We start from the raw sequence: 56265 nt of genomic DNA, 5'->3' as shown, positions 1-56265 counted from the left end.
CCTCCAGCAGGGTGAGGCCGTGCGGACCCACGCGCTCGCCATAGCGCAGCACCTCGACCAGTGACGCGCGACCGCCTTTCTGGACAGCGCCGAGGGACTTCTCCTCCAGCGTGGTGATGCCGCCGGCGATGTTGCCGGGCGACGGGTTCTCGTAGATGGGCTGGTTGTTGTCGATGAAGTAGCGCTTGAAGTCGTCGATCACACAGACGGCCTGGTCGAAGACCTCGCGGCTGGCGGCGCGCGCCAGCAACACGCCCTCGGCGCCGAACACCTCGGGGATCTCGGTTAGAACCGGCGTGCCGCCGGCGTCGGCCACCTTGTCGGCGATCCGGCCCACCAGGGGATTGGCAGTGACGCCCGAGAAGCCGTCCGAGCCGCCGCACTTGAGGCCCACAACAAGCTCCGAGACCGGGATTGGCTCACGACGATCTTGCTCGGCGATCGCGACCAGCGTCTCGACGGCGTCAAGGCCGTCTTCCAACTCATCCTCGACCATCTGCGTGGTGAAGCTGCGAAGGCGCTCCCGGTCGATCTCCGGCGCGCTCTCCAGCAGAGCCTTGAGTTGATTGTTCTCGCAGCCCAGGCCCAGCAGCAGGACCCCGCCGGCGTTCGGATGGCTGGCCAGGGCCGCGATCAGCTTACGCGTATGCGTCAGGTCGTCGCCCAGCTGCGAGCAGCCGAACGGGTGAGGGAACGCGTAGACTCCATCGACACGCCCCGCGAAACGCTGGTTGGCCTTCTCAGCGATGCGACGGGCGGTGTTGGCGACGCAGCCGACCGTGCATAGGACCCAGATTTCGTTGCGGGTCCCGGCGCGGCCAGTCCTGCGACGGTAGCCTTGAAATGTACGTGGCGCGGCCCCCTGTGCGGGCTCGGCCTGGGTCGGGGTCCAAGTGAAGTGCTCGACGCCCTCAAGACGCGTGGCCACATTGTGGACGTGGACGTGATCGCCGACCGCGATGTCGGCCACCGCGCGTCCGATTGGCCAGCCGTATTTGAGAACATCCTCACCGGCCTTGGCGGCGCGGATAGCGATCTTGTGGCCCTTGGGGATGTCCGTCGCTGCGACTATTGTCCGACTATTGAGGTCCAACGCTTCGCCTGCGGAGATATCGCGCAAGGCCGTCGCGACATGGTCTCGCGGGTCGACCGGGTGGATCGATTCGCGTTGCGGATGGAGCGTTTCGGTCATGGTGAAGTGTCGCGTTTTGGGCAGGGATCGCCAAAAGATGAGATCGGTGACATGGTAACCGGTGTCAGATTGGCGGCAAGCTGGCGTTTCGTCGTAGGTGGCGATCACCGCGTCGCTAGAGTATGACAAAATAAAACAAACAAAGCCGTTGGAAACGCCGTGACCGCTTCGAATAAATCTACCTCGAGTTCCGACGAGAATGACATCGGCGTCGAGGGGGGGCGACGTCGGGCGACGATCAATGATATCGCGCGACTGGCCGGGGTTTCGAAGAAGACTGTTTCGCGGGTCATCAACCAGTCTCCGTTCGTGCGTGACGAAACCCGCGAGCGCATCGAGGCGGTTATCGCCGAGTGGGGCTACGCGCCCGATCCCCAAGCGCGAGGCTTGGCGTTCCGTCGGTCGTTCCTGATCGGCATGATTTACGACAACCCCAACCCTCAGTACGTCGTGAACATGCAGCTGGGCCTTCTGGACGGCCTGCGGGGCTCGGGTTTCGAGCTGGTGGTTCACCCCTGCGATCGCTCCAGCCCGACCTTCCTGGCCGATATCCGCGCCTTCGTGGAGCGGCAGAAGCTGTTTGGCGTCGTGCTGCCGCCCTCGGTGTCGGAAGACGATCGCGTGGCCAAGCTGCTGAACGAGATCGGCTGCGCCTATATCCGCATCGCCTCCGTTGAACTGGACAAACCCGAGCACATGATCGTGGGTCACGACCGTCTGGGCGGGGCGCAAGCGGCCCAGCACATCCTGGCGCTTGGGCACCGCAAGATCGCCTTTGTCTCGGGGCCCGCGACGTTCCGCTCGTCGCACGAGCGGCGAGGGGGATTCGAGGACGCCCTGGCCGAGGCCGGCTTGAAATTGACGCCGGAGGATATCGTCCAGGGTGGATACACTTTCGAGTCCGGCGTGGCCTGCGGCGACGTCCTTTTGGCCCGCGAGCCGCGTCCCACCGCGATCTTCTGCGGCAATGACGAGATGGCCGCGGGCGTGCTGCAGTCGGCGCGCAAGGCGGGGCTTTCGGTGCCGCAGGATGTGACCGTCGTCGGTTTCGACGACTTCCAGATCGCCCAGGCCGTGTGGCCGCCGCTGACCACCGTGCGTACGCCGACGCGCGCGATCGGCCGGATGGCCGCTGAAAAGCTGATTGGCGTCGAACGCGCGGAGCCTCGCGATCTGACGACGACGGAGCCGAGCCTTGTGGTCCGCGAGTCGTCCGGTCCGGCGCCGGCGTAAACCTCGGCCCTCTTCGGCTTGCATAGGGACATGACACCGGTTACCAAGCGGGCCCAAGCGACCCGTCGCGAAGTCGCCGGTGAGACAGGGAGCAGACATTAAGCCATGCCCAGGCCTCTGAATTTCCATGACGATCGGCTGTTTCCGGCCGATCCCGCCACCCGGTCCTACGCGCGCGGTCTTTACGGCATGGTCAAGGACCTGCCGATCATCAGCCCGCACGGCCACACCGATCCCAGCTGGTTCGCGACCAACGCGCCTTTCCAGGACGCCACCGATCTTCTGCTGGCCCCGGACCATTATCTTTTCCGCATGCTCTACAGTCAGGGGATCAGCCTCGATGCCCTGAAGGTGCGCTCCAAGGCTGGCATCCCCGCCACCGATCCGCGCGAGGCCTGGCGCTTGTTCGCGTCGAACTTCCACCTCTTCCGCGGGACGCCCTCGTGGGTGTGGTTGAACCATGTGTTCAGCCAGGTGTTCGGCTTCACTGAGTTCCTCGAAGCCTCGAACTCGGACGCCTATTACGACCGCATCACCGAGGCCCTGGCGACCGACGCCTATCGTCCGCGCGCCCTGTTCGACCGTTTCAACATCGAGACCCTCGCCACCACCGAGGGGCCGCACGAGAGCCTTGATCACCACAAGGCGATCCGCGAGAGCGGGTGGGGCGGCCACGTCATCACCGCCTATCGTCCGGACGCGGTCATCGACTTCGAGGACGAGCGCAGCCCGCGCGCCTTCGAGCGCTTCGCGGAAGTGTCCGGCAAGGACGTCTACAGCTGGAAGTCCTATCTTGAGGCGCACCGCCTGCGCCGCCAGGCCTTCATCGAGGCCGGCGCGACCTCGTCCGACCATGGTCACCCGACGGCGGCCACGGCCGACCTCAGTGAGATCGAGGCCGAAGCCCTGTTCGCCGACCTGGTGAAGGGCAATGTCACGCCGGAAAAGGCCGAGCTGTTCCGGGCCCAGATGCTGACTGAGATGGCCAAGATGAGCCTGGACGACGGGCTGGTCATGCAGATCCACCCCGGCTCGCACCGCAACCACAATGTCGGCCTTCTGAACTCGCACGGCCGCGACAAGGGCGCCGACATCCCGATGCGCACCGAGTACGTGGACGCGCTCAAGCCGCTGCTGACCCGTCTGGGCAATGATCCGCGCCTGTCGATCATCCTGTTCACGCTGGATGAGACGACCTACAGCCGCGAACTGGCCCCGCTGGCTGGGCACTATCCGGTGCTGAAGCTCGGCCCGTCCTGGTGGTTCCACGACAGCCCGGAAGGCATGATGCGCTTCCGCGAGCAAGTCACCGAGACCGCTGGCTTCTACAACACCGTCGGCTTCAACGACGACACCCGCGCCTTCCTGTCGATCCCGGCCCGCCACGATGTGGCCCGCCGCGTCGACAGCACCTTCCTGGCCCGCATGGTCGCCGAGCACCGCATGGATCTTGTCGAGGCCGAGGAGCTGATCGTCGATCTGACGTACAACCTGCCTAAGAAGGCCTACAAGCTTGATCAGCGTCCGGACTGGGCTCGCCCGGCCGCGCTGCGCGCCGCTGCCGAATAAGAACGCTCTTCCGGAGACTTCCCGATGTTCGCCAAGACCTATCACGCCACCCATCCGGACATGATGTTCGCGGTCAGCAACGACGACCTGCGCGACCGCTATCTGATGCAGGACCTGTTCCAGGACGGCCAGATCGTTCTGACCTACAACCACGCCGAACGTTTCGTCGTCGGCGGCGTCGTGGCCACCAGCCCGATCAAGCTGCCCGACCAGACCGAACCCGCCTCGGCCGCTGGCCACCCTTTTCTGGAGCGCCGCGAGCTGGGCGTGATCAATGTTGGCGAGACCACCGGCAAGATCACCGTCGACGGTGTCGCCTATGAGATCGTGCCGCGCGATGGCCTTTACGTCACCATGGGCGCCAAGGAAGTCACCTTTGAAGGTCTGAACGGCGAAGCTGCGCGCTTCTACCTGGTCAGCCTGCCGGCCCACGCCGCGTTCGAAACCAAGAAGCTGGCCTTCGCGAACGCCGTCGCTCTTGAGCGCGGCGCGCTGGAGACCTCCAACGAGCGCACGATCTATCAGTACATCGTGCCGACCACCTGCAAGTCGGCCCAGCTGCTGCTGGGCATGACGGTGCTGAAGCCGGGCAGCGTCTGGAACACCATGCCGCCCCACCTGCACGACCGCCGGTCGGAAGCCTATTTCTACTTCGGCCTGGGCGAGAACGACCGGGTCTTCCACTACATGGGCGAGCCGGACGAGATGCGTCACATCGTGATCGCCAACGAAGAAGCCGTGATGAGCCCGCCGTGGTCGATCCACATGGGCTCGGGTACCGCCAACTACACTTTCATCTGGGCGATGGGCGGCGAGAACCTCGACTACACCGACATGAATGTGCTGGACATCTGCCAGCTGAAGTAGGGCCGAAAGCTCACGCGCGCTTCGCTTGTCATCCCGGGCGAAGCGTGGCGTAGACCCGGGACCGCCCAAGGCGCTCGCGCTTCCGGTGGTCTCGGATCGACCCTTCGGGGCGTCCGGGATGACAATCTCTAAGGGAAGCTTCTCACCATGGCCAATCCGTTCAGCCTCGAAGGCAAGGTCGCGCTCGTCACCGGCGCCAACACCGGGATCGGGCAGGGGATCGCCATCGCGCTCGCCGCCGCCGGCGCGGACATCGCCGCTGCGGGCCGCAGCGAGCCGACCGAAACCCAGAAGGCCGTTGAGGCTCTCGGCCGCAAGTTCCTGTCGATCAAGGCCGACTTCGGCTCGATCGAGCCCGTCCAGCGCGTGGTCGACGAGACTGTCGCCGCGTTCGGCAAGGCCGACATCCTGGTCAATAACGCCGGCATCATCCGTCGCGCGGACTCGATCGAGTTCAGCGAAGCCGACTGGGACGCGGTGATGGACACCAACCTCAAGGTCGTCTTTTTCCTGACCCAGGCCTTCGCCAAGCAGGCCCTGAAGCAGGGTGGCGGCAAGGTGATCAACATCGCGTCCTTGCTCTCGTTCCAGGGCGGCATCCGGGTGCCGTCCTACACGGCCGCCAAATCGGGCCTGGCGGGCCTGACCAAGATCCTGGCCAACGAGTGGGCGACCAAGGGGATCAACGTCAACGCCATCGCACCGGGCTATTTCGATACGAATAACACCGAAGCCCTTCGCGCCGATCAAGACCGCAACGCCGCCATCCTGGCGCGTATCCCGGCAGCCCGCTGGGGACGTCCGGAGGACATCGGCGGCGCGGCCGTGTTCCTGGCCTCGTCGGCCTCGGACTACGTCCAGGGGATTACTCTGCCCGTGGATGGTGGCTGGTTGGCCCGCTGACGAAATAAAAACACGCAAATGCACAATGGTAGCGCAACCATTGTGCTGAGCGGGTTTTCTCGCCTGGTGAACAAGGCTAGAGGGCGCCCTTGCGTCAGGCCTCCCCGTCGTGACGCGCCCTCGAACCTCTTGCCTGCATAGGATCCCATCGCTGGGGGTCCTCGGAGTCCGCGCATGCGCAACCCGGCCCTGTCGATCGACGTCGATCGTCCCACCAGCCAACACGTTCGCAAGAACGCTCATCTGCTGAGCGATCTCTTGGCCGAGGCGATCGCCTATCTGGAAGGCGAGGAGGCCGCCGCCCTGGTGGCCCGAGCGCGCAAGGTCGCTTCTCACGAAGATGTCGCCAACGGCGACGCGCCGGTCCTGGACCGCCTGTTCTCCGATCTTTCGACCGACCAGGCCGTGTTCCTGGCTCGCGCCTTCGCCAGTCACTCGCTGCTGGCCAATATCGGCGAGGACGTCGCCGGCCGCCGTCGCCATGCCGAGGTCGACGCCCAGCCGGGCGACGAGCGCCCCCGCACCCTGGTCGACGCGGTCAAGCTGCTGAAGAGCCAGGGCAAGACGGACGAGGCGCTGGCCAAGACCTTCGCGGCGATGAACGTCGTGCCGGTGCTGACCGCGCACCCGACCGAGGTGCGCCGTCGCAGCATGGTCGACCGCGAGACCGAAATCTCCCGCCTGATGGCGCTGCGCCGCCATCACCTGCCGCCGGAGCTGGACGCCGAGATCCGCGAGGGCCTGTTCCGCGAGATCGCCCTGATGTGGCGCACGCGCCTCTACCGGCCAGAGCGGATCACCGTGAAGGACGAGATCCGCAACGCGCTCTCGATCGTCCGCACCTCGATCCTGCCGGCGATCATCGACCTCTATGGCGATTGGACGGGCAAGATAGGCCAGCACGGTCATCTGGCGCCGCTGCTGAAGATGGGCTCGTGGTTGGGCGGCGACCGCGACGGCCACCCGGGCGTCAATGGCGAGACCCTGAAGCTGGCCTTCGCCAGCCAGTCCCGCGTGATCCTCGACTGGTACGCCGGTGAGGTGCGTAAGCTGTGGTCGAACCTGGCGGTCTCGACGGCCTATACGCCGGTCTCCGAGGAGCTGATGGCCCTGGCCGCCCAGGCCAAGGACCCGTCGATCCACCGCCAGGACGAGCCCTATCGCTTGGCGCTGGAGCTGATCTTCGACCGCCTGACGGCCGTGTCGCAGAAGTTGACCGGCCAGCCTGTCGCCTTCGCCAACGGCGACACCGACGTCCAGCCCTACGCCCATCCGGACGCTTTCGTCGCGGATCTGTCGGTGATCATCGACAGCCTGGAGCGCAACGGCGGCGAGCGCCTCGTGGGCTCGGCCCTGCGCACCCTGGTCGAGGTCGCCAAGGCCTGCGGCTTCCACCTGATGAGCCTGGACCTGCGCCAGAACGCCGACGTTCACGAGCGCACGGTGCACGAGCTCTACGAGCGCGCCGGCTCTGGTGTTCGCTACCTGAAGCTCGACGAAGACGCCCGCTGCAAGCTGCTGATCGAGGAGTTGTCGCACCAGCGGCCGCTGGTCTCGCCGTTCACGGCCTATAGCGAGGAGACGACTCGGGAGCTGGCCACGATGACCGCCGCCGCCAAGGCGGTGCGCGATTACGGCCACGGGTGCCTGGGGGCGTACATCATCTCGAAGTCGGCGACCCTGTCCGACATCCTTGAGCCGCTGGTTTTGCTCAAGCAGGTCGGTCTGGTCTGGGGCGGCGCGGCGCCGCGCGCCTCGGTCAAGGTCGCGCCGCTGTTCGAGACCATCGGCGACCTCGAGAACGGTCCGGCCGTTCTGCGCCAGTGGCTGGAGCTGCCGCTGGCTCGCTCGATCCTGGGCGACCGGCCGGTGCAGGAGATCATGCTCGGCTACTCCGACAGCAATAAGGATGGCGGGTATGTCGCCAGCCGGCGCGGCGTCGCGGTCGGGGCCTCGGCCCTGGCGCGCGAGGCCGACCGGATGGGCGTCGGTTTGCAGCTGTTCCACGGCCGCGGTGGCAGCGTCGGACGGGGCGGGGGACCGGCCGCCGAGGCGGTCCTGGCCCAGCCGGCCGGCACCGTGCAGGGCCGTATCCGCATGACCGAGCAGGGCGAGATGATCGCCCGCCGCTTTGGCGACCAGCCCACCGCCCGCCGCAACCTCGACGGCCTGGCCGCCGCCGTGCTGATGTCCAGCGACCGTCCGGTCGTGAAGCCCGATCCCAAGACCGAGGCGGCCATGACCGCCCTGGCCGAGGCCTCGTTCCACGGCTTCCGCGCCCTGGTGTACGACGATCCGGCCTTTGAGGATTTCTTCTGGTCGGTCACCCCGATCAGCGAGATCGTCGGCCTCAACATCGGCAGCCGTCCGGCCAGCCGGACCGCTAGCCGCAAGATCGAGGACCTGCGGGCCATCCCGTGGGTGTTCAGCTGGTCGCAGTCGCGGTTCATGCTGCCGGGCTGGTACGGCTTCGCCGCGGGCGTCGACCGGGCCGGCCTGTCGGTCGAGCAGCTGCGCGACCTGGCCGGCGGCTTCGACTTCTTCGCCTCGCTGCTGTCGAACATGGAGCTGGCGCTCGCCCAGAGCCACATGCCGATCGCCTCGCGGTATGTCGATCTGTCGCCGGACAAGGCCAACGCCGAGCGAATCTTCGCAACCATCCGGCGCGAACACGAGCGGGCGACCGAGCTGGCCCTGGCAATCCGCGGCGGGACCAGCCTGCTCGACAACCAGCCCGATCTCGCCGAGTCCGTGACTCTGGCGGGCCGTGTCGTCGATCCGCTGAACCACCTGCAGCTTGAGCTGCTATCGCGCCGCCGCGCGGGGGACCAGAACGAGGAGCTGCGTCTGGCGATCCAGCTGACCGTGGCCGGCATTGCGGCGGGCCTGCGCAACACGGGGTGATTTCCTTGGCTGGGAAGGACGGGCGCGATCGTCGTTCTTTCACCCCTGCAAAGTCTTTCGTTTTCAAGCGGTTGCTCATCGCCAAAACCGATGCTTGCGCCGCTTGCGCTCCTCGCGGCTTTCTGTTTATCTGAGTATGACACCGGTAGCGAAGTGGCTTGGCCAGTTCCCCTCCTTGGAGTGACACCGGTGTCATACGTTTCGGCTCGACGTCATGGTCGGTCCGTCTCGTTTGCGGCTCTTTGAGCTCGCTCCTGCGCAAACTCCGGGGCGTCGGGTCATACCGGCGCCCTCACTTTTGCGTCGGGAGCGGAGCGAGGGGAGGCGATATGGAAGGTTCGGGGAAGGAAACGACGACCAGTGACTTTCGCGCGCGTGGCGAGCCCGAAGGCTTGGCCCCCGCGAGCCCTCCTTTAGTTTGACGTTGCGGCAAGCCTGATATGGCGCGCGCGGCCAACGCGGTCTAAGGGAACGCCCTGAGCCGGCATCGGCTAAATTTTGCTCACGCGGTCGTCTTTCCGGCGCGCCGCGCAAGAACGAGCCTTCGGGAAGGAGTTTACGATGGTGAAAGACCGTATGGCGGTGCTGACCGCTCTGATGGACCAGGGCGTGATCCCGGTGTTCTACCACCCCGACGTCGAGGTCTGTAAGAACGTGATCCAGGCCTGCGCCGACGGCGGTGCGCCCTGCATCGAGTTCACCAATCGCGGCGATTTCGCCAGCCACGTCTTCTACGAAGTCACCCGCTACTTCGATAAGGCCGATCCGCGCGTGATCATGGGCGTGGGCTCGATCGTCGATGCGCCCACCGCCGGCATCTACATCGCCAACGGCGCCAAGTTCGTCGTCGGCCCGATCCTGAACGCCGACGTCGCCAAGGTCTGCAACCGTCGCAAGATCCCGTACTCGCCGGGCTGCGGCTCGGCCTCGGAAATCTCGTACGCCGAAGAGCTGGGCTGCGAGATCGTCAAGGTGTTCCCGGGGTCGTCGGTCGGCGGTCCCGATTTCGTCAAGGCGGTGCTGGGCCCGATGCCCTGGACCCGCATCATGCCGACGGGCGGCGTCGATCCGGACGAGGCCTCGGTGAAGAAGTGGTTCGGCGCGGGCATCGTCGCCGCCGGCATGGGCTCCAAGCTGATCACGCAAGAGCTGCTGGACGCCAAGGACTACGCGGGCATCTCCAAGAAGGTCCGCGAGACCGTCGATCTGATCAAGAAGGTTCGTGGGAAGGCCTAAGACCAAATGACCGACAATATCCTGAACATCCGCCCGGCTTCGGAAACCAAGTGGGACTGCGCGTCCTTCGGTGAAGTGATGCTGCGCTTCGACCCGGGCTTTGGCCGGGTGCGCAACGCCCGCCAGTTCAACGTCTGGGAAGGCGGCGGCGAGTACAACGTCGCTCGCGCCTTCAAGAAGTGCTGGGGCAAGCGCTCGACCGTCGTCACGGCCCTGCCGAACAACGACCTGGGCTGGCTGGTCGAAGACCTGATGATGCAAGGCGGCGTCGACCAGTCGCACGTCATCTGGCGCGACTTCGACGGCCTGGGCCGCAACACGCGCGTTGGCCTGAACTTCACCGAAAAAGGCTTCGGCGTTCGTCCGGCCCTGGGCTGCTCGGACCGTGGTCACTCGGCCGCCTCGCAGATCCGCCCGGGTGAAGTGAACTGGGAAAAGCTGTTTGGCGAAGAAGGCGTGCGCTGGTTCCACACCGGCGGCATCTTCGCGGCCCTGGCCAGCAACACCGCCGAGGCCGTGATCGAGGCCGTGGAAGTGGCCCGCAAGTACGGCACCGTGGTGTCCTACGACCTGAACTACCGCGCCAGCCTGTGGAAGTCGCAGGGCGGCAAGGAAGGCGCTCAGAAGGTCAACCGTCACATCGCCCAGTATGTCGACGTGATGATCGGCAACGAGGAAGACTTCACCGCCTGCCTCGGCTTCGAAGTGGAAGGCCTGGACGAGCACATCAGCTCGATCGACCCGGCCAACTTCAAGAAGATGATCGAGACGGCCGTGAAGCAGTTCCCGAACTTCAAGGTCGCCGCGACCACGCTGCGCAACGCCAAGACCGCCTCGGTCAACGACTGGTCGGCGATCCTGTACGCCGGCGGCCAGTTCTACGCCTCGATGATGCGCGAGAACCTGGAAATCTACGACCGCGTCGGCGGCGGCGACGGCTTCGCCTCGGGCCTGGCCTATGGCTTCATGGAAGGCAAGGGCCCGCAGGCCGCCGTCGAGTACGGCGCGGCTCACGGCGCTCTGGCCATGACTACCCCCGGCGACACCTCGATGGTGAAGGCCGCCGAGGTCGAGGCCGTGATGAAGGGCAAGGGCGCGCGGGTCATCCGCTAAAGCTCTCGTTCCCTGAAGAACAAGGAGAAGTCCTCGGTCGCAAGGCCGGGGACTTTTTCTTTGACGTAGGGCGGGGTTTCGTTGCCGTCCTCGTCGTACTCGACCTTCTGGTAGCCCGGCGGAATGGGCTCCCCGGGCTTGAAGTAGCTGATCGCGCCGTACGCGCCGCGATAGGTGTATTGCTTGCGTCGTTCGATCTGGTCGTGAAGCGCGATGAACCGGGCCATGAGCATGGCTTTCAGACGAGCCTTGTCTCGGATGAAACGCCGGCTGGCGCGGGTGCCGCCGGTGGAGCGCTTGAGGCGTGGCTTTCTGGGCAGGGGCATGAGGGTCTCTCCCACAAGCTCCCTTCCCCCATCCAGGGGGAGGGCGCGCGAAATCGGCCCGACGCGGAAACGCCGGGATCGGGGAGGGATGCGAGGCGCCGGACGTTCGTCCGGAGTGTGAGTAGTAGTTACCGTTTCGACGAAGCTAGGCGCCTCGCGCGATCGTTTTCCATCAGCGTCCCGTCGGGTGGCCCTGTTCAGGCCTTACCGGGACCTAGACCTCCCGTTTCCGAGAGGCCTAGCGGTCGAAGAGGACGGGCCTTCAGCCAAACACGCCCTTTGCCTCCAACCACGCCGACGGCGGGCGGGTCTGGCCAGCAACCAGATCCCCGGACCGTTCGAGTATCCCCCTCGAACCTGTCCCCGCTCGACCGCCCCCCAAAGCCGCGAAGGTCGCTGGCCGCGCGCCCTCCCCAGTGCTTCGAGGTGGAAACAGGATACGGCGGTTTTGGAGGGGGTGGAGGAGATTGGCCGAACGCTCGTTGAACGCCCATAAAATCCCTCTCTCTTGGAGAGAGGGAGGGGCCCATGCGCAGCATGGGAGGGTGAGTGGGTTCACCCTTTCCGGATACGGTGGTGCGTGGGAAAGCTATTGAAGGCGCTGAGGATTTCCTGCTCGCCCAGTAACCTCTCACCCTTGTTTGCCGATGGGATGTTAGGCGTGGGTGTCCGGAAGGTCCGCCCGGCGTTGGCGCGCCAGGCGGACGGTCGGAGAGAGGCCGTTTCACCCTGAGCCGTTAGGGGCTGCGTGGGAGCTGGGCCCTCGTCGACGTTTCAAGACCCGGATGGTTGCAGGGACGACAGGGTCCGCAAGCACAAGGACGGGACATGGAACGGTGTAAGCTTAACACGATCATCGCCGGGATTGATGTGGGGAAGGGTCGCCTCGACGTGGCGCTTTATGGCCGGAGCGAGACGTTGGTGATCAACAATAGCCCGGCCGGGATCGGAAGCTTGCTGGATTGGCTGAAGTCGCACGGCGTCACGCGCGTTGGGCTGGAAGCGACCGGAGGCTACGAACGGGCGGTGCGTGAGGCCATGGGCTTTGCGGGTCTAGAGGTGGTGATGCATCAGCCTCTGGAGGTTCGGCTGTTCGCGCGTCTCAAGCGCATGAAGGCTAAGAACGACCGTCTCGATGCGGCGCTGATCGCTGCGGCGACGGCGCAGGTCGACGCGGTCAGGGCCGCCAGCGATCCTCGCTTGAGCCAGCTAGCCGAGCGCCTGACGGCCTACGAGCAGATGAGCGATCAGGCCGCCCAGATGAAGACCTATCTGGAGCACGTGACGCTGAAGGACATCATCCGCAGCTATCAGGCTCGGATCCGTTCTCTGGAAAACCTGAAGGCTCGGCTGCTTAAGGACATCCTGGCCCTGGTGGCGGTTCATCCCGACTTGGCCCAACGTCTGGCGCTGCTGCGAAGCCTGCCGGGCTTTGGGCCGGTCGTGGCCGTCGCCGTCCTGATCCGCATGCCCGAGCTTGGCGCCCTGGAGCCAGGAAAGGCCGCCGCCCTGCTCGGCGTTGCGCCGTTCGACAGCGAAAGCGGCCAACACAAAGGCCAGCGCTTCATCCAGGGCGGGCGCTCTCGCCCCAGGCGTCTTGTCTACATCGCCGCACTGGCCGCAAAGCGCGTCGATACAGGCTTCAGGGCCTTCGCCGAACGACTGCGCTCAAAGGGCAAGCCTCCTAAGCTCGTCCTTGTCGCCATCATGCGAAAGCTCATAGAGGCGGCGAACCTAATCCTCCGTCAGCAACGCCCCTGGCGCACTCGACCCGCACAATGACATGGTTGCTCCCACCGCTTCGCGGCGGGCCCCGCCCTCTCTCACAGAGAGAGGGGTTCTTCTCCCGTCCCTTTACGAGCGTCGGCGCTACTTCGTCGAGAACGGTAGCCCCGCCGGTGTCGCCGGGACGCCTTCGGTCGAGGCGAAGTTCTTGTGGTAGGCGCTGTTGAAGCCGATCCAGTATGCGCGGCCCGGTTCAAGCTTGCAGTTCACCGAGAAGCTGCGCCGGTCCGGCGACTGGCTCGGTTGCTTCCAGTCGCACGGGGGGATGCTCGCCAGGTCCCGGTTCGTGAAGGACCATCCCGGCTGCATCGGCCGATCGAACGTCACCTTCAGCGTGATCGCCCCCGCCGGCACGACGGCGCCGGGCTTCGGATAGGTCGCGACCACGCGCGGCGGTGTGGCGGGGTCGGGGGCGGCTTGGCCAGAGACGGCCAGGGCGGTGACGGCTCCGACGACGGAGGCGATGATGACCAAGGCGGAGACTCCCAGAAGCAGGGGCCAGCGGGCCCAGAAGTTGAGGACACGTCGTTCGACTGCCGCATGGGCGTCGCGCCCGGCCACCCCGATTTTCTCGTCACGAGTTTCTTGGGAAGCGAGGCGCGCCAGCTCGCGGCTGCTGCCGACGCCGGTCTTGCGCCGCGCCTCGCGCAGCCGCTCGTTGACAGCGGCTTCGGTGGTGTCGAGCAGGGCGGCGGCGCTCTTGGCGGTGTGGCCTTGGGCCAGCAGCAGCAAGGCCCGACGCTCGGCGTCGGACAGGCGCGATAGATCAGGCATGGAAACCCCAGGACGAACGGGGGCAGATCAGCACGCTTCGGTCGAGGCTCGCAACGGGGGCGCTTAAGCTTCGCCCCGCAGCTTGGCGTTCAGCGCCAGGCTTTCCTCCATCCGCGCCAGTTGCTCCGGCGTGGCGGGCGTCTGGTGCCTGGCCTTCCACTCGGCGGCCGGCATACCGTGCACCGCCGTGCGGGCGGCTTCCTTGCTGACCGTCCCGTCCGAGGCTTCGCTGACCCAATCGCCCAGGCAGTTGCGGCAGAAGCCGGCCAAGCCCATTAGGTCGATATTCTGGGCGTCGGCGCGCATCTGGAGGTGTTCGACTAGGCGGCGGAACGCGGCGGCGGCGTGGCGGTCTTCGATCTCGATGGTCATGGGCGTTCCAAATCTCGTGTCATCCGACCCTAGAGATTCCGACCATTCGGCGCGAGAGTGCGCGGCCTCTTTCGACAGGATTCGACGATGGACTTCTCGCGACTTCGCACCACCAGCAAGGTCACCACCGAGTGGACCTATCCGCAAGGCGAGCCGCTGCGTACGGGCTGGCTGCGGGTCGACACCGCGCCCGACTACGAGCTCTATTGGGAGGAATACGGCCGCGCCGACGGCGAGCCGGTGATGTTCCTGCACGGCGGACCGGGCGGGGCCTGCGCGCCGGTGATGTCGCGGTTCTTCGATCCGGATCGTTATCGGGTGATCCTGTTCGACCAGCGGGGTTGCGGCAAGAGTCGCCCGACTGTCGCCGCCGATGGGCCGCAGAAGGCTCTGGCGCACAACACGACGGATGATCTGGTCGCCGACATCAACGCCCTGCGCGACGCGCTGGGCATCACCGGCAAGATGCACGTCTTCGGCGGCAGCTGGGGCAGCACCCTGGCCTTGGTCTACGCGATCCGCAATCCGGACAAGGTGGCCTCGCTGATCCTGCGCGGCATCTTCCTGGGGTCCAAGGAAGACCTGCTCTACATGTACCAGGGCAATGCGGCGACCTTTGCCGACAAGCCCTACGGCCTGACCGAGCCCGGCGCCTACATCGCCTATCCGGACGAATGGAAGGCCTTCGTCGAGGTCATTCCGGCGGAGAAGCGCGGCGACATGATGGGCGCCTACAAGGCGATCTTCGATAGGGTCCCGACCAGCGACGGCGAGCGCGCGCTGCAGCTACGCGCGGCCCTGGCCTGGTCGGTGTGGGAGGGGACGATCTCGAACATGATCCCAGCCGTCAGCGACCCGGGCAAGTTCGGCGAGGCCGAATTCGCCCTGAGCTTCGCCCAGATCGAGGCCCACTTCTTCGCCCACGACCTGTTCCTTAAGGAAGGCGAGATCACCGATGGCGTCGGCGCGTTGAAGGACGTTCCGGTCCACATCGTCCACGGCCGCTTCGACCAGGTCTGCCCGCTGACCCAGGCCTCGCGCCTGGTCGAGGCGTTGGAGAAGACGGGGACGCCGCCGGCGACCTACGTCATCACCGACGCCGGCCACAGCGCCATGGAGGGCCAGACGGTGCTGGCCCTGACGGCGATCATGGACGGGCTGCCGAGGCTGTAGCCGTCTTGTTTCAGGGGCGGCGCGAAAAATCCCGTTCGGGGATTGCGCCGCCGGGCAATCTCTGGTCGGCATGGGTCAAAGGCGCAAAGCCAAGATGACCTATTAGGGGGCTTACACCAGTGCCAGACCTGCTCGCCGACACGCTGAAGACAGCGTCAGAAATCCTGTCGCCGCATGGTCCGGCCACGGCAGCCGCCGCCCAGAGCTATACGCCGGGTGACTACTCCATCCACTTTTTCCTGCAGCTGGCCGTGATCGTGCTGGCCTGCCGTGTGTTCGGGTGGCTGGGCAAGAAGCTGCTGGCCCAGCCGCAGGTGGTGGGCGAGATGATCGCCGGCGTGGTCCTGGGCCCCTCGCTGCTGGGGTTGCTGTTCCCCAATTTCCAGCTGGCGCTGTTCCCCAAGGAGACGCGCAACGTCCTCTATGTGGGCGCCCAACTGGGTGTGGGTCTCTACATGTTCCTGGTCGGCACGACCTTTCAGGCAGGTCACTTCAAGGCCAAGGCCAAGAGCGCGATGAGCGTGTCGTTCGCCGGCATCGCCGCGCCCTTCCTGATCGCCGCGATCATCACGCCCTTCCTGCTGAAGGTCCCGGGCCTGTTCGCGCCGACGATCACGCCGGGCGCGGCGACGCTGTTCATGGGCGCCTGCATCGCGCTGACGGCCTTTCCGATGCTGGCGCGGATCATCAATGAGCGCGGCTTGCAGAAGACTTCCCTGGGCACCCTGTCCCTGACCGCCGGCGCCTTTGACGACGCGGTGTCCTGGTGCGTGCTGGCCGTGGTCCTGGCCACTTTCGGCGGCGGGCCGGGCGTGGCGATCCTGGCGATCGGCGGCGGGCTTCTGTGGGGGCTGTTCGTGCTGACCCTGGGCCCCAAGATCCTGGCGCCCCTGGGGCGCATGGTCGAGCGCGAGGGCGAGATGAGCACCCACGCCCTGGCCCTGGTTATCCTGGCCTTCTGCGTCTCGGCCTTCCTGATGGACGCGGTCGGCATCCACGCCATCTTTGGCGGCTTCATTATGGGCGTGGTCATGCCGCGCGGCCGCCTGACCGAGGAGCTGAAAAAGAAGGTCGAGCCCGTCGCCGTGGTGCTGCTGCTGCCGATGTTCTTCACCTATTCGGGCCTGAACACCCGGATGGACATGGTCAACTCGCTGGAGCTGCTGGCGATCGCTCTGGGGATTCTGGCCTGCTCGATCCTGGCCAAGTGGGGCGCCTGCTACGCCGCCGCCCGCCTGACGGGCGAGGACCACGCCACCGCCATGGGCATCGGGGCCTTGATGAACTCGCGCGGCCTGATGGAGCTGATCATCATCAATATCGGCCTGCAAAAGGGCATCATCGGCCCGACCCTGTTCTCGATGCTGGTGTTGATGGCCATCATCACCACGGTGATGGCCAGCCCCCTGTTCGAGGTGGTCTACGGCAAGAAGGCCCGCGCTAGCGGCGAGCTGGACGCGATTCCGAAGGGCGCGGGGGTGTAAGCGCCCCGCTACTTCTTGGCCTCCTTCACGGCGTCCTTCAGTTCGCCCTGCTTCACGTTGCCGGCGACCTGGTCCTTCTTGCCTTCGGCCTTGAGGTCCTTATCGCCGACAATCTCACCCGCGCCGGACTCGATCTTGCCGATGGTCTCCTGCTTGCGGCCGGCGTCCTTGTCGCAGGCGGCCAGGCTCGCCACGGCGAGGGTGAACGTCAGGGGAAGAAGAAGGCGGTTGGTCATGGAAAAGGCTCCCAAGCTCATGCGTCGCGCCTAGAACGCAAACGGAGCCGTAAGCGATCCCGCCGTGACGGACACAGACCCCGGCGCCGTGATGGTCCGGCGTCACGCTCACCCTGGTCCGATCGTCAGTCCGCCTCATAACCGGAGCTTGCGGTTCTCCAACTTGTCCGACATATAATGTTATCTTGTGAGACATTATCCCACAAAGTGGGAAATTTCACGGAATGAGAGCTGAGCCGGATCAACCGGGAGCCTCGGGTTGGAAACGTCAGAGGGCGCGGCGAGACCGGCCCTGTCAGGAGGGTCGCATGTCGTCCAAACACGGCTGGAGTTCGGGCTGCTCGCTTTTCGCGCTGGCCATGGCGGGCGCGATGATCGCCCAGGGCGCGTCGGCGCAAACCGTCGAGGACAACGCCGTCGAGGAGGTGGTGGTCACGGGCTTCCGCGCCAGCCTGCAGAGCGCCCTGAGCGTCAAGCGCCAATCCTCGGGCGTGGTCGACGCCATCAAGGCTGAGGACATCGCCGACTTCCCTGACGCCAATCTGGCCGAGTCGATCCAGCGGGTGCCGGGCGTCTCGATCACCCGCGTCGCCGGCGAGGGCCGGACGATCACCGTGCGCGGCCTGCCGCCCGCCTTCACCCGCGTCCGCATCAACGGCATGGAAGCCCAGTCGACCAGCGGCGCGACGACCAGCGATCGCGGCGCGAACCTGGGTCGCGGGTTTGACTTCAATACCTTCGCCTCGGAGCTGTTCAGCGGCATTACGGTGCGCAAGACCGCCCAGGCCGAGGTGATCGAAGGCTCGCTGGGCGCGACGGTCGATCTGGAGACGGCCCGCCCGCTGGACCAGAAGGGGCGGACCTTCGTGATCGGCGCCTCGGCCGGCTACAACGACCTGTCCAAGAACTCGGACCCGAAGTTCACCGCCGTGCTGGGCGATCGCTGGGACACGGCCTGGGGCCAGTTCGGGGCTCAGGCGTCGCTGGCCTGGAGCAAGCGCAAGTTCCTGGAGGATCAGTGGGGCTCGGGCGGCTGGAACCCGGCCACGGTCGATGGCGGCTTCTGCACGCCCGTGGGCCGCACGCCGCAGAACCCGGCCACTAACGCCGCCAACGGCACGGACGCCGCCAACTGCGCCACCGGCGTCGCCAGGCCGGCCGCCAATGAAACGGTCTTTGATCAGGCCAACCGCTCGACCGTCTTCTTCCCGCGCCTGCCGCGCTATGGCCGCTTCCACCACGACCAGGAGCGCACCGGCGCGACCCTGGCCCTGCAGTGGAAGCCGACCTCACGCACCTCGCTCAGCTTCGACGCCCTCTATTCCAACTATGACGTCAAGCGCGAGGAGAACTGGCTGGAGGGCTTCTCGTTCGCCCGCGCGATCAGCCAGAACGGCAAGCCGCAGACGGCTGTCCGCGAACTGGTCCTGCGCAACGCCGGGACCAGCCGCACGGCGGGCGTCAACTTCGGCCAGACGGTCTATGACGTCGATTTCGCCCGCTTCGACGGCGTGGACGTCCGCTCCGACACTCAGCACGACGAGTTCCAGAACGTCTTCCAGCAGTACACCCTGGCGGGCACGCATGAGCTGACGGACCGGATCACGGTCAAGGGCCTGATCGGCTACTCGAAGTCGGACTACGACCAGCCGATGACGACGACGATCATGTTCCAGCGTCCCAACACGAGCATGACGATAGACTTCCGCAAGAACCGCGACCAGCCGATCATCACCCACGGCTTCGATGTCACCGACGCGTCGCTCTACAGCTTCGCCGCCCCGAACGCCGAAGTGCGGCTGGCCCAGACCTTCACGACCAACATCTATCGCACGGTCGACCTGAACCTGGCCTGGGCCGTCGACGACGCCCTGACCATCAAGGTCGGCGGGCACTATGACGAGTTCTCGTTCGACACCTCGACCTTCCAGCGGCCCAACAATTTCCTGGTCCCCAGCTTCACTTCGGCGGAGCTGAAGAACCTGACCAAGGTCGTCACGGGCTTTGGCGGCCACGGCCTGGACGCGGGCGTCTTCCCGAGCAGTTGGGCGACGATCGACTACGACAAGTTCGTCGCCAACCAGAACCTCTACAGCAAGACCGGCCTCTACAATCTGGCTCCGAACTACGGCGGTATCCGCCGGGTCGACGAGAAGGTGACCTCGGCCTACCTGCAAGCCGACCTGCGCACCGACATTGGGGGCGTACCGGTCCGAGGCGATGTCGGCTTCCGCTTCGCTCGCACGGAACTAGAGTCGCGCGGCTATCAGATCGGCCTGACCCCGCAGCAGGTCACCGCCGAGCACGCCTATGACGACGTGCTGCCGTCGCTGAACGTCTCGGTCGACGTCACGCCCGATCTCGTCCTGCGCTTTTCCGGCGCCAAGACGGTTTCGCGGCCCGATCTCGGCTTCCTGACGCCGGGCGGCAGCCTGAACCTGACCGGTACGCCGTCGATCAGCTCGGGCAATCCGACGCTGGATCCGATCCGCGCCTGGACCGCCGACGTCGGTGCTGAATGGTACTTCGCGCCCGGCGCGATCCTGGGCGTGGGCCTGTTCTACAAGGACATCGAGACCTATGTTCAAAACCAGTCCCAGCAGCTGACGTTCCGCCAGACGGGGCTGCCGATGGCGCTCTTGGGCTCTTCGGGCGTTGATCCGGACAACACGCCGATCACGGTGACTCGTCCGCTGAACACGCCGGGCGGACCGCTGAAGGGTTTCGAGATCAACTACCAGCAGGCTTTCACCTTCCTGCCGGGCTTGCTGCGGCACACCGGGGCGCTGGTGAACTACACCTATGTCGACAGCCAGATCGAGTACTTCCTGGCGGCCGGCGGCGTGACCACCAACGACCTGATCGGCCTGTCGAAGAACGCCTACAACGCCACGCTCTACTACGACGACAGCAAGTTCAGCGCCCGCATCTCGGCCTCGTACCGCGACAAGTCGATCGTCGCCCTGCCGGCCAACAATCCCCTGCAGGACCTGGAGGGCTATTCGCCGAACCTGACGTTCGACATGGCCGCCTCGTACCAGATCAACGACCACTTCAAGCTAACGCTAGAGGGGCTGAATATCTTCGACCGCTTCAATCGGCAGTTCATCGACTCCGATCGTGACAGCACCTTCGTCTACACCCACACGGGGCGCCAGTTTAACCTGGGCCTGCAGTACAAGTTCTAGGCTGGAGCCTCGCGGGCGCGCCCTGGGGTGCGCCCGCTTTCTTTTCAGGTTTACCGCTTGGGCGTGATCTTGATCAGCTTGCCATCATCCTCGTCAGTCACGACGTAGATCGCGCCCTCCGGGCCGACCCGCACGTCGCGGACGCGGCCGCCGATGTCGGTGAACAGGCGTTCCTCGCCCACGACCTTGCCGTCCTTCAGCACCAGGCGATCGACGTGCTGTTCGCGCAGCGAGCCGATCAGCAGGCTGCCCTTCAGGCCTGGAAACAGGCTGGCCTCATAGAAGGCCATGCCCGACGGAGCGATCACAGGATCCCAGTAGTAGACCGGTTGCTCCAAGCCCTCCTTGCCGGTGATCCCTTCGCCGATCGTCCTGCCGGAATACTCCTCGCCATAGGTGGCGACGGGCCAGCCATAGTTCTTGCCGGGCTCGGGGCGGTTCAACTCGTCGCCGCCCCGCGCGCCGTGCTCGACGGTCCAAAGCTGGCCCGAGGGATCCAAGGCTGCGGCCTGGATGTTGCGATGGCCTAGCGACCAGATCTCGGGCTTGGCGTTCGGGGTCTTCGCGAACGGGTTGTCGGCGGGGATCGAGCCGTCGGCGTTGATCCGGACGACCTTGCCCAGGGTGGAGTCCAGGTTCTGGGACTGCACGCGGCCGGCCAACATCGAGCGCTCGCCGGTGGTGATGAAGAGCTTGCCATCGGGCGCGAAAGCCAGGCGACCGCCAAAGTGCAGGGCGCTGTCCATCTTCGGCGCCTGGCGCCAGATGACCTGGACGTTCTCCAGCCGTGGCGCGGCGCCCAGCGCCAGCTTGCCGCGCGCCACGGTCGTGCCGTTCACCCCGCCATCGGCCTCGGCATAGCTCCAGTAGATCAGGCCATTGGTCGCGTAAGCCGGGTCCAGGATCACGTCCAGAAGGCCGCCTTGGCCCGAGGCGAACACGGCCGGCAGGCCGGCGACGGCGGGCGAGAGCTTTCCGTCCTTGGACAGGACCCGCAGGCGTCCGGCCCGCTCGGTCACCAGGATCTCGCCGGAGGGCAGGAAGGCCAGGCCCCACGGGTGCTCGAGGCCGCTGGCCAGCACCTGGTACTGGCCCGTGGTGTTCGAGTTCAGGCCCGGCGCGCGGGTCTGGTTGGCGAAGGCCGGCTTTTGGTCGGGCGAGTTCGGCGACCGAGTCTCGACGGGCGCGCCGGTCTGGCCGGGCGCGGGCGGTTGAGCGGGCGCTGGGCCGCAGGCGGCCAGGGCGGCGGCGAGGGCGGCGGAGGCGGTGAGGATGGTGGAGCGCATCGGGAGAGCCTAGGACGGTTGTGGGGGGAGGGGGAAAGAGCCTTGCAGCCGGATTCGTTGCGCCCCGGCCAATCCACCCCCGGTGACTATGGGCCTTCTAATGATCTGGGGGGGCTTGGCCATGGGCTCAAGTCCAAGTCGAAAATGATCTTCGATCGTGGTCGCGGCGGAAGCCCCGAGACGTCGGAGATCGCGGCCTTGGCGCCTATATTGCGACCTCGCGGCGAAGATCACTGGCCGTCCGCGCCAGCTCCATCAGCTCCATCACCCGCAGAGCTTGCTCGATAGGCACGGGCGAGGGCGCGCCGGTGATGATGGCGTCGCGGACGCTGGCGTAGAAGGCGCGGTAGTCCGACGGCTCGGGGCTCACATCGGTGTGGGCCTGGACGTCGTTCTCGACCGTGGTCAGCACCCCGTGGCGGCTGTCGCGGCCATAGCCGGGCGCGCCGGGGATCATGCCGGCCTTCAATTGCGCCTCCTGCGGATCCAGGCCGTGCTTGAGGAAGCTGCCGGCGGTTCCGTGGACGGCTAGGCGCAGGTCGCTGGCGGCGGTCAGCAGGCTGGCGCGCAGGATGACGCGCAAGGTCGGATAGCGCAGCGTCACATGGAAATAGTCGTCGGCGCCCGCGCCGGGTCGCTGAATTCCGATGTCGGCGGCGATCGCCAGCGGTTCGCCGAACAATATGAGCGCCTGGTCCAGCAGATGCGGGCCCAGGTCCATCCAGACGCCGGCGCCCGGACCCGATCGCTCGCGCCAGCGGTCGCGGACGACCGGGCGGAAGCGATCGAAGTGGCTCTCGTACTGGGCGATCTGGCCCAAAGTTCCCTCGGCGATCAGACGCTTGAGGGTCAGGAAGTCGCTATCCCAGCGGCGATTGTGAAACGCCGTCAGCAGGGCTCCGGCCCGGGCGGCCGCCTCGGTCATGGTCCTGGCTTCTGCGGCGGTCAGGGCGAGGGGCTTGTCGACCACCACCGCCTTGCCGGCCTCCAGCGCGGCGATCGCCTGGGGGGCGTGCAGGGCGTTGGGCGTGGCGATGACCACGAGGTCGATGGCTGGATCGGCGAGAGCGCTTTCGAGCTCGGCGACGACGCGGACGTCCGGATGGTCGGCGGCCACCTTGGCGGGGTCGCTCGAGACCACGGTGGCTAGGCTCAAGCCCGGCGTGGCGGCGATCAGCGGGGCGTGGAAGATCTTGCCGACATAGCCGTATCCGACCAGGGCGACGTTGAGGATGCGCGAGTGGGGCATGGCGAAGCTGTAAACGAAAAGGGCCGGGGATTGCTCCCCGGCCCAGATCGCTTTCGCGTGAAGCGCGGCTTATTTCTCTGAGCGCGTTCGAGCGGTCTAACCGCTCACACTTAAACCTAACGCGCTCTAGATCTTCACCGGCTCCATCTTGGGCGTCAGCAGGTGGACGACCAGAAGGGCGATCAGATAGGCGCTGCCGGCGACGATGAAGATCGGCGTGTAGGTGCCGATGCTCTCCAGCACGCCGCCGATGTACTTCGAGAACACCATGCCGCCAAAGGCGCCCAGCATGCCGCCAATGCCGACGACCGAGCCGACGGCGCCGCGCGGGAACACGTCCGAGGGCAGGGTGTAGAGATTGGCCGAGAAGCCCTGGTGGGCGGCGGTGGCGACGCCGATGATCAGCACGGCCAGCCAGACGGAGTCCGCGTAGGAGGCGAACATCACCGGCACGGCCAGCAGGGCGCAGACCAGCATGGTCAGCTTGCGGGCCTTGTTGATCGAGGCGCCGTTTTTCAGCAGCCGCGAGGACAGCCAGCCGCCGCCGACGCTGCCGACGTCCGACAGCAGATAGATGGCGACGATCGGCGGGCCGAAGGTCTTGAGATCCAGGCCATAGCGCTTGCCCAGGAAGTCCGGCAGCCAGAACAGGAACATCCACCAGATCGGGTCGATCAGGAATTTGCCCAGGGCGTAGGCCCAGGTCTCGCGCTTGGTCAGCAGCTTGGTCCAGGCGATCTTCTCGACCGGATCGGCCGGATCCTGCTCGATGTGGGCCAGTTCAGCGGCCGAGAGGTTCTTGGTCTCGCGCGGGTTGCGATAGATCAGAAGCCAGATCGGCAGCCAGATCAGACCCGCCACGCCGGTGACGATGAAGGCCATCTGCCAGCCCCACGTCAGCACGATCGCGGGAACCACCAGGGGGGTCACGATCGCGCCGATGTTGGTGCCGGCGTTGAAGATGCCGGTGGCGAAGGCGCGTTCCTTCTTGGGGAACCACTCGGTCACGGCCTTGATACCGCCCGGGAAGCCGCCGGCTTCGCCGACGCCCAGGGCCATGCGGGCGATGATAAAGCCAGTCAGGCCGCGCGCGCCGGCGTGGGCGATGTGAGCGACTTGCCAGATCAGGAAGGCGATGCCGAAGCCCCAGCGGGCCCCGATCTTGTCCATGATCTTACCCCAGACGAGGTAGGCCACGGCGTAGGAGAGCTGAAAATAGAAGACGAGGTCGGCGTAGTCTTTTTCGCTCCAACCAAACTCCAGGGAGAGGTCGTGCTTCAGGAAGCCGATCGTCTGACGATCAACGTAGTTGATGACCATCGCAAAGAACAGCAGGGTGACGATCACCCAGCGGTATCGGCCGATCTTTTCCGACGGCTCTGGCGGCTTTGGAATATCCATCGACACGTTCTCCTTCCCTGGCTTCTATTTTTTCTATTTGGCCGGAACAGCGACGCAATCGACGCTACCAAACGGTCCAAAACTGATGTGGGCGACATCACCGGCGGCCACGTCATGGATGCCGGTGGTGGCGCCGGTCGTGACGATCATGCCCTTCTTTAGGGGCTTGCCGCGCGCGGCGACCACGCCCAGCAGGAAGGCCAGCGCCGCCAGCGGCGAGCCTGGAATGGTCGCCGCAGTGGCCGTGCCCACCGACTTGCCGTTGATGATGGTCTCGACGGGCATATCCTCCCAGGCGATGTCGCGCCAGTTGGAAATGGCCTGACCAATGATCTGACCATCATTGTTGCCGAAGTCCGAGGCCACGACCGTCGGGCCCAGGGCGTTGATGGTCTTCAGCGGGCTGCCCGCGATCTCAACGCCGACCAGGAGCTCGCCCACATAGTCGGCGGCTTCCTCGGCGGTCCATTGGGTTTTGTCGGCCGGAGCGTCCTGGCCCAGGCGGATGATGAACTCGGCCTCGACGGCGCAGAAGCCGCCCTCGATGGCGCGAAACGCGTTGGGCTGACCGTCGGTATTTGCCTGCTGGACCTTGGACTTGAAGATGCAGCCGGCCAGGCGTTCGGCGCCCAGGCGTTCGCGGTGCTGCGGCGGCACAAGGCCCACCTTCCAGCCGACCAGTTCGTCGGGCCACAGGTCGATGGCGATGTCCTGCACCGCGTAGCCGTCGGCCATGGTCGCGGGAATCACGTCACCCGGATAGCCGGGCACTGAAACCCCTTCCTGACGGGCCTTTACGAACTGGGGAGCAATGGCCTCGGGGGCGAACGCCTCGCTATGGGCCTCAGAAACGGTCACGCCGTGGATCCTCCCTAGAATTCGGCTCAATCCCGACTTGGCGGGTTTGCGAAGTGTCTAGTGGAAACCGGTGTCATTGACAATGAGGCGGTGAAGCTCCAGCGGCGAAAGGGGACCAGCCGCGCACGGCTTGACACTGGCGACAGCGCGTATAGCGTCGCCGAGAATTACGGACGTAAGCGCCATGCACATCACCGCCGCCGAAGCTCACGTCATGGAAGCGCTCTGGCGCCGCGCGCCGCTGTCGGCCGATGAACTGGTCGCCGAGGTCGGCGCCGCGCAGACCTGGGGCGAGGCCACCGTCAAGACGCTGATCAATCGCCTGCTGAAGAAGAAAGCCATCAAGTCCGAACGGGCCGAGGGCCGCCACGGCTATCGGCCGCTCGTCGATCGCAGCGCCTATGTCCAGGCCGAGAGCCAGGGCCTGCTTGATCGCCTGTTCGACGGTCAGCTCGCGCCCCTGATCAGCCATTTCGCTCAGCACCGCCCGCTGAAGCCGGACGAGGTCGCCAAGCTGAAGAAGCTGATCGAGGAGATGGGCGAGGGCGGCAAGGCCTAACCTCGCATCGCTCGCGCTTCGGGACCCGCCTTCAGCGCCCGCGCGGCGACGTCCAGACTGCGAACGGCAGACGGCTCGTCCTTCCGGTCCTCATCTTCTGGCCCCGGCCGACCTCGCAGCGCGGCGACGAAATCGTCACGCCAGGCGGTGACATCCTCGCGCCGGACATTGTCGAACAGCGCCTCCCAACGACGCTTGCGTTCCTCGAGGCTCATGGAGAGCGCGCGCTCCAGGGCGTCGGAAATCTCCTCCGGGCTGTTGGGATTGATGATCAGGGCGTCCTTCATCTGCCGCGCGGCGCCGGCGAAGCGTGAGAGGATCAGCACGCCAGGGTCTTCCGGGTTCTGAGCGGCGACATACTCCTTGGCCACCAGGTTCATGCCGTCGCGCATGGGCGTCACCAACGCCGCCTTGGCCGCGCGATAGACCCCCGCCAGCTCGTCGCGGCGATAGGAGCGGTTCACATAGCGAATCGGCGTGAAATCCATCTCGGCATAGGCGCCGTTGATCCGCCCGATCAGGCCGTCGAGGCGTCCGCGCAGATCCTGGTAGGCCTCGACCTCGTCGCGCGAGATCGGGGCGATCTGCAGCAGCATCACCTCGCGCCGCATCTCCGGATGGTCGTGCAGGAAGCGCTCGTAACCGATCAGTCGCTCCTCCAGGCCCTTGGAATAGTCGAGGCGATCGACGCCGACGATCATCTTGCGAAAGACGCTGTGGGCCATCATCCGGTCATAGGTTTTCTGCGCGTTCTCGCTCTGGACGATCTCGGTGAAGTCCTGGGCGTCGACGCCGATGGGAAAGGCGGCCGCGAGGGCTCGGCGACCGAACGCCACAAGCTCGCCGCGAGCGTTCTTCGCGCCCTGGACCTCTGAGAACACGTAGCCTTCGAACGCCTGGAGTGACTCCTCGGTCTGGAAGCCGATCAGGTCGTAGTCGAAGAGGGCCTCCACCAGCTGGCGGTGGCGGGGCAGGGTGACGACCAGCTGATGCGCCGGCCAGGGGATGTGCAGGAAGAAGCCGATCCGGTTGGTGATCCCCATCCGGCGAAGCTCCCGCGCCACCGGGATCAGGTGGTAGTCGTGCACCCAGACGATGTCGTCCGGCTCGATCAGCGGCGCCAGGGTCTCGGCGAAACGCTTGTTGACCCTGTCGTAGCCCTCGCCGAACGAGCGGTCATAAGCCGTCAGGTCAACGCGATAGTGGAAAAGGGGCCACAGCGTCTTGTTGGCGTAGCCGTTGTAGTATTCCTGGTAGTCGGTCTCTTCGAGATCGACCGTGGCGATGGTGACGCCTTCAATCCGCTGCATGTTCAGCTGACCGGTGAATTCCGGAATGGTCTTGCCGCTCCAGCCGAACCAGATGCCGGAATATTCGCGCAAGGCGGCGGCGAGCGCCATGGCCAGGCCTCCCACGCTGCCCTCGCCGCCCTCGGCGGGGTTTGGCGGACTGACGCGGTTGGAGACGACGATCAGGCGGCTCATGCGACGCTCTCCCTGGTTTCCGTCAGGCGCTCCAGCCAGTCGAGGACCTCGCCAGGGCCATCCAGACCGAAGCGGGCGAGCGTCGGGCGGGGTTTGCCGACCAGCACGCCGAACCCGCCCAGGCGCCGGGCGGCGCCGAAGCCATCTTCGTCGGTCAGGTCGTCGCCCACGAAAATCGGGATCGCGCCCTCGAATGGCGTCTCCATCAGGAACGTCGCCACGGCCGAGCCCTTGTCGGCGCCGGGCGTGCGCAGCTCGGCCACCATGTCGCCCAGCTGCAGGACAAGTCCCGTCGATCGCGATAGGCGCTCGGCCGCCTCAACGACGGCCTCGGCGCAGGTCGGGGCGTTGCGGTAGTGCAGGGCGACGCTCAGGCGCTTATCCTCGAACAGCAAGCCGCGCTCGCAGTCGGCCAGCTCGCCCAGGATGCGGCGGGCGTCCTCGAGGCCGGCGTCCGGCTGAAGCTCGACCACGCCGCCGCCGGCGGTGCGGCGCACCAGGCCGTGGATCGCGGCGATCGTCGATACGCCGCCGTCCAGTATGTGGTCGAGGTCTGGCAGCGACCGCCCGCTGACCACGGCCACGCGATCCTCAAACCGCTCCCGCAGTCGCGCGATTACGCGCGCGCGGCGAGCGTCGGGACCCACGTCGTCGGGGCGCGGCATGATCGGCGCCAGGGTGCCGTCGAGGTCGAGAAACAGCGCCGCGCGACGGGGAAGATTGAAAGGCGGGGGCGAGAAATCCACGGACTCCGCCCGCACGACCGGCGTAGCCGCGGCCATGACGAGAACCCCCTCATCTGTAAGCAACATGGGCCAAGAACGCCGAGCGGCCGGGTTCGATCCCGTCGGAGCGTGGAAGCTCACGGGTTTGTGCGGGGGGCGTGAGGGGGCGGACTTGAACGCCAAAGCCCTAAACAACCCGATCTTCCCGGCGAATGCCGGGACCCAGATCGAACCCAGTAGGCTGAGCTTGAAAGCGCTGAGCCATGGCGCGTCAGCCCCAAACGCTCGGGCTGAAATCTGGGCCCCGGCATTCGCCGGGGAGGTTGGACTGAAAAGGTCAGAACAGCAGTTTGCGCACGCTGAACTGCACCACCCGGCCGCGCGGATCCAGGTAGTCCGGCTGGTAGGTCACGGGGATCACGCCGGTGGCGTCGCGCACCGTCTGCTTGTCGTCGAACAGGTTGTTGACGGCCAAAGTCAGGCGGGTTCCGCGGAGGACCGGATACTTGGCGACCAGCTCGCGGCGGACGCCGAGATTGGCGAATAGGCGCAGGTTGACGGTGGCCAGGCTGGAGAAGTCGAGGTCCGTCGTGGCGCCGCCCGCGCCGCTGTCGACGTGTGTGCCGCTTTTCCAGTTGGCCGTCAGGCGTGCGCCGAGACCATAGCGGGTGATGCCGGCCTGGGCCTCGATCTCGTTGCGCGCCTGGCCGCCGCCCGATCCGATCACGTCGCCGCCCAGGAGGTCGAGGACAGGAACCCCGTCGGCGATCGTGACCTGCTCCTTCAGGTGAAGGGTGTGAAAAAGCGCCAGCTGCAGGCGGGTGGCGCGCGGATTGCCGCCGCCGCCGCCCCGGCCGCCGCCGAAGCCCTGTCCGCCGAAGCCCTGTCCGCCACCGGGACTCCGCGCGCTATCGCCGCTCCCGCCGCCGTCCAAGCCTGGGCGCGGAACCGTGTCGCCGACCGCCGGGGCCTGGGTTTGCTGCTGCAGGGCGTTGGGATCGGATGGCGTGTCGGTCGTCGGGGCTTGAGGCCGATCAGTCGCCTCGGCGCTGGGACGCGCAGCCAGGTCTCCGCCCAAGCGCTGCCGGACGTCGCCGGGCTGGGGCGGCGGCGCGGCGCCGATCTGCCGTGAAAAGTTGAAACCCCAACGAATCTGCTCGCTCTCGCGCTTGGCGAAGTTGACGGGCCGGGTGTCGATCCGGGTGAGCACGCCGTCGGCGTCGCGCGTGAAGCGTTCGGGGAAGGCTGCCTCGACGGCTGCGGTGGCCGCCGGGAAACTGGCGACCGGGTTGTCGATCCGCACGCGGCTGTAGTTGGCGGTCAGGGTCAGGCCCTGGATGTTCTGCGGCTTGTAGGTCGCGCCGAAGCGCAGGACGTTGCGGGTCTCGGCCCGAAGGTCAGGGTTGCCGCCGGTGATCCGGGTGACGTCGACGCTTTGGCCGCGCACATAGTCGAAGACCTGGGCGTTGGGCGTCGTAATTAGCGGATTGCCCAACTGGCTGATGCTGGGGGCGTTCTCCTGGCGCGTCGCTGAGACGATGAAGCTGACCGGCTTGACCGGCGACCAGGTCGCGCCGCCGCCGATCGTCGTCAGGCTGCCGAAGTCCGACACCGAGCGGACGGCGAGGTTCAGGTTGGTCGACAGATCGCCGATCCCGGCCCGCACGCCCTTTCGGCGGCTGGCCAGCGGCAGGTCGAAGCTGACCTGGGCATTGGCGTCGCCGCGCGATAGCTCGCTATCGCTCTCCACGCCGGAGCGACGCGAGGTCGCCTCCAGGCGCGAGCCGCTGACCCCGAGCTTCAGCGTGGTCGACAGATCGCCGGCCTTCAGCTTGGCAAGGGCGCCGTTGGCGACGAACTCCAGATCGCCACTGTCGGTGGTCGAGCGGGCGCGGTCGGCGTTGACGGAGAGGCCGGTCAGCGGCGCGAACGGATTGAACGTCGGGTCCAGCGCGGTCAGGCGCGCCTGGGGCCCGGTGATGTCGACGCTGCGATCGGTCTCAGTCTTGTTGATCGCGTGGTCGTAGTTGCCGGTCAGCGACATCCGTAGGGTCTCGGTGTCGCGGTTCAGGGTGAAACCGGCGTGCCCCGCGAGGTTGCGCGTCGTCTGGCCCAAGGCGTCCTGGTCGCCCAGATAGCGATAGAGGAGCACGTCCTGGCCGAACGGAGAGAACGGGTCGGCCGCCGGGATCACAAGGCGCGCCCGAGCAGGGCCGAGCAGGGCGTCGCTCTGCGACGCGGTCAGGCCCAGGTTCAGCGTCGCCGACACATTGTCGAGGATGTAGCGGTTGGTGACGCTGTTGATCGACAGCTGCCGATTGCGCGGCAGCAGGGTCCGGTCGTCGGTGATGTCGCTGATGTTGGCCCGGCCCGCAGTGGGCTGGAAGGCCGCCAGACTGGGCGCCGCTGTGGCGGCCGAGGTGGGGACGCCGGCGACCGTGACCGATGCGCCGGCCAGGGCGCTCAGAGCTGTCAGCTGACCGCCCGTGGTCGAGGCGATATTACCCGTAAAGTCGTAGAGGCCACTGTTTGAGCGACTGACCAGGTCCCGGTCGCTTTCAAGCAGCTGGTCGCTGTTCTGGATCTTGATGGCGAGATTGGTGCGGCCTTCGCGGTTCAGGCGCAGCTGGCTCCAGTTGAGCTGTTGGCTGGTCTGGCCGCCTTCCGTCGAGCCGCCGACCGTGGCGTCGACGGTCGACGCGCGGAAGCGCTGGCGCAGCACGATGTTCACGACCTTCTGGTCGGCGGCGTAGCCGTACTTGAGCGCCACCTCCTCGGGCAGGACCTCAACGCGCTGGATCGCCTCGGTCGGGATGTCGCGGATCTCGCCCTGGCCGGAGATGCGTCGCCCGTTCAGAAGCACGACGGGGGCGCCGCCGAGACCGCTGGTCGTCTGCGGCGTCAGCTCGGTCAGCAGGTCTTCCATGGATGAGACGCCGAACGCGCGCACGTCGGCGGCGGTTAGGGTCTGTTCCGGCGGAATATCGCCCAGCACCGCGCCATAGGGCTTGCCGCTGGCGGTGATGGTGATGGCCTCGACCTCGGTGTCGTCCGGCTCGGCCGCTGGGGCTGGCCTGGCGGCGGGCGTGGACGTCTGCGGCGCCCGCGCGGCCGAGGCGGGGGCGGGAGGCTTGGCGGGCTCGCGAGCGGCGGCAACGGGCTTGATGTCCTGGCCTTGTGCAGCGCCCGCGGCGACGCATCCCAGAAGGCCGACCAGGGCCAGCTTACGGTTCGTCAAGCGCAGTCTCCGGAGTCTCAAGGTCTCAAAATCGCGGATGCCTGCCGCATGTGGCGTCCGGATTTCAATGTTTTCCGAACTTGCAACATCTGGCCTTATGATCGCCTAACGCACCGAGGTCCAGGGACGGCTCAGCAGCACCGCGCAGTTGATCAGCCCGACCAGCGAATAGGTCTGCGGATAGTTTCCCCAGAGCTCGCCGTCCGCGAAACCGATGTCCTCGGACAACAGGCCCGCGCCCGTGCGACGCGACAGCATATCCTCGAAGAGCTCGCGCGCTTCCTCCGAGCGGCCCTGCAGATGCAGCGCTTCGATCAGCCAGAAGGTGCAGATGTTGAACGCCGTCTGCGGCGAGCCGAAGTCGTCCGGAGTAGCGTATCGCAGGAGATAGGCGCCGCGCCGCAGGCCTTCCTCCACGGCTCTCAGCGTGGCGAGGTTGCGCGGGTCCTCGGCCCGGTGGAAACGCAGGTCGACCAATTGCAGCAAGGAAGCGTCCAGCTCGTCACCCTCGAAGGTAGCGGCGAAGCGGCCCAGCTCCGTGTTCCAGGCGCGCGTCTCTATGACCTTGCGCACGTCGGTGGCTCGGCCGTTCCAGAAGGCGGCCTTTTCGGTCAGGCCCAGCTTCTCGGCGGCATTGCCCAGACGATCGCAGGCCGCCCAGCACATGGCCGACGAGTAGGTGTGGACATTGGCGCGGCCTCGGAACTCCCACAGGCTGGCGTCGGGCTTGTCGTGCATGCGGAAGGCCTGCTCGCCGACCGGCTCCAGCGCCTCGAAGTCGTCGATCGTCGCGGGGCGCAGCAGGCGCTCGTCGAAGAAGGCTTGCACCGTCGACAGCACGACCTGGCCGTAGACGTCGTTCTGGATGTGCTCATAGGCCTGGTTGCCGACTCGCACGGGGCCCATGCCACGATAGCCGGGCAAGTTGGGAGCGAGGGTCTCGGTCAGCACCTCCTCGAAGCCGACACCGAACAGGGGCTGGATATGGCCGCCCTCGGCCCGGTCGATGATGTTGCGCAGATAGCCGAGATAGTTCTCCAGCACGTCCACAGCGCCCAGCCGGTTCAGGGCCTGCACCACATAGTAGGCATCGCGCAGCCAGCAGTAGCGGTAGTCCCAGTTGCGGCCGCTGTTGGCGTGCTCGGGGATCGAGGTGGTCAGGGCCGCGACGATCGCGCCGGTTTCCTCGTGCATGCAGAGCTTCAAGGTGATGGCGGCGCGGATGACGGCTGTCTGCCATTCCAGAGGGACGGCCAGTCCTCTGACCCAATGCTTCCAATAGTTTTCGGTCTCGCGCAGCATCCGCTCGCAGGTCGGACCGACCGGCGCCTCGAAGCCCTCGTCCGGACCCAGGAACATGGCGATTGGCTTTTCGAGGCGGAACGAGCGCTCTTCCAGGACGTGCGAGACCGGCGCGTCGGTGGTCAGGCGCATGGTCATGTCCGAGCACAGGTAGCGGACATGGTGCGAGCCGCGCGTGTGCTCAGCGATCTTGGCGCCCCAGCTTGCCGTCGGGCGCAGGCGCAGGGTGATCCGCGCCACGCCGACGAGGGGGCGGATCAGGCGGATGAAGGCCGTGGGCCGGAAGATGCGGCCGAACTGCTGGTAGCGCGGCGCGAAGTCGAGGATTTCGATCCGCGCGCCGTCCTGGTCGGCAATCTCGGTGCGCAGGATCGGGGTGTTGCGGATGTAGCCCTGGCGGACCTCGGCGCGGCGGTCCACCCGCACCTCCCACAGGCCCTTGGCGTCCTGGCCGTCCGGATCGGCGTCGTCGAGCAGAGCGCTGAACACCGGATCGGAGTCCACCCGCGGCGCGCAGGCCCAGACGAAGCGGCCGGCGGTGTCGATCAGGGCGCTGACCGCGCAGTTGCCGATCGGAAAAAGGTCGAGCGTCTTCTTGTCCAAGGTCTTTATCCTGCCGCCCCCAGCGGTCCCCGTTCGCGAGGTGAAACCAACAGTGTGGCTTACGGGTTCCTGTCCTTGAGAAATCCGTCGTGAAGCGCGCGGCGGTGGTGGGGGCGCGGTTCCGTCGCGTTGACGGCGAAGGTCGCGGCGACCATCTGACTTCAAGGCGTGGCGCGGCCGCGCGAGCACGGCGGACACAGTGACGGTGAAGCGAGTTCTGAGATCCTGCGGCGTCCTGGCGGCGGCGCTGAGCGTGTTTCCCGCCTCGCCAGTCCTGGCCCAGTCCCAAAGCCCGCCCGTCGCCGCTGGTCGCCAGGTTCAGGCGGTTCCGGTGGTCCCGGCGAAGCCAGCGGTCGATCTGACATCCTTGTCGCTGAGCGCCAGCCAGGCCGACGCCCTGGCCCAGGCGCTGCGCGGCGCCGAAGCCCATGGTCTGCCGCCAGAAAGGTTCGCGCCCGACGCGGGGATGGCGCTTCTGGCCGGCCAGGATCCCGCCGGGCGGGCAAAGGGGCAAGCGGCGCTGATCGACCTGACCCTGGCCTACGCCCGCGCCGTCCATGTCGGCCGCCTGCCGGCCAGTGGCTTCATGACCGAGTGGGGGCTGCGGCCCGAGCCCTACGATCCCGCGCCCGACTTCGCCGCCGCCGTCCAGCAAGACCGGCTGGCCGCCTGGCTGTCCAGCCTGCCGCCGCCGTATACGGGCTACCAGACCCTTATGACGGGCCTTGAGACTTATCGCGGTTTCGCGGCCAAGGGCGGCTGGCGTCCGGTTCCATCGGGGCCCAGCCTGACGGAAGGCATAGTCGATCCTCGGGTGAAGGCGCTTCGGGCGCGGTTGGCGGCCGAGGACCCGACGGTCACCGCCATGGGTAGCGACGTCTACGATCCTGCCCTCGTCCTGGCGGTCCAGCGCGCCCAGAAGCGCTTTGGCCTCGATCCCGACGGCGTGGTCGGTCCTGGAACGCTGAACGCTCTGAACGTCCCGATCGAGCGGCGGATCGACCAGATCGAGGCCAATATGGAGCGCTGGCGCTGGCTGCCCCAGACCCTGCCGGCCGACCGCATCCAGGTGAACGTCGCCGCCGCCGTCATGTCGGTGTTCCAGCAGGATACGCCGACCCTGACCATGCGCGCGGTCACTGGCCGTCCGGGCGACGAGACGCCGATGCTGTCGTCGATGATCCACAGCATCGTCCTAAACCCGCCGTGGAACGTGCCCCAGTCGATCGCGACCAAGGAGCTGTGGCCCAAGGAACAGGCCGATCCCGGCTATCTGGAGCGCAACGACTTCATCGTGATCCCGACCGGCGACGGCGGCACGCGCTTGCAGCAGAAAGCCGGCCCCAAGGCGGCGCTGGGCCAGGTGAAGTTCGACTTCAACAACCCCTACGGCGTCTATCTGCACGACACGCCCAGCCGCTTGAAGTTCGACAGCTTCAGTCGGCTAGCCAGCCACGGCTGCGTGCGGCTTCAGAAGCCGATCGAACTGATCAAGCTGCTGATGGCCGGCGATCCGGTCTGGACGCCCGAAAAGATCGACGCCACCCTGGCCTCGGGCGACACCGTGCGGGCTAAGCTGCCGCAGCAAATGGCGGTCTTCCTACTGTACTGGACAGCCTATGTGACCCCGGACGGGCAGGTGAACTTCCGCGACGATCCGTACGGTTGGGACAAGGCGCTGGTGCAGCGTATCGCCGCACTGTGACCCGGCTCAGCTTGCATTCCTGACGCTGTTGCGTTGTCCTGCCCGCACTTCAGTGTCGGGTAAGGGCGTAAAGCATGCATCGACGTAAGCTGCTCCAGTGGGGGCTGGGCGCTTTGGGGGCTGGCCTTCTGCCGCTCGCGGCCGCTCGCGCCGACGACGACATCATCGGCGCGATCCTGCAGGGAAAACACTCGGCCGCGCCGCCGGTTCCCGCGCCGCCCGTCCTGCGGCCCACGCCGATGGAGGCTCCTGTCCCCGTCGAGACGCGATGGGTTCACCTGCACAACGTCCATACCGGCGAGAAGCTGGAAGCGGCCTACTGGGAAAATGGGGACTACGTGCCCGACGCCGTCCAGGCGCTGAACAAGGTGCTGCGCGACTATCGCAACGACCAGGTCCATCCGATGGACACTGGTCTCTATGATATCCTAGGCAAGATTCAGGCGCGCACCGAAGCCAAGACGCCGTTCCAGGTGATCTCCGGCTATCGCTCGCCGGCGACCAACAAGATGCTGGCCAATCGCAGCGGCGAAGTCGCCAAGCACAGCCTCCACATGGAAGGCAAGGCGATGGACATCTATCTCGAAGACGTGGCGCTGGAGCACGTCAGGGCCGCAGCCCTGGATCTTGGCATGGGTGGTGTGGGTTATTACCCCCAGAGCCGGTTCGTCCATGTGGACGTCGGCCGCGTGCGCCAATGGAAGGGCGCGTAACCCAGGCGAGTTAAGATGAGCGAGCGTCGTGGCGGCCGGTTCGGCTGGATTTTTGTCGGCTTCGTCCTCGGCGTCCTCACCACCTTCGTGGCGATCTTCTTTCTCAGCCTCGCCGACGATGTCGGTCCGGCGGACTATTTCGAGCCGCGCGCCACCGCCGCCGAGCAGGCGGCTGACGCGGCCATGAGCAGAGCACCGGAACCGGAAGCGCCTCCGCCGGCCGCCCCATCGCCGGCTCCCGCGCCCGAGGGCCCCGCCACTGCGCCACCGCCGCCGGCTCAACTCGACCCGCAGGTCGCCGAGGACGCGGCGGCGGCAGGCATGACCTCGCGCGCCCCGTCGCGGTGATCCGCGACAACCCGTCTCATCATCCATCCACAGGCTGCTGACACCGCGCTGGCGGCAGGAGGGGCGCAGTTTCCTTAGGCTATCAAGGAGATGCGCTTGACCATCAAGGGAAGCTGCCTCTGTGGAGGGGTTCGGTTCGAACTGTTCGAGCCGCCGGCCCTGATGGGCGCCTGCCACTGTTCGCGCTGTCGCAAGGCGGGCTCCGCAGCCTATCTCTATGTCCGCGCCGAGGCCCTGCACTGGCTGGCGGGGCGGGCGCTGCTGACCCGCTATAAGCCTCGGCCGCCGTTCCGCTTCACTCGCACCTTCTGCAAGCGCTGCGGCACGGCGTTCGGCGATCCAGAGACAGGAAGGGTGGTCGCCATCGCCGCCAGTTGCCTGGACGATGATCCTGGCGTGCGGGCGGCGTTCCACGAGTACGCGCCGGATGAGGCGCCTTGGTCGCCAGGCTGCTTCGACGCGCCCTACAGCCCAAATGAAAAAGGGCGGCGACCCGAAGGCCGCCGCCCCTCAAGAAAGCAGGAAGGCTGAGCCCTTATTGCTTGGGCATCGGCATGGCGGGCATCGAGCCGGCCTTGCTCTTCATCGCCACGTGCTGAGCCGGGGGCAGCGGGATCAGGCCACGGCCCTGCAGGTAGCCGCCGCGACCCGTGGCGGCGTCCGACACGAACTCGGTGACGAACTCCTTCAGGCCCGGCGTCACGCCGACCTGAGACTTCTTCACGTAGATGAAGAGCGAGCGCGACAGCGGATACTGACCGCTAGCGATCGCTTGGGCCGTCGGCTTCACGCCATTGATCGCCGCGCCCTTGATGCGCGAGCCGTTCTCTTCGAGGAACGAGTAGCCAAAGACGCCCAGGGCGTTCGGGGTCTTTTCGATCGTGCCGACGATGGCGTTGTCGTTTTCGCCCGCGTCAATCCAGCCGCCGTCGGTGCGCATCGGCGAGACGGTGGCCTTGAACTTCTTCTCGTCGGCGGCCTTCATCTTGGCCAGGGTCGGCAGCTTGGCCGCGCCGCCTTCGATGCCCAGTTCGATCCAGGCGTCGCGGGTGCCCGAGGTCGGCGGCGGGCCGTAGGCCAGGATGCGCGCCTTCGGCAGGTTGGGACCCACTTCGTTCCAGTTCTTGTAGGGCTGCTTCACGATCTGGCCGCCGCGCAGAGTCTGGTCGGCCAGACCCAGGTACAGCTGCTCAAGCTTGAAGTTGAAGTCCGGGCCCTTCTTGTCGCTGGCGACGACGATGCCGTCGAAGCCGATCTTGATCTCGACGATGTCCTTCACGCCAGCCTTTTGGCAGGCTTGGAACTCGGACTTCTTCATCGGACGCGAGGCGTTGGCGATGTCGGGGAACCGCTCGCCCGTGCCGCCGCAGAACATCTTGATGCCGCCGCCGGTTCCCAGGCTCTCGATCTTGGGCGACTTCCTGCCGGTCTTCTTCGAGAAGTTCTCGGCCACGCGCGTGGAGAAAGGGAACACCGTCGAGGAGCCGGCGGCCCAGACGTAGTCGCGGGCCGCGTGGGCCTGATCGGCGACGGCGAGCAGGGCGATGGTCGCAACCGCGCCAAGGAGCTTGTTCATGTCGTCAAATCCTGTGTCGTCCGGGAAGTGGGGAGAACATGCCGGACCGATGCCTGGGCTTTTGTCACAGTTCGACGACAGTTTTGCGACAGCGTCCGTAGGCGGACGAAGCTTGGCCATGAGGGCGCGGCGGACCAACTGCCTTGACCCCCGTCTCCGGCGCGCCTACGCCGGACGGTGAAGGCATGGAGGCTCGCAAGGCCTCCGGGAACGCGGTGACCAATCCGCGGCTGCCCCCGCAACTGTGATCGCCCGTTGATCGTCACGGCCTCACGCCACTGGGACTTGAAACTCCTGGGAAGGCGCCGCGACAGGAGGGCGTAAGCCAGGAGACCGGCCTTCGTCACATCAACGCGGCCGGCGGGGTGTCCGGCGAGGGACGGACGATGACTGAAGAACCGCACAACGAGGCGGCCCAAAACGAGGCTGCAAAGAACGCGCGCCATAACGCCAGGATGAAGGCCATCCAGGCCGCTCGCGCCAAGATGATGGCCGAGAAGAACATCGAGAAGGGCCTCCTGATCGTTCACACCGGGGCGGGCAAGGGCAAGACCACGGCGGCGCTGGGTATGGCCATCCGCGCCATCGGCCACGGCCACAGGGTCAGCATCATCCAGTTCATCAAGGGCGCGATGACCACTGGCGAAAAGGTGGTGTTCGACGCCTTCCCAGATCAAGTCGAGTTCCGGCCGATGGGCGAGGGCTTCACCTGGGACACCCAGGACCGCGCCCGCGACATCGCCGTGGCGCGCCAAGCCTGGGAGGTCATCAAGGCTCGCATTCTCGACCCCGACGACTGGGACATGGTTGTGGCTGACGAGCTGAACATCATCCTGCGCTACGACTACCTGCCGCTGGCCGAGGTCCTGGAGGTCATCGCCGCGCGGCCCGAGGGTAAGCACGTGGTCATAACCGGCCGTAACGCGCCCGATGAGCTGATCGAGGTCGCCGATCTCGTCACGGAGATGGCCCAGGTCAAGCACCCGTTCCGAGACGGCGTGAAGGCCCAGGCGGGGATCGAGTTTTGAGCGTCCTTCGCGAAGTGGACGACGGCCCGGCGGTGGTGGTCTGCGACACCTGCCGCTTTTCGGCCGATGAGCGCGACAGCCCGGAGGGCGTTCGCGGCGGGGCCTTGCTGGCGAAAGCCCTGCGTGAGGCGGCCGACGGGACGGGCGTGGCGGTTCAGACCATGCCGTGCCTCTTCAACTGCGGCCAGCACTGCTCGGTGCACCTGCGGGCGCCGGGCAAAATCGGCTATGTGCTGGGCCGGTTCGAGCCAACCGCGCAGGCGGCGCGAGCGATCCTGGACTATGCGGTCGCCTATGCGGATAGCGAGGAGGGCGTCGTTCCCTACCGCCAGTGGCCCGAGGGCGTGAAGGGCCACTTCATCGTCCGCGTGCCGCCGGCGGGGAAGCTGGTGGCGGACTAGCCCTCACCACCAGCCATAGCGCGGCGCGTAGTAGGCTCTCAGGTCGTCGACCTCGCGTTCGGCGTCGCGGATCGCGGCCTCGGCGCGACGGCCGTCCTCGATCGCGTCGCGGCGTTCGCGGCGCAGGCGCTGCAGGCGGTCGCGCAGCTCGCGGGTCTGCTCATCGGTCAGCTTGGGATTGCGCAGCTCGTCCTCGACTCCGTCGGCCTGACGCGCGCGCCTTTCCGCCCGCGCGTCCGCGTTGCTGAGCTCGGATCTGGCGCTTTCGAGACGGCTCACGGCCGCATGCACCCGCTCGCCGTCGGCATAGCCGCCGAGGAATTCCGGCTCGACGGGCGGCGGGCAGACGCCGGCGTAGGCATGGCCTTGGCGGCCGACGCGGAAACCGTTCGTCTCGGTGCAATAGCGTCTCAGGCCCTGGTCGCGCCCTTGACTGTAGAGGCTCATGTCCGGGGTGACGCTGCTCTTCTGGCAGGCCTTGGCGTGGTTCTCAACGCGGCTCATGGGCCGACCGTCGACGCCATCCATATAGCCGATCGTGCGCCAGTCGCCTTGCAGGCATTCTTCCTGACTGAGCGTGGCGCAGGCGGTGACGGTCAAGCCGGCGACAACGACGAAGGCCCAGGCGACAACGGATCGGATGACGCGAGCACGCATTTAGACCTCCCCAGGGCTTGACCCTCGGGCGCACCTAAAGCTTGGCCGCGTGAACCTGCGCTGAACGACGCTTAAGGCATGGACGCTGCGGCGGGTGGCGCATAGACGCCCGGCGCGCCGGGGCCAACCGGCAGCTGCAGCCCGACCCACGCCAACACCAGCGTCATGCCCGCGATGGCGAAGCCGATCGTATAGGGCAGCATCAGCGCGACCATCGAGCCGACCCCAAAGCGCGGTCGCCATTTCTGGCTTATGATCAGCACCAGCGGGAAGTTCGAGGCCAGGGGCGTGACGATGTTGAAGATTGAGTCGCCCATCCGGTAGGCGGCGGTGGTCATCTCCGGCGAGATTCCCAGCAGCATCAGCATCGGCACGACGATCGGCGCCATGGCGCTCCACTTGGCCGAGGCCGAGCCGATCAACAGGTCCATGAAGGACGACATGATCAGCAGGGCGATCAGCAACAGGGGCTTGGGCAGCCCCACGCCGCGCAGGGCCTCGGCGCCATGGACGGCCATGACGGGGCCCAGCTTCGACCAGGCGAACATCGCCACGAAGTGCGCGGCGAAGAAGGCCAGGACCAGATAGGGCGCCATGCCGCGCATGCCCTCGGCCATCATCGCCACGATGTCGCGATGTGACTTCACCGATCCGGTGGCCGAGCCGTAGGCCCAGCCACTGGCCAGGAACAGCAGCATGAAGGCCGCGATCAGCGACTGATAGAAGGGCGTCATGCGGCTTGGCCCGGTCGCCTCGGCGTCGACCAGCGGCGCGAAGTGCGGCCATAGCGTGAGGGCCGCAAATAGGCCGACGACCACGAGGGCGGCGACGCCGGCCCGGCGCAGGCCGCGCTTTTGGGCCGCGCCGATCTCCTCCAGCACCAGGTCGGGCGCGGCGGCGGCGGTGTCCTCGCGGGTCCAAGGGCCCAGGCGCGGCTCGACCACCCGGTCGGTGACCCACCAGGCGATGGGCGTGAACAGGGTTCCGATGGCCAGGGTGAACCACCAGTTGCCCAGGGGGTTCATGACGAAAGCCGGGTCGATCAGCTGGGCGGCCGGCGCGGTGATCCCCAGGATCAGCACGTCGAACTGGCCGGGAATGATATTGCCGGCGAAGGCGCCGGAAATGCCGGCATAGGCGACGGCGACGCCGGCCAGCGGATGCCGGCCCGCCTCGGCGTAGATCAGGGCGGCCATCGGGATCAGCACGACATAGGCCGCGTCGGCGGCGTGGTGCGACATCACCCCGATCACGAAGACCGCAGGACTGAGGATGGTCTTGGGCAGCTTGCGGATCGCATCGCCCAGCAGGGCCCCAAACAGGCCCGAACGCTCGGCGACGGCGGCGCCCAGCATGACCACCAGGACCAGCCCCAGCGGCGGGAACTTGGTCATGGTCTCGGGCATGTCGACCAGAAGCTTGGCCAGGTTTTCGCGGGACAGCAGGCTTTCGGCGCGCAGCATCTCGCCGGTGACCGGGTTGATCGCGCTCCAGCCTACCGTCGCGGCGATTACCGAGCCAGCGACCAGCAGAGCGATGCAGCCAAGGAAGATGAAGACCGGATCGGGCAGGGCGTCGCCGACCCGCTCGATCCGGTCCAACAATCGCCGCCAGCGCCGTTCCCCCACGCCGCTCGGCGCGATTGTTTCATTCATCCCGCCACCCCCATTTGGCGGAGGGACGGTGTCAGCCCCCTCGACTCGCGACAAGCCTATGCGGCGCGAGTATTCAGCCATGCGTCTACACATGGCTGAAGAGGGCGATGAGGCTTAAGGCCTTGGCTCAGCCGGCGGCGGAGCCTGCGGGGCGCCGCTGTTGGGCGCGGTGGGCGCGGCCGGGTCGGCGGGGACGGTCAGCGGCGCGAGCGGCAGGCCATCGGGGCCGATCTCGCCTTCCAGCGGCAGGCCCAGGTCCTCTAGCGGGTCTTCGGCGGGACGCAGGGAGACGTCGCGGCCCAGGGCCGACAGCATGAAGGCCTTCCAGATCTTGGCGGGCTCGCCGCCGCCGACCACGCCATTCATCGGGCTGTTGTCGTCGTTGCCGACCCAGACCCCGACCACCAGATCGTCGACATAGCCGACGAAGATCGCGTCGTGATAGTTCTGGGTGGTGCCGGTCTTGCCATAGGCGCCCTCAATGGCCGCCTCCACGCCGGTGCCGCGATGGGTGGCCGAGCGCAGGAGATCGCGCATGTTGGCCAGAACCTTGGGATCGTAGGGCGTGGTCTTGGGCTTACCGAAGCTCTCCAGCGCGTGCGGAACGATCGGGTATTCCCCCGCCGCCACCGAGGCGTAGGCGGCCGTCAGCCGCGTCAGGCTCATCGAGCCCGTGCCCAGCGCCATGGTCAGGTCGTCGGGGATCTTCTCGGTGATCCCGAGGTCGCGGGCGACCTTGATGACCTTGGCCGGACCCAGGTCATGGGCCAGACGCACGGCCGCGACATTGGACGAGCCGGCGAAGGCGGTGATCAGCGGCACCTCTCGGGCGTGGTACTTGCCCTCATGGTTCTTGGGCATGTAGCCGCTGACCTGCACGGGCGTATCGAGGATCGGGGTGGTGGTGGTCATCCCCTCGCGCAGGGCGGCCAGGTAGACAAACAGCTTGAACGCCGAGCCCGGCTGGCGTTCGCCATCGGCGCGGTTGAACTGGCTCTGCTTGTAGTCGCGGCCGCCGACCATTGCGACGACGCGACCGTCCTTGCGCATGGCCACCAGAGCGCCCTGGGTGACGTTCAGGACCTTGCCGTCGCGTTCGATGAAGTCGTTGAGGATCTTCTCGGCCTTTTCCTGGAGCTTGGGGTCCAGGGTGGTGCGGACGATGGTCTCGCCATAGCGGGCGCCGATGCTGGCGCGGGCCTGGGGCAGGGCCCAATCGGCGAAGTACGAGCCCGTGGGCAGCTTGTCCTGGATCTGGATCGGCGAGACGTCGCCCACCGCGTCCGACTGGGCCTGGGTGATCGTACCGGTCTCGACCATGGCGCCCAGGACAATGCGCATCCGCTCGCGGGCGCCTTCGAGGTTGTTGGTCGGCGCCAGGCGCGAGGGGGCTTTCACCAGGCCCGCCAGCATGGCGGCCTCGCCGATCGACAACTGCTCGGGCTGCTTGCCGAAATAGTGCCGGGCCGCTGCCCGCAGGCCAAAGGCGCCGTCGCCGAAATAGACCGACGAGAGATAGCGCGACAGGATCTCGGCCTTGGAGAGGCGCGCTTCCAGATAGACGGCGATCAGGGCCTCTTGCGCCTTGCGACGAAGATTTCGGTCGCTGGACAGGAAGGCGTTCTTGGCCAGTTGCTGGGTGATGGTCGAACCGCCTTCGGAGACGCCGCCGGCTTGAGCGTTCTTGCCCAGCGCCCGAGCGATGGCCTTCGGGTCCACGCCCATGTGGCTGTAGAAGCGGCGGTCCTCGATGGCGATGAAGGCGCCGGGCACGTAAGACGGCAGCTTGGCCGCGTCGATCGGCGCTTCCTTGTACGAGCCGCGCTTGGCGATCGGCGAGCCGTCGCTGGCGACCAGGACGATGGCCGAGTTGTTCAGCGGCTCCAGCGCCCGGCTCAGAGGCAGCGACCAGAACAGCGAGGCGACCAGCACCACGACCAGCACAGCCAAGGCGGCGATCGCGCCGACCATCCACAGGTGGCGTTTCCAGAAGGGTTTGCGCGTGGTCGCAGGCTCGGGTTCTGGCTCGGGTTCAGGCGGAGGCTCAACCGGCGCCGGCTCAGAGCTCGTCGCGGGCGCAGGATCGGCCAACGCCGCTTGCGGGTCGCGGGTCTGGCGCGGCGGCGTATTGGGGTCGAGGTCGTTCGGATCGTCGGACATGGGATCGGCGCTCGCTTCGGGCGCACGCCCGCACTCGTCGTCGGCGCTCATACCACACGGTCCCGGCAAGCCAAGCGCGCGGAACGGGAAGTTTTTCCGGTCGCGCCCCTTGAATGGGGACAGGGCGACCATAACTAACCTCCCCGTGAGGCCGATGCCTCTGCCCTTTCCTGGGCGTTTCCTCCCTGACTTTCCAAGCCCGGCCTTGTCGCCGGGCTTTTCTTTTTTAGCGCGCCAGCAGCGCTCGTAGCTGGGTCAGGGCGCGGTCGGGCGGGGACTGGTAGGCGATCGGCGTCACGAACTGACCCTTGGCGTCGAACAGATAGATCGAGGAAGAGTGGTCGATCGTGTAGCCGCCGCCATCCTGCGGGACCTTCTGGTAGTAGACGCGGTAGGCCTTAGCCGCCTTGGCGACGGTCTCGGGCGTTCCCGTGAAGCCCTGAATGCGCGGGTCGAAGTTCGACAGATAGGTGCGCAGCTGCTCGGGCGTGTCGCGCTCGGGATCGACCGAGACAAACACCACGTTCAGCTTGTCGGCGTCGGGCCCCAGCATCTTCAGCAAGGCCGTCAGGTCCGTCAGGGTGGTGGGGCAGACCTCCGGACAATAGGTGAAGCCGAAGAAGATCGCCGTGGGCTTGCCCAGCAGCGACTGCTCGGTGACCGGCTTGCCGTTCATGTCGACCAGGTTGAACGGCCCGCCGATCTTGACCCGTGACCGCGCGGCGCTAGCGCCGTCCTGGCGGTTGCAGGCGGCCAGAGGCGCGGCGGCCAGAAGAATGGCCGCCGTTGCGAGGAGGGCTTTGCGCATTAGTGCGCCATGCCGGGCATGGGCGGGATCTTAACGACGGCGTCGATCGTCACCGGCGGGGCGGACTTGAACTTCAAGGTCAGCGGCACCTTGGCGCCTTCCTTTAACTGCGCTTTGGGGCCGATCAGCATCAGGTGGTCGGCGCCCGGCTTCAGCGCCACGGCCTTGCCGGGCGGCAGGGCCAGGCCGTCGGGCAACTTGCGCATCCGCATCACGGCGCCGTCCATCGACATGGTGTGGATCTCGCCGCTGCCGGCGGCGGGGCTCTCGACCGAGACGAGGCGATCCTCGCTCTTGGCGGTCAGGGTCACATAGCAGCCGGCGGCCATCGCGCCGGCGACGGTGGGACGGCACCAGGCGTCCGTGGCGGCGACCTTCGGGGCGGGGGCGGCGACGGCGGTCGAGGCGAACGCGGCGGCAGAGACCGCGATCAGGGTCAGGATCTTCATGGTCAGGCTCCAGCTTTGAGAGGCGGCGAGGTCAGTCGCCGAAGGACGAGGTCGATCAGAAGGGCCGCGATCAGCGATACGCCGACCAGTGGATAGAATATGGCGAGCGGCAGCACGATCGCCAGCAGGCCGGCATAGGCGCCGCGCGTCGTCGGGCGGGCTGGGGCGGCCAGGCGGCCCTTGGGGCGGCGCTTCCACCACATCACGAGGGCCGAGACGCCCAGCAGCCAGATCGCGACGCATCCAGCCAGCATGACCAGCTTGTTGATCAGGCCGAACTGCTGGCCCTGGTGGACAGCGATGCCCCACTCGATCGCCTTGGCGGCGGGGCCGAAGTCGCGATAGCCGACGTCGGCCAGCACACGGCCGTCGCGACCATCGAGGTAAACGGTGCGGGTCTTCTCGATCTGGTCGGGCATGTAAGCGGCGGTCCAGGTCCCGCCTGGGGTCTTGGGCAGGGTCAGGGTGAAACCGTTCGCCAGGCCGGCCGCGCGCGCCTTGGCGACGATGGTGTCGGCGTCCAGCGGCGCGGCCAGCGCCATCATCATCGCCGTGTGGTCGTGACCTTCCATGCCAGACATCGGCGGGGTCTTGGTCTGCAAGGCCCACGGCACGCCTTCGGCGGGCTCGGGGGCGGGCTTGGCCGCGTGGTGCTGCTCGGCGACGGGCGGCTTGGGACGACCAAGGCCAGCCTCCGTCGTGATCTGGCGGACCTCCTTGCCCCAGAAGGCCGACCACGGCATGCCGGTGACGGCCAGGAATACGATCACTAGGCCGGTGAAGGCGCCGGTGACGGCATGGAAATCACGCCAGAACAGGCGCTTGGCGGGCTTGCTCCGTACCGTGACGATCCCGCCGGCCTGACCGCGCGGCCACCATAGGAAGATCCCGGTGGCGACCAGCACGATGGCCCAGCCGGCGACGACCTCGACCAGCAGGTTCATCACCGGGCCCGCGATCTCCAGGCTGTGCAGGTGTTTGACGAAGCCCATGAAACCGCCGGGCTGGGTCTGGCCCAGGTACTGGCCGGTATGCGGATCGACATAGGCGGTGCGCTTGCCCTCGGTCGTCTGGACGCCGAGCTGGACCGACCGGTCGCCCCGCGCAGGGATCGTCAGCTGGCCGACCTTGCCGCCGGTCCCCGCCTGCGCGGAGGCGATCCAGGCGCTTGGCGCGGTCGTGGCCGGGCTATCGGCGACAACGACCAGGGGGCGGTGGACGATGGCCGAAAGCTCTGCCTTGAACAAATAGAGCCCGCCGGTCAGGGCCATCAGCATCAGGATCGGCAGCACCAGAAGGCCGGCATAGAAGTGCCAGCGCCAGAAGGCGCGGTAGAGGTCTCCGGCCGAAGCCGGGCGTTCACGGGTCTCGATCGCGGACATCGCGAGCTCCGAGGCTTGGTCGGCGGCCCTCGCGAGCCGCCGACCGATCAGGATCAGAAGTTGACGGTCACGCCGCCGAACACCGAACGGCCGTCGCCCGGCCACAGGGTGGCGGTGGCGGTGGTCCAGGCCACGGCGGCCTGGGTGTTGGAGACGTAGGCCTTGTCCGTCAGGTTCCGCGCGTCCAGGAACAGCGACACGGCGGGCGTGACCTTCCAGCCGGCGTTCAGGTTCAGGATCGCGTAGCCCGGAGCCTTCTTCGTGTTCTTGTAGTCGATCCACTGGTCGGTGGCCGACCACTCGACCGACGGCGCCACGAACCAGCCGCGCGGGTCGTCATAGCGGACTTCCGAGCGATAGAAGTGCTTGGGCACGATCGGCAGGCGGTTGTCGTGGTAGTCGACGTCGTCCTTGAAGCGGAAGTCCGAATAGGTCCAGGTCTGGCGGATCCGCCACTTGGGGGCCACGGCCCAGTCCAGCGCCGCCTCTACGCCTTGGTGCATCGTCTTGTCGGCGTTGAAGGTGGCGGCCGGGATCGACGAGCTGACCGCATATTGCAGCATCTCGTTCTTCAGCTCGGCGCGATAGAGCGTCAGGTCGTAGGTGAACGGGCCGCGATGGCCGCGCGTCCCGACTTCGCCGGTCCAGGCCTTCTGCGCCTTCACCGGGGTGAAGCCGACATTGGTCGGGGTCATGGAGCTGAAGTTCGGCGGCTCGACCGAGCGGGTGACGTTGGCGAACACCTGATCGCCGGCCTCGTTCTGCCAGAGCAGGCCAACGCGCGGCGAGACCCAGTTGTAGGTCTTGGAGGCGTCCAGGTTGAACGTGCTTCTCACGCCCGGAACCGCGACGCTGACATAGTCGCGCTCGGCCTGGCCCCAGGTGGCGCCCGCGACGACCGCGAGTTGGTCCGTCACGAACAGCCGGCCTTCGCCGAACACGTCAATGGCCTTGGCGTTCTGGTAAGAGATCGACTGCAGCGCGCCGCGGCCGCCCCGGTTGTTGATGTAGAAGTGCGAGTCCAGGTCGCCCTGGCGATACCAGGCGCCGAAGAAGGCATCGGCCCGCTTGCCGCCGATCTCGCCGTCCCAGTCGAAGCGGCCGAAGGCGCCGTAGTTGCGGCTTTCCTGGTCGATGACCTGGAAGATCGGGTGGTCCAGCTCCTTCCAGACGCCATACAGCGCGCCTTGGAAGACGAGCTGGTCGTTCAGGCGCCAGGTCGTCTGCAGCGAGCTGCGCACGCCGCGCTGGTTGCGGCCCTGGTCGACGGCGGCGTTGGAGGCGGCGGTCTGGCGGGGGTTCTTGTTGAACTGGTCCAGCGTCAGCGAGCCAGGGATCTCCTGGTTGATGTTCGAGCCGTTGACGATGAAGCGCACCTCTCGGTCCTGGCCGAAGGAGCGGCCGATATTGAGGCTGCCGAACTGGATGTTCTGCTGGCTCTGCGAGCGCCAGCCCTGGCTGGTCTGGTTAGTGGCCGCCGCATAGACGTCCCAGTCGCCGGACTGCCGTGCGATGGCGACGTGCTCGCGCAGCAGACCATAGGAGCCGCCGTCGATGCGAACCTGGTTGGAAAAGCCCGCGTCCTTGCCCGTCGGCGTGACCATGTTGATCGCCCCGCCCAAGAGGGCGCCGCCAAAGCGCAGGGCGTTACCGCCGCGATAGACCTCGGCGTAGCGGGTGTTCAGCGGATCGGCGACCTGGCTGTCGCCATAACCGTCGGCCTCGTTCAGCGGCACGCCGTCCTGGGCGATCAAGAGGCCCCGGTTGTGGCTGGCGTTGCCGATGCCCGAGCCGCGGATCGAGATGCGGATGTCGCCGCCCCACTTGCGTTGGGCGTAGACGCCGGGCGCGTCGCGCAGCATGTCGTCCAGCGCCAGGGTCTGGCGGCCCAAGTAGCTCTCTTGCGAGATGACCGACACCGCGCCGGGGGTCTCGGACAGACGCTTGCGGGCGTCGGCGACGACGGGCGGATCCTCGGGATTGCGGCGGGCGGTGACGATGACCGAGGAGACTTCGGTGTCGGCCGGCTTGTCGGCGGCTTGGGCGACGGGCGGAACGAAGGCGGCGATGGCCGTGGCGGCCAGGAGGAGAGACTTCATGATTTGGTCCTTGGGCGCGACTTGGCGCGCCATGCGTAGGCAGAACTGAAAAAGCGGATGGGCGTGCGCGAGCGGACGCGACCGCATGGCGGCGCTTACGCTCCAGCGCTCGGCCGGAGGCTAGATCAGCTGGCTGGGAGGACCTCTGGCCGGCAGGGGCGGGGCGGCGAGGCCTCGTCCCGGGGCGAGATGGGTGACGCGCGAGGGTGCGATCGGCGCGTAGGCGACGAACGCGACCTTGGCGACCGTGACGGCGCTGGGCGGTGGAGCGCCCGCGCCGTGACCAGCGAACGGGCAGGGCGTGTCGTGCGCGGAGTTGTCGGCGCCGCCGCTCTTGTCCTGGTGGCCGGCTAGGGCTTCGCCCGGCTGGACCAGCTTGGCGCCGTCGCCGGTGCAGAGCACCAGGGCGAACGGTAGGCCGTTGCGCGAATCCGGCGCGGTCATGAAGCCGGCCGGGATCATCACCTTCAAGGCGACCGCCAGCGCCGCGAGCGTCATGAAGACGGCGCGAGGCAAGAGGCTGCGGTGAAGCGGCGGACGAGTCACGAGAGCGGCTTTAGTCGAAGACGCCAAACTTGTCGCCTCCGTGTTTTTCCGGAGTGGTATCGGGTTCGGCGCTGCGGGGTCGCGTCCGTGCGAGGTCTGGCCTATATACGCGCGCTCGAAGTTGGCGCCCGAGACGCCTCGCAAAGCACGGTCATGACGTTCCAGCCCGCCCGTTTCTCCGTCGCTCCGATGATGGATTGGACCGATCGACACTGCCGGTCGCTGCATCGCGTCCTGTCCAGCCAGGCGCTGCTTTATAGCGAGATGGTGACCAGCGGGGCGGTCGTTCATGGCGATCGCGAGAAGCTGCTGGGTTTCGACGCTGGCCAGCACTCGGTTGCGCTGCAGCTAGGCGGCTCTGACCCGGCTGAGTTGGCGCAGGCCGCGCGGATCGGCGAGGACTGGGGCTATGACGAGATCAATCTGAACGTTGGCTGCCCCTCGGACCGCGTGCAGAGCGGCCGCTTCGGCGCCTGCCTGATGCGCGAGCCGGACCTCGTCGCCGAGTGTATGGCCGCGATCAAGGGCGCGGTGAAGGTTCCCGCCACGGTCAAGTGCCGGATCGGCGTCGACGACCAGGACCCGGAAGAGAGTCTCTTCACCTTGGTTGACCGCTGCGCCGCCGCCGGGATCGACAGCTTCGTCGTCCACGCCCGCAAGGCTTGGCTGCAAGGCCTGTCGCCGAAGGAGAACCGGGACATCCCGCCGCTGGACTATGATCTGGTCTATCGGCTCAAGCGCGAGCGCCCGAACCTGACCATCGCGATCAATGGCGGCGTGCCCAGCGTCGATGCGGCGCTCGAGCATCTGGCCAACGGCGTCGATGGCGTGATGCTGGGCCGGGCGGCCTATCACGAGGCCGGCTTGTTGGGCGAAGTCGATCGGCGCGTGTTCGGCATGGATGTCGCCGATGTCGACAGCTTTGAAGCGGTCGAGCGCTACCGGCCCTATCTGGCGCGCGAGCTGGCGGGCGGGACGCACCTGGCCGCCATGACGCGGCACATGCTGGGCCTGTTTCACGGCCTGCCCGGTGCGCGGGCCTGGCGGCGCATCCTGACGGTCGAGGGCGTCAAGTCAGGCGCCGGTCTCGACGTCGTCGATCGGGCTCTGGACGCCGTGCGCGCGGCGCTGGCCTCGCGCGAGGACCGGACCGCGCCCGCCGTTTGAGGCTTAAGGGTGCAGGATCAGGGCGTCCTGGGTGGCTTCGAACCGCGATAGGCGGCCCAGATAGCTCATGCCTAGCAGCGAGTTCTCGAGGCCCTTCTCGATCACCAGGGCGTCGACATCGCGGACCGTGGCGCCGGCGATCGCGACGCTGGCCAGCTTGATCGAGGCGGCGCGGGTGCGGCCGTCGGCGGTGATCACGTTGTAATCGTAGGTCAGCTTGCTGGTGTCGATACCCAAACGCTGAGCGTCGGCCATGCTGAGCGAAACCGCAGTGGCGCCGGTGTCGACCAGGAAGCGCACATCTTGGCCGTCTACGGCGGCCTTGGCCCAGAAGTGACCGTCACTGTCCTTGGCGATCTGGGCGGGGCCGCCCTCGGCGTCGCCCAGGGTCGCGGCGGCGGCGGATGGCGCGCGCAGCTCGGGATGGCGCAGATCGTCGAGCGAAACCACGGCCTTGGCCGCGCCAACGGCCGACAGGGCGCCCACCAGAGCGATCGCCGCAAACCTAAACATCGAAGACATCCCGCCTTGTAGGCTCCCAAGACCGCTTCTGCGGCTTCCTTCAATCATTAGGAGGCAGGCGTTTTCAAGGCGTGAATCCGGCGAGGGTTTTTCACGCGGCGGTTATCGTTCTTCTGGAAAGTATTCCTGAATTCTGACAATCTTGATTACATGAATTTAATAAACTGGATTACGTTTATGTAATTAAATTTATGTCTTGGAATTAACTTCAGAGAATTCGTGTTCGCAGATAGATCCTCCTGGCAATAGAATTGTCCTGTTGAGGGGAAGCCATTATGAGAGCTCTGATTATCGCCACTGTCGCGCTTGGATCGTTTGCCAGCGTCGCCCAGGCCGGTGTGTCCAACCTGAGCTATCTGGAGGCGGCGCGCTGTCGAGGCCTCGCGGCGTCCGAGAACCTGGGCAAGCTGGACACGACCGCGCTGGACGCGTTCTTGCGGGCTGAGAGCCCTTCGCGCGACCTGGCGGTCCGCACGTCCGCCAATAACAAAATGCAAGCCGCCCTCAAGGAGGCCAATGCCGCCGAAGGGGAAAAGAAGGCCAAGCTGATCGCTAAGCGAGACGGCGACTGCGCCGCCTATATCGCCGGCGGCCAGTAAGCTCAGCGCCCCGCCGCCGCCATCAGCGCGGCCATAGGGTCCGGACGATCGGGGAGGGCGGCAGTGATCGCCGCTCGCTCCTCGTCGCTTAGTTTCGCCCAGCCGGCGATCTCGGCCAGGGTGCGACGACAGCCCAGGCAGTAACCGCTCGCGCCGTTCACCGCGCATACCTTCACGCATGGTGTGGCGATCGGGCGAGGTGGTCTGGCCGGCGGCGTTGTCGTCATGGCGGCAGCATCCCTGTTCCGTCTTCGATCTTCAAGCCGTCAGGGGTTGCTTTGGGCGCGGACGGGTTTAAGTCCGCGCTCATGACCGCTTCGCCCTTCGCCGACATTCGCCAACTCGCCGTCTCGCCGCCCGCGCCGGGACCTTCCCCGACGCTGGAGCAGGGCGGACGGCTGGCCGAGATTTCGGCCTGGCTCACCGCCTGGAGCGGTAAGAGCCCGCCGGCGGTGAACCGTCCGGTCGTGGCGCTGTACGCCGGCGCCCGCCAGGGCGTGGGGCCGCGCGGCTATGCCCGCGATCGTCTGGAAGCCATCGCCTCGGGCGGAGCCACCGTTTCGCGGCTGGCGGGCGTCCAGGGTGCGGGGCTGGAGGCCTTCGACCTGGCCATCGACCGTCCATCGCCGGATTCCGCCGAGAAGCCCTCGATGAGCGAGAAGGAAGCCGCCGCCACCATGGCCTTCGGCATGGAGGCCCTGGCCAAGCAGCCTGATCTGCTGATCCCGGGCGTCATCGTCGCCGAACCCACCCGCACAGCCGCAGCCATCTGCCTGGCGCTGTTTGGCGGCGAGGCTTCGGACTGGTCCGACGATCCCGAGCCCGCCGCCGCCGCCGTCGCCCGCGCCAAGGCCGAGGGCATGACCGACGATCCCCTCGAGATCCTGCGCCAGCTGGGCGGACGCGAGACCGCCGCCGTGGTTGGCGCGATCTTGGCCGCCCGCGTCCAGAAGGTCCCGGTCCTGCTGGACGGCTACGCCGCCTGCGCCGCCGCCGCCATTCTGCGCGCGCTCGAGCCCGAGGCGATCGACCATTGCCTGGCGGCGCATGTCAGCCCCGCCAAGGGCCACGCCCGTCTGCTGGAAATCCTCGACAAGCGGCCGCTTCTGGCGCTCGATACTTTGGACGAGGAGGGCGTCGGCGGTGCCTCGGCCCTAGCCCTAGTCAAGCTGGCCTGCGAGGTCCGATAGGCGGCTCGGCGTCAGTCCAAGTGAACGCGGATCACATTTGCTTCCGTTGACGCTAACGTCATCTTTCCAAACGCCCGTTCGACCGATATCGTAAGCTCCGAAACGCAATAACGGCTTCCTCTAGAGAGGCCGATTGGAACGGGAGCTGGCCATGAATCTCGACTTCTCGCCCGAGGACCTCGCCTTCCGCGACGAGGTGCGCGCCTTCATCGCCGAGAACTATCCGGCGGGCCTGCGTGAAAAGCAGGAGGAGGGCGAGGAAATGGCCAAGCACGATTTCCTCGCTTGGCACCGCATCCTGGCCCAGAAGGGCTGGGTGGCCCCGGCTTGGCCGACCCAGTACGGGGGGCCTGGCTGGACGTCCGTGCAGCGCTACATCTGGTCGGAAGAGACCGCCCGCGCCGACTGCGTGCCGATCCTGCCGTTCGGCATCAACATGGTCGGGCCGGTGATCTACACCTTCGGCACCCCTGAACAGAAAGAGCGTTTCCTGCCGCCGACCCTGTCGGGCGACATCTGGTGGAGCCAGGGCTATTCCGAGCCCGGCGCCGGCTCCGACCTCGCCAGCCTCAAGACCAAGGCTGAGCGCTTCACAGGCGACGACGGCAAGGAATACTATCTGGTCAACGGCCAGAAAACCTGGACCACCCTGGCCCAGCACGGCGACTGGATTTTCTGTCTGGTCCGCACCGACCCCAACGCCAAGATCCAGGAAGGCATCTCGTTCCTGCTGATCGACATGAAGTCGCCCGGCGTGACCGTGCGGCCGATCATCACCCTGGGCGGCGAGCACGAGGTCAACGAGGTCTGGCTCGAGAACGTCAAGGTGCCGGTCGAGAACCGCATCTACGACGAGAACAAGGGCTGGACCTGCGCCAAGTTCCTGCTGGCCCACGAGCGCTCGGGGATCGCGGGCGTCGCCCGCTCCAAGCGCGGCATCGAGCGCATCCGCCAGATCGCCTCGACGGAACTCGGCGACGACGGCGCGGCCCTGATCAAGGACCCGATGTTCAAGCGCAAGGTCGCCGAGCTGGAGATCGACCTGACGGCGCTGGAATATACCGAACTGCGCACCCTGGCCGGTGAAGCCGCCGGCAAGGGGCCAGGTCCGGAGTCGAGCGTGCTGAAAATCAAGGGCACCGAGATCCAGCAACGGATCACCGAACTGGTGCTGGAGGCGGCCGGCCACTATGGCGCGCCGTACTTCCGCGGCTTCCCGACCGACGGCGACAACGCCCACCCGATCGGCCCAGACTTCGCCCACCGCGCCGCGCCGACCTATTTCAACGTCCGCAAGACGTCGATCTACGGCGGCTCCAACGAGATCCAGCGCAACATCATCGCCAAGATGGTTCTGGGGCTCTAGCGTCAACTTAGCACCCCTCCCCCTTGCGGGGAGGGGATGGGGGTGGGGGTGTCAGCACGGACGCCAGGAGCTTTGCACCATTCCGACCGAGCCGATCGCTCGGCCAAGCGGATGCGTCGCGAGCTGACCCTGGCGGAGAAGCTGTTCTGGAAGGCGCTGAAGAAGGTTGAGATTCCCGGATCTCATTTTCGTCGGCAGGCGCCTTTCGGGTCCTACATCGTGGACTTCGTCTGCCACCATCACCGGCTGATCGTCGAGGTGGATGGCGCGGTTCACGACCTGGAACACGTGGCCGCTCGCGACGCCGAACGCCAAGCTTGGCTGGAAGCGCGTGGGTACCGGGTGATCCGGGTTTCCAACTCACAGGCCATCAACGACCCGTATTCGGCGGTCGAGAGAATATTGGCGCTCGTCGGCGCCGACACCCCCACCCCCGGCCCCTCCCCGCAAGGGGGAGGGGAGACGGTCGCAGAACAATAGAGGAAACCCAGGGATGGATTTCAACTTCACCGAAGAACAGTCGATGCTCCGCGACACGATCGCGAGCTTCCTGCAGGACAAGTACGACTTCGACACCCGCCGCAAGATCGTCAGCTCCGACAGCGGCTGGCGCGCCGACTACTGGAAGGCCTTCGCCGAGGAGCTGGGCATCCTGGGCGCGCCGTTCTCGGAGGAGCTGGGTGGACTTGGCGGCGGCGCGGTCGACAACATGATCGTCATGGAGGAGTTCGGTAAGGCGCTCGTCATCGAGCCCTATCTGGGCACCGTGGTGATCGGCGGCGGATTCCTGAAGCACTCGGGTCATGCCGACGCCGCCTCGGTGATCGAGGGGATCATCGGCGGGACCACCACCATCGCCTTCGCCTATGGCGAGCCGCAGGCCCGCTACACCTGGCGCGACCTGAAGACGACGGCCAAGAAGGACGGCGCGGCGCGGGCTGGACCCTCAACGGCCACAAGGCCGTGGTGATCGGCGCGCCGTTCGCCACCCATCTGATCGTCACCGCCCGCACGGGCGGCGCTCAGCGCGACGCTGGCGGTGTCGGGGTGTTCCTGGTCGACAAGAGCCTGCCAGGCATCGTCACCCGCGACTATCCGACGGTCGACGGCAATCGCGCCTCGGAAGTCTATTTCGAGAATGTCTCGGTCCCCGCCGACGCCCTGCTCGCCGAGGACGGCCTGGCTCTGGTCGACAAGGTGATCGACGAGGCCACGGCCGCCGTCGGCGCCGAGGCCGTGGGTGTGCTGCGCAAGCTGCACGAGGGCACGCTGGACTACGCCAAGCAGCGCAAACAGTTCGGCACGGCCATCGCCAACTTCCAGGTGCTGCAGCACCGCATGGTCGACATGTTCATCGAGCTTGAGCAGTCGGTCTCCATGACCTACATGGCCACGATCAAGCTGGAGGAAGGCGCCGATGAGCGCGCCAAGGCCGTCTCAGCCATGAAGGTGCGCATCGGCCGCGCCTGCAAGTTCGTGGGTCAGAACGCCATCCAGATCCACGCGGGGCGGGCATGACTGACGAGCTGGCCATCGGCCACTACTTCAAGCGCGCCAGCATGATCGAGGGCCTGTTCGGCTCGGTCGACCACCATCTGAAGCGCTACGAGGCCCTGTCCTTCGACGCGGCGGCCTGATCTGGCGCTTCAGCCCACGGAAGAACCGCCAAAAGAGCCGAAGCCGCCTGCGTCACGCCGACGCGGGCGGCTTTTTCGTTCAGCCCGCGTTCCAGTGCGCCCAACTCCGCGCCGTCGTCCGTTCAACCTCTTGAAGCACGCGCAAGGAGGCAGACGGATGATCGGCGAAGAGACCCACATGACGGCGGAAGCGATCGCCCTGGTCGAGGCCAACGCCCGCCTGCTGATCGACCAGGCGCGCGAAGCCAAGCTGTCGGCCGCGCGGTTCGAAGCCGCTCTGGCCCTGGTGGTCGGCGTGGTCGCCAACGATCCCGACCTTCAGGGAAGCGTTATCCTGCAACGGATCGCGGGGCAGATCCGTCTCTGCGCCGACCTGCCGGATCTGGCGGCTGATACGATCGGCTGTGATGAGGAGCGCGTCTCTCCCGCCATCCTGCGGGCCGCCGCTGAGGTTCTGGGCGATGTCGAAGAGGCCAAGCGCGCTGCGGCGGCCGATGGCGCATCGGTGACCTTGCACTAGGCTCCGTGCGTGCGCTGAGGGATTTGCTCCGGCTGCGTCTCAGGGTTCATCGAGCGGAGCGGGTCGCGCTCAGCGCGTTTTGTCGCGTTGTCGACACGCAAGAGGCACGCAAACTGTACCTAGACGCGCTGACGACGAGGACAGATCACCCTCTCCGAACGCCACGCGCGTCTCCTGGTCCTAGTCGCCAATCTGGGAGGCCGCGCCGCTGTGAATGTATCGAAGATGAACCACGCCATGCTCTCGTTCGCCTTCATGGGCGGGATGCTGGTGGGTGGCCGTTCGAGCCCGAAGCCTGTCAAATCGTCCGCCAAGTCAGGACGGAAGTAAGTCTCCAAGTGTGAAGTAAGTCTCCAAGTGTCATGAACTATTACAACCCCCAAGGTGGAAGGCCTCTGTCGGAACCGGCGGAGGCCTTCTTCCTAAGGATTTAGCCCTGTGGCTTGGCTGCCGTGTTGCATTCGGCGATGGCGGCGTCGTCCAGCGACTGGCCGCGATAGTCGAAGGCGCTCAGCTCGCCAAGCTGGCCGGCCAGCTTGCGGCAGGCGCGCGCCACGGCGGGACCGAACCTTGGTCGTGGTGCAGAGGTCGTCCTTACAGCGCCAAACCGAGCCGTCCTGCGGATGAACTGTTCCATCGTGGTCGGCGTCTTCAGCTTCAGCGAGGCCCCTTCGCTG

Annotated in this window: 50 protein-coding genes, 2 pseudogenes and 1 riboswitch (1 of these 53 only partly in view); of the genes and pseudogenes, 26 read left to right on the top strand and 26 right to left on the bottom strand. The window is 66.7% G+C overall.

The window, feature by feature from the left end; genetic code table 11:
* On the bottom strand, positions 1–1192 hold the 5' portion of the coding sequence (locus tag CSW59_RS01460; RefSeq protein WP_099442368.1) for a UxaA family hydrolase. Its footprint begins 317 nt before the window's first position; 1192 of the gene's 1509 nt are visible here — the first part of the coding sequence; the start codon lies at positions 1190–1192; the stop codon falls past the left edge of the window.
* A 159-nt stretch (positions 1193–1351) separates the two neighbouring features.
* On the opposite strand from CSW59_RS01460, the gene CSW59_RS01455 reads away from it, so the two are divergent.
* The 7 genes from CSW59_RS01455 (at position 1352) to CSW59_RS01420 (ending at position 11017) form a co-directional block, all read left to right on the top strand.
* Positions 1352–2425, top strand: coding sequence for a LacI family DNA-binding transcriptional regulator (locus CSW59_RS01455; protein ID WP_099442367.1), 1074 nt, complete (start codon positions 1352–1354; stop codon positions 2423–2425).
* Positions 2426–2530: 105 nt separating this feature from the next.
* Positions 2531–3994 (top strand): glucuronate isomerase, encoded by a 1464-nt coding sequence (uxaC, locus tag CSW59_RS01450; protein WP_099442366.1) that lies wholly within the window; start codon positions 2531–2533, stop codon positions 3992–3994.
* Positions 3995–4018: 24 nt separating this feature from the next.
* The gene (gene kduI, locus CSW59_RS01445) at positions 4019–4861 is read left to right on the top strand and encodes a 5-dehydro-4-deoxy-D-glucuronate isomerase (protein WP_099442365.1); all 843 of its coding nucleotides are present in this window, start codon (positions 4019–4021) and stop codon (positions 4859–4861) included.
* Positions 4862–5008: 147 nt separating this feature from the next.
* The gene (gene kduD, locus CSW59_RS01440; RefSeq protein WP_099442364.1) at positions 5009–5764 is read left to right on the top strand and encodes a 2-dehydro-3-deoxy-D-gluconate 5-dehydrogenase KduD; all 756 of its coding nucleotides are present in this window, start codon (positions 5009–5011) and stop codon (positions 5762–5764) included.
* 174 nt (positions 5765–5938) lie between these two features.
* On the top strand, positions 5939–8668 hold the full coding sequence (gene ppc / locus CSW59_RS01435; protein WP_099442363.1) for a phosphoenolpyruvate carboxylase: 2730 nt from the start codon (positions 5939–5941) through the stop codon (positions 8666–8668).
* A 561-nt stretch (positions 8669–9229) separates the two neighbouring features.
* On the top strand, positions 9230–9904 hold the full coding sequence (locus tag CSW59_RS01425) for a bifunctional 4-hydroxy-2-oxoglutarate aldolase/2-dehydro-3-deoxy-phosphogluconate aldolase (RefSeq protein ID WP_013078701.1): 675 nt from the start codon (positions 9230–9232) through the stop codon (positions 9902–9904).
* A gap of 6 nt (positions 9905–9910) precedes the next feature.
* Positions 9911–11017 carry a sugar kinase gene (locus CSW59_RS01420; protein WP_099442362.1) on the top strand — a complete coding sequence of 369 codons (1107 nt, stop codon included), beginning with the start codon at positions 9911–9913 and terminating at the stop codon, positions 11015–11017.
* On the opposite strand, the gene CSW59_RS01415 is transcribed toward CSW59_RS01420, so the two are convergent.
* Positions 11014–11343, bottom strand: coding sequence for a hypothetical protein (locus CSW59_RS01415; RefSeq protein WP_099442361.1), 330 nt, complete (start codon positions 11341–11343; stop codon positions 11014–11016). The genes CSW59_RS01420 and CSW59_RS01415 overlap by 4 nt on opposite strands.
* A gap of 289 nt (positions 11344–11632) precedes the next feature.
* Positions 11633–11782 (bottom strand): annotated as a pseudogene (locus CSW59_RS21080) (hypothetical protein); the annotation flags it as partial.
* 389 nt (positions 11783–12171) lie between these two features.
* Between CSW59_RS21080 and CSW59_RS01405 the strand changes: the two are divergent.
* The gene (locus CSW59_RS01405; RefSeq protein WP_099442359.1) at positions 12172–13125 is read left to right on the top strand and encodes a transposase; all 954 of its coding nucleotides are present in this window, start codon (positions 12172–12174) and stop codon (positions 13123–13125) included.
* Between the two features lie 87 nt (positions 13126–13212).
* Here CSW59_RS01405 and CSW59_RS01400 read toward each other — a convergent pair whose 3' ends face one another.
* A complete protein-coding gene (locus CSW59_RS01400; RefSeq protein ID WP_099442358.1) occupies positions 13213–13902 on the bottom strand; it encodes a hypothetical protein in 690 nt (229 codons plus the stop codon).
* A 63-nt stretch (positions 13903–13965) separates the two neighbouring features.
* Positions 13966–14274 carry a DUF1244 domain-containing protein gene (locus CSW59_RS01395; protein ID WP_099442357.1) on the bottom strand — a complete coding sequence of 103 codons (309 nt, stop codon included), beginning with the start codon at positions 14272–14274 and terminating at the stop codon, positions 13966–13968.
* Between the two features lie 87 nt (positions 14275–14361).
* Between CSW59_RS01395 and pip the strand changes: the two genes are divergently transcribed.
* Together pip and CSW59_RS01385 are read left to right on the top strand one after the other, a co-directional pair.
* A complete protein-coding gene (gene pip / locus CSW59_RS01390; RefSeq protein ID WP_099442356.1) occupies positions 14362–15447 on the top strand; it encodes a prolyl aminopeptidase in 1086 nt (361 codons plus the stop codon).
* A gap of 119 nt (positions 15448–15566) precedes the next feature.
* On the top strand, positions 15567–16931 hold the full coding sequence (locus CSW59_RS01385; RefSeq protein ID WP_099442355.1) for a cation:proton antiporter: 1365 nt from the start codon (positions 15567–15569) through the stop codon (positions 16929–16931).
* Positions 16932–16939: 8 nt separating this feature from the next.
* On the opposite strand, the gene CSW59_RS01380 is transcribed toward CSW59_RS01385, so the two are convergent.
* Positions 16940–17167 (bottom strand): CsbD family protein, encoded by a 228-nt coding sequence (locus tag CSW59_RS01380; protein ID WP_236632136.1) that lies wholly within the window; start codon positions 17165–17167, stop codon positions 16940–16942.
* A 308-nt stretch (positions 17168–17475) separates the two neighbouring features.
* On the opposite strand from CSW59_RS01380, the gene CSW59_RS01375 reads away from it, so the two are divergent.
* Positions 17476–20355 carry a TonB-dependent receptor gene (locus tag CSW59_RS01375; protein ID WP_099442354.1) on the top strand — a complete coding sequence of 960 codons (2880 nt, stop codon included), beginning with the start codon at positions 17476–17478 and terminating at the stop codon, positions 20353–20355.
* A gap of 50 nt (positions 20356–20405) precedes the next feature.
* Here the strand turns inward: CSW59_RS01375 and CSW59_RS01370 are convergent, their stop codons facing one another.
* The 4 genes from CSW59_RS01370 to CSW59_RS01355 form a co-directional block, all read right to left on the bottom strand.
* The gene (locus tag CSW59_RS01370) at positions 20406–21641 is read right to left on the bottom strand and encodes a PQQ-dependent sugar dehydrogenase (RefSeq protein ID WP_099442353.1); all 1236 of its coding nucleotides are present in this window, start codon (positions 21639–21641) and stop codon (positions 20406–20408) included.
* Between the two features lie 205 nt (positions 21642–21846).
* Entirely contained in the window at positions 21847–22890 is a 1044-nt protein-coding gene (locus CSW59_RS01365) for an oxidoreductase (protein ID WP_099442352.1), read from the bottom strand.
* A gap of 126 nt (positions 22891–23016) precedes the next feature.
* A complete protein-coding gene (locus CSW59_RS01360) occupies positions 23017–24291 on the bottom strand; it encodes an MFS transporter (RefSeq protein ID WP_099442351.1) in 1275 nt (424 codons plus the stop codon).
* A gap of 33 nt (positions 24292–24324) precedes the next feature.
* Positions 24325–25149 (bottom strand): 2-keto-4-pentenoate hydratase, encoded by an 825-nt coding sequence (locus CSW59_RS01355; protein WP_099442350.1) that lies wholly within the window; start codon positions 25147–25149, stop codon positions 24325–24327.
* 184 nt (positions 25150–25333) lie between these two features.
* Here CSW59_RS01355 and CSW59_RS01350 point away from each other — a divergent pair, with 184 nt between their 5' ends.
* Complete coding sequence (locus CSW59_RS01350) at positions 25334–25708, top strand: BlaI/MecI/CopY family transcriptional regulator (RefSeq protein ID WP_099442349.1); 375 nt, start codon at positions 25334–25336, stop codon at positions 25706–25708.
* Here CSW59_RS01350 and otsA read toward each other — a convergent pair.
* The 4 genes from otsA to CSW59_RS01330 all read right to left on the bottom strand — a co-directional run bounded on the left by otsA (position 25705) and on the right by CSW59_RS01330 (position 33060).
* Positions 25705–27192, bottom strand: coding sequence for an alpha,alpha-trehalose-phosphate synthase (UDP-forming) (otsA, locus tag CSW59_RS01345; RefSeq protein ID WP_099442348.1), 1488 nt, complete (start codon positions 27190–27192; stop codon positions 25705–25707). The genes CSW59_RS01350 and otsA overlap by 4 nt on opposite strands.
* On the bottom strand, positions 27189–27974 hold the full coding sequence (gene otsB / locus CSW59_RS01340) for a trehalose-phosphatase (RefSeq protein ID WP_099442347.1): 786 nt from the start codon (positions 27972–27974) through the stop codon (positions 27189–27191). Before otsB ends, otsA begins: the two co-directional genes overlap by 4 nt.
* A gap of 280 nt (positions 27975–28254) precedes the next feature.
* Positions 28255–31155 (bottom strand): TonB-dependent receptor plug domain-containing protein, encoded by a 2901-nt coding sequence (locus tag CSW59_RS01335; RefSeq protein WP_099442346.1) that lies wholly within the window; start codon positions 31153–31155, stop codon positions 28255–28257.
* A gap of 105 nt (positions 31156–31260) precedes the next feature.
* Positions 31261–33060, bottom strand: a complete 1800-nt coding sequence (locus CSW59_RS01330) for a glycoside hydrolase family 15 protein (RefSeq protein ID WP_099442345.1) — start codon at positions 33058–33060, stop codon at positions 31261–31263.
* Positions 33061–33265: 205 nt separating this feature from the next.
* On the opposite strand from CSW59_RS01330, the gene CSW59_RS01325 reads away from it, so the two are divergent.
* From CSW59_RS01325 to CSW59_RS01310, 4 genes are all read left to right on the top strand, one after another.
* Positions 33266–34765 carry a murein L,D-transpeptidase gene (locus CSW59_RS01325; RefSeq protein ID WP_099442671.1) on the top strand — a complete coding sequence of 500 codons (1500 nt, stop codon included), beginning with the start codon at positions 33266–33268 and terminating at the stop codon, positions 34763–34765.
* Positions 34766–34839: 74 nt separating this feature from the next.
* Positions 34840–35478, top strand: coding sequence for a DUF882 domain-containing protein (locus CSW59_RS01320; RefSeq protein WP_099442344.1), 639 nt, complete (start codon positions 34840–34842; stop codon positions 35476–35478).
* Between the two features lie 15 nt (positions 35479–35493).
* Positions 35494–35826 carry a hypothetical protein gene (locus tag CSW59_RS01315; protein ID WP_099442343.1) on the top strand — a complete coding sequence of 111 codons (333 nt, stop codon included), beginning with the start codon at positions 35494–35496 and terminating at the stop codon, positions 35824–35826.
* A 96-nt stretch (positions 35827–35922) separates the two neighbouring features.
* Positions 35923–36357, top strand: coding sequence for a GFA family protein (locus CSW59_RS01310; RefSeq protein WP_236632135.1), 435 nt, complete (start codon positions 35923–35925; stop codon positions 36355–36357).
* A 4-nt stretch (positions 36358–36361) separates the two neighbouring features.
* Here CSW59_RS01310 and CSW59_RS01305 read toward each other — a convergent pair whose 3' ends face one another.
* Positions 36362–37402, bottom strand: a complete 1041-nt coding sequence (locus CSW59_RS01305) for a substrate-binding domain-containing protein (protein ID WP_099442342.1) — start codon at positions 37400–37402, stop codon at positions 36362–36364.
* 164 nt (positions 37403–37566) lie between these two features.
* A riboswitch (cobalamin riboswitch) is annotated at positions 37567–37759 on the top strand.
* A gap of 29 nt (positions 37760–37788) precedes the next feature.
* Between CSW59_RS01305 and cobO the strand changes: the two genes are divergently transcribed.
* Together cobO and CSW59_RS01295 are read left to right on the top strand one after the other, a co-directional pair.
* Entirely contained in the window at positions 37789–38430 is a 642-nt protein-coding gene (gene cobO / locus CSW59_RS01300; RefSeq protein WP_099442670.1) for a cob(I)yrinic acid a,c-diamide adenosyltransferase, read from the top strand.
* Positions 38427–38831: a DUF1636 domain-containing protein gene (locus CSW59_RS01295; RefSeq protein WP_099442341.1), complete on the top strand. Its 405-nt coding sequence runs from the start codon at positions 38427–38429 to the stop codon at positions 38829–38831. Before cobO ends, CSW59_RS01295 begins: the two co-directional genes overlap by 4 nt.
* A gap of 3 nt (positions 38832–38834) precedes the next feature.
* Here CSW59_RS01295 and CSW59_RS01290 read toward each other — a convergent pair whose 3' ends face one another.
* The 8 genes from CSW59_RS01290 to CSW59_RS01255 form a co-directional block, all read right to left on the bottom strand.
* A complete protein-coding gene (locus CSW59_RS01290) occupies positions 38835–39488 on the bottom strand; it encodes a DUF2799 domain-containing protein (RefSeq protein WP_099442340.1) in 654 nt (217 codons plus the stop codon).
* A 71-nt stretch (positions 39489–39559) separates the two neighbouring features.
* Entirely contained in the window at positions 39560–41089 is a 1530-nt protein-coding gene (locus CSW59_RS01285; protein WP_236632134.1) for an AbgT family transporter, read from the bottom strand.
* A gap of 168 nt (positions 41090–41257) precedes the next feature.
* Entirely contained in the window at positions 41258–43435 is a 2178-nt protein-coding gene (locus CSW59_RS01280) for a transglycosylase domain-containing protein (RefSeq protein ID WP_099442338.1), read from the bottom strand.
* A gap of 94 nt (positions 43436–43529) precedes the next feature.
* Positions 43530–44111: an SCO family protein gene (locus CSW59_RS01275; protein WP_099442337.1), complete on the bottom strand. Its 582-nt coding sequence runs from the start codon at positions 44109–44111 to the stop codon at positions 43530–43532.
* A complete protein-coding gene (locus CSW59_RS01270; protein ID WP_099442336.1) occupies positions 44111–44560 on the bottom strand; it encodes a copper chaperone PCu(A)C in 450 nt (149 codons plus the stop codon). The genes CSW59_RS01275 and CSW59_RS01270 overlap by 1 nt, the downstream gene beginning before the upstream one ends.
* 2 nt (positions 44561–44562) lie before the next feature.
* The gene (locus CSW59_RS01265) at positions 44563–45942 is read right to left on the bottom strand and encodes a PepSY domain-containing protein (RefSeq protein ID WP_099442335.1); all 1380 of its coding nucleotides are present in this window, start codon (positions 45940–45942) and stop codon (positions 44563–44565) included.
* Positions 45943–45995: 53 nt separating this feature from the next.
* Entirely contained in the window at positions 45996–48041 is a 2046-nt protein-coding gene (locus CSW59_RS01260) for a TonB-dependent receptor domain-containing protein (RefSeq protein WP_201722693.1), read from the bottom strand.
* A 120-nt stretch (positions 48042–48161) separates the two neighbouring features.
* Positions 48162–48587 (bottom strand): DUF2946 family protein, encoded by a 426-nt coding sequence (locus CSW59_RS01255; protein ID WP_236632133.1) that lies wholly within the window; start codon positions 48585–48587, stop codon positions 48162–48164.
* Positions 48588–48740: 153 nt separating this feature from the next.
* Here CSW59_RS01255 and dusA point away from each other — a divergent pair, with 153 nt between their 5' ends.
* Entirely contained in the window at positions 48741–49754 is a 1014-nt protein-coding gene (gene dusA / locus CSW59_RS01250) for a tRNA dihydrouridine(20/20a) synthase DusA (protein WP_099442334.1), read from the top strand.
* Between the two features lie 3 nt (positions 49755–49757).
* Here dusA and CSW59_RS01245 read toward each other — a convergent pair whose 3' ends face one another.
* Positions 49758–50276: a TIGR02281 family clan AA aspartic protease gene (locus tag CSW59_RS01245; protein ID WP_099442333.1), complete on the bottom strand. Its 519-nt coding sequence runs from the start codon at positions 50274–50276 to the stop codon at positions 49758–49760.
* A 275-nt stretch (positions 50277–50551) separates the two neighbouring features.
* On the opposite strand from CSW59_RS01245, the gene CSW59_RS01240 reads away from it, so the two are divergent.
* Positions 50552–50875: a hypothetical protein gene (locus CSW59_RS01240; protein ID WP_099442332.1), complete on the top strand. Its 324-nt coding sequence runs from the start codon at positions 50552–50554 to the stop codon at positions 50873–50875.
* Between the two features lie 2 nt (positions 50876–50877).
* Here CSW59_RS01240 and CSW59_RS01235 read toward each other — a convergent pair whose 3' ends face one another.
* Positions 50878–51102, bottom strand: a complete 225-nt coding sequence (locus tag CSW59_RS01235) for a DUF1289 domain-containing protein (protein WP_099442331.1) — start codon at positions 51100–51102, stop codon at positions 50878–50880.
* Positions 51103–51183: 81 nt separating this feature from the next.
* Between CSW59_RS01235 and CSW59_RS01230 the strand changes: the two genes are divergently transcribed.
* The 6 genes and pseudogenes from CSW59_RS01230 (at position 51184) to CSW59_RS20485 (ending at position 55918) form a co-directional block, all read left to right on the top strand.
* Positions 51184–52065, top strand: coding sequence for a nicotinate-nucleotide--dimethylbenzimidazole phosphoribosyltransferase (locus CSW59_RS01230; RefSeq protein ID WP_099442330.1), 882 nt, complete (start codon positions 51184–51186; stop codon positions 52063–52065).
* A 151-nt stretch (positions 52066–52216) separates the two neighbouring features.
* Entirely contained in the window at positions 52217–53431 is a 1215-nt protein-coding gene (locus CSW59_RS01225; protein ID WP_099442329.1) for an acyl-CoA dehydrogenase family protein, read from the top strand.
* Between the two features lie 36 nt (positions 53432–53467).
* A complete protein-coding gene (locus tag CSW59_RS01220) occupies positions 53468–53911 on the top strand; it encodes an endonuclease domain-containing protein (protein ID WP_099442328.1) in 444 nt (147 codons plus the stop codon).
* A 13-nt stretch (positions 53912–53924) separates the two neighbouring features.
* A pseudogene (locus CSW59_RS01215) lies at positions 53925–55068 on the top strand (acyl-CoA dehydrogenase family protein).
* Positions 55069–55225: 157 nt separating this feature from the next.
* A complete protein-coding gene (locus CSW59_RS01210; RefSeq protein WP_099442327.1) occupies positions 55226–55588 on the top strand; it encodes a hypothetical protein in 363 nt (120 codons plus the stop codon).
* A gap of 225 nt (positions 55589–55813) precedes the next feature.
* Positions 55814–55918: a hypothetical protein gene (locus tag CSW59_RS20485; protein WP_143754930.1), complete on the top strand. Its 105-nt coding sequence runs from the start codon at positions 55814–55816 to the stop codon at positions 55916–55918.
* Between the two features lie 100 nt (positions 55919–56018).
* On the opposite strand, the gene CSW59_RS01205 is transcribed toward CSW59_RS20485, so the two are convergent.
* The coding region (locus CSW59_RS01205) for a hypothetical protein (protein ID WP_236632131.1) at positions 56019–56265 on the bottom strand (247 nt) is incomplete at its 5' end.

The sequence above is a fragment of the Caulobacter sp. BP25 genome (genome assembly GCF_002737755.1).
Taxonomy (GTDB): Bacteria; Pseudomonadota; Alphaproteobacteria; order Caulobacterales; family Caulobacteraceae; genus Caulobacter.
The sequence above is the reverse complement of the archived record's forward strand: the minus strand, read 5'-3'. Positions and strand labels throughout refer to the sequence as shown.

What these genes read in the sequence shown, in the direction of transcription:
- CSW59_RS01320 (WP_099442344.1), top strand. Translation starts at nt 34,840, where the DNA reads ATGCATCGACGTAAGCTGCTCCAGTGGGGGCTGGGCGCTTTGGGGGCT.
- CSW59_RS01370 (WP_099442353.1), bottom strand. Translation starts at nt 21,641, where the DNA reads ATGCGCTCCACCATCCTCACCGCCTCCGCCGCCCTCGCCGCCGCCCTG.
- CSW59_RS01400 (WP_099442358.1), bottom strand. Translation starts at nt 13,902, where the DNA reads ATGCCTGATCTATCGCGCCTGTCCGACGCCGAGCGTCGGGCCTTGCTG.
- CSW59_RS01260 (WP_201722693.1), bottom strand. Translation starts at nt 48,041, where the DNA reads ATGAAGTCTCTCCTCCTGGCCGCCACGGCCATCGCCGCCTTCGTTCCG.
- CSW59_RS01275 (WP_099442337.1), bottom strand. Translation starts at nt 44,111, where the DNA reads ATGCGCAAAGCCCTCCTCGCAACGGCGGCCATTCTTCTGGCCGCCGCG.
- CSW59_RS01420 (WP_099442362.1), top strand. Translation starts at nt 9,911, where the DNA reads ATGACCGACAATATCCTGAACATCCGCCCGGCTTCGGAAACCAAGTGG.
- CSW59_RS01405 (WP_099442359.1), top strand. Translation starts at nt 12,172, where the DNA reads ATGGAACGGTGTAAGCTTAACACGATCATCGCCGGGATTGATGTGGGG.
- CSW59_RS01315 (WP_099442343.1), top strand. Translation starts at nt 35,494, where the DNA reads ATGAGCGAGCGTCGTGGCGGCCGGTTCGGCTGGATTTTTGTCGGCTTC.
- CSW59_RS01245 (WP_099442333.1), bottom strand. Translation starts at nt 50,276, where the DNA reads ATGTCTTCGATGTTTAGGTTTGCGGCGATCGCTCTGGTGGGCGCCCTG.
- CSW59_RS01220 (WP_099442328.1), top strand. Translation starts at nt 53,468, where the DNA reads ATGGGGGTGGGGGTGTCAGCACGGACGCCAGGAGCTTTGCACCATTCC.
- CSW59_RS01380 (WP_236632136.1), bottom strand. Translation starts at nt 17,167, where the DNA reads ATGACCAACCGCCTTCTTCTTCCCCTGACGTTCACCCTCGCCGTGGCG.
- kduD (WP_099442364.1), top strand. Translation starts at nt 5,009, where the DNA reads ATGGCCAATCCGTTCAGCCTCGAAGGCAAGGTCGCGCTCGTCACCGGC.
- CSW59_RS01230 (WP_099442330.1), top strand. Translation starts at nt 51,184, where the DNA reads ATGACCGCTTCGCCCTTCGCCGACATTCGCCAACTCGCCGTCTCGCCG.
- pip (WP_099442356.1), top strand. Translation starts at nt 14,362, where the DNA reads ATGGACTTCTCGCGACTTCGCACCACCAGCAAGGTCACCACCGAGTGG.
- CSW59_RS01290 (WP_099442340.1), bottom strand. Translation starts at nt 39,488, where the DNA reads ATGCGTGCTCGCGTCATCCGATCCGTTGTCGCCTGGGCCTTCGTCGTT.
- CSW59_RS01240 (WP_099442332.1), top strand. Translation starts at nt 50,552, where the DNA reads ATGAGAGCTCTGATTATCGCCACTGTCGCGCTTGGATCGTTTGCCAGC.
- CSW59_RS01375 (WP_099442354.1), top strand. Translation starts at nt 17,476, where the DNA reads ATGTCGTCCAAACACGGCTGGAGTTCGGGCTGCTCGCTTTTCGCGCTG.
- kduI (WP_099442365.1), top strand. Translation starts at nt 4,019, where the DNA reads ATGTTCGCCAAGACCTATCACGCCACCCATCCGGACATGATGTTCGCG.
- CSW59_RS20485 (WP_143754930.1), top strand. Translation starts at nt 55,814, where the DNA reads ATGAACCACGCCATGCTCTCGTTCGCCTTCATGGGCGGGATGCTGGTG.
- otsA (WP_099442348.1), bottom strand. Translation starts at nt 27,192, where the DNA reads ATGAGCCGCCTGATCGTCGTCTCCAACCGCGTCAGTCCGCCAAACCCC.
- CSW59_RS01350 (WP_099442349.1), top strand. Translation starts at nt 25,334, where the DNA reads ATGCACATCACCGCCGCCGAAGCTCACGTCATGGAAGCGCTCTGGCGC.
- CSW59_RS01280 (WP_099442338.1), bottom strand. Translation starts at nt 43,435, where the DNA reads ATGGTCGCCCTGTCCCCATTCAAGGGGCGCGACCGGAAAAACTTCCCG.
- dusA (WP_099442334.1), top strand. Translation starts at nt 48,741, where the DNA reads ATGACGTTCCAGCCCGCCCGTTTCTCCGTCGCTCCGATGATGGATTGG.
- otsB (WP_099442347.1), bottom strand. Translation starts at nt 27,974, where the DNA reads ATGGCCGCGGCTACGCCGGTCGTGCGGGCGGAGTCCGTGGATTTCTCG.
- CSW59_RS01305 (WP_099442342.1), bottom strand. Translation starts at nt 37,402, where the DNA reads ATGAACAAGCTCCTTGGCGCGGTTGCGACCATCGCCCTGCTCGCCGTC.
- CSW59_RS01425 (WP_013078701.1), top strand. Translation starts at nt 9,230, where the DNA reads ATGGTGAAAGACCGTATGGCGGTGCTGACCGCTCTGATGGACCAGGGC.
- CSW59_RS01235 (WP_099442331.1), bottom strand. Translation starts at nt 51,102, where the DNA reads ATGACGACAACGCCGCCGGCCAGACCACCTCGCCCGATCGCCACACCA.
- cobO (WP_099442670.1), top strand. Translation starts at nt 37,789, where the DNA reads ATGACTGAAGAACCGCACAACGAGGCGGCCCAAAACGAGGCTGCAAAG.
- CSW59_RS01395 (WP_099442357.1), bottom strand. Translation starts at nt 14,274, where the DNA reads ATGACCATCGAGATCGAAGACCGCCACGCCGCCGCCGCGTTCCGCCGC.
- CSW59_RS01270 (WP_099442336.1), bottom strand. Translation starts at nt 44,560, where the DNA reads ATGAAGATCCTGACCCTGATCGCGGTCTCTGCCGCCGCGTTCGCCTCG.
- CSW59_RS01210 (WP_099442327.1), top strand. Translation starts at nt 55,226, where the DNA reads ATGATCGGCGAAGAGACCCACATGACGGCGGAAGCGATCGCCCTGGTC.
- CSW59_RS01415 (WP_099442361.1), bottom strand. Translation starts at nt 11,343, where the DNA reads ATGCCCCTGCCCAGAAAGCCACGCCTCAAGCGCTCCACCGGCGGCACC.
- CSW59_RS01265 (WP_099442335.1), bottom strand. Translation starts at nt 45,942, where the DNA reads ATGTCCGCGATCGAGACCCGTGAACGCCCGGCTTCGGCCGGAGACCTC.
- ppc (WP_099442363.1), top strand. Translation starts at nt 5,939, where the DNA reads ATGCGCAACCCGGCCCTGTCGATCGACGTCGATCGTCCCACCAGCCAA.
- CSW59_RS01225 (WP_099442329.1), top strand. Translation starts at nt 52,217, where the DNA reads ATGAATCTCGACTTCTCGCCCGAGGACCTCGCCTTCCGCGACGAGGTG.
- CSW59_RS01365 (WP_099442352.1), bottom strand. Translation starts at nt 22,890, where the DNA reads ATGCCCCACTCGCGCATCCTCAACGTCGCCCTGGTCGGATACGGCTAT.
- uxaC (WP_099442366.1), top strand. Translation starts at nt 2,531, where the DNA reads ATGCCCAGGCCTCTGAATTTCCATGACGATCGGCTGTTTCCGGCCGAT.
- CSW59_RS01360 (WP_099442351.1), bottom strand. Translation starts at nt 24,291, where the DNA reads ATGGATATTCCAAAGCCGCCAGAGCCGTCGGAAAAGATCGGCCGATAC.